Annotated in this window: 52 protein-coding genes (1 of these 52 only partly in view); 21 read left to right on the top strand and 31 right to left on the bottom strand. The window is 49.1% G+C overall.

The window, feature by feature from the left end:
- The 3 genes in view from HGT70_RS06515 to HGT70_RS06505 are tightly spaced (at most 11 nt apart) and all read right to left on the bottom strand, a layout consistent with a single transcriptional unit that may run on beyond the window.
- A protein-coding gene (locus HGT70_RS06515) for an FUSC family protein (RefSeq protein WP_071430225.1) crosses the window boundary here: on the bottom strand, positions 1-1713 show its 5' portion. 303 nt of this gene lie to the left of the window's left edge; the window shows 1713 of its 2016 coding nt (coding positions 1-1713); it begins with the start codon at positions 1711-1713; its stop codon lies off the left edge, out of view.
- Entirely contained in the window at positions 1713-2579 is an 867-nt protein-coding gene (locus HGT70_RS06510; RefSeq protein WP_071430223.1) for an efflux RND transporter periplasmic adaptor subunit, read from the bottom strand. The genes HGT70_RS06515 and HGT70_RS06510 overlap by 1 nt, the downstream gene beginning before the upstream one ends.
- Before the next feature lie 11 nt (positions 2580-2590).
- The gene (locus HGT70_RS06505; RefSeq protein WP_157725292.1) at positions 2591-2827 is read right to left on the bottom strand and encodes a DUF1656 domain-containing protein; all 237 of its coding nucleotides are present in this window, start codon (positions 2825-2827) and stop codon (positions 2591-2593) included.
- Between the two features lie 139 nt (positions 2828-2966).
- On the opposite strand from HGT70_RS06505, the gene slyA reads away from it, so the two are divergent.
- Positions 2967-3410, top strand: a complete 444-nt coding sequence (gene slyA, locus HGT70_RS06500; RefSeq protein WP_214195337.1) for a transcriptional regulator SlyA — start codon at positions 2967-2969, stop codon at positions 3408-3410.
- A 110-nt stretch (positions 3411-3520) separates the two neighbouring features.
- On the opposite strand, the gene HGT70_RS06495 is transcribed toward slyA, so the two are convergent.
- Entirely contained in the window at positions 3521-4000 is a 480-nt protein-coding gene (locus tag HGT70_RS06495) for an outer membrane lipoprotein (protein WP_071430219.1), read from the bottom strand.
- 210 nt (positions 4001-4210) lie between these two features.
- Here HGT70_RS06495 and anmK point away from each other — a divergent pair, with 210 nt between their 5' ends.
- The 5 genes from anmK (at position 4211) to uhpT (ending at position 9863) form a co-directional block, all read left to right on the top strand.
- A complete protein-coding gene (gene anmK / locus HGT70_RS06490) occupies positions 4211-5332 on the top strand; it encodes an anhydro-N-acetylmuramic acid kinase (RefSeq protein ID WP_071430217.1) in 1122 nt (373 codons plus the stop codon).
- 34 nt (positions 5333-5366) lie between these two features.
- The gene (gene pdxH / locus HGT70_RS06485; protein WP_071430215.1) at positions 5367-6026 is read left to right on the top strand and encodes a pyridoxamine 5'-phosphate oxidase; all 660 of its coding nucleotides are present in this window, start codon (positions 5367-5369) and stop codon (positions 6024-6026) included.
- 129 nt (positions 6027-6155) lie between these two features.
- Entirely contained in the window at positions 6156-7430 is a 1275-nt protein-coding gene (gene tyrS, locus HGT70_RS06480; RefSeq protein WP_214195336.1) for a tyrosine--tRNA ligase, read from the top strand.
- A gap of 51 nt (positions 7431-7481) precedes the next feature.
- Positions 7482-8342 carry a pyridoxal kinase PdxY gene (pdxY, locus tag HGT70_RS06475; protein WP_214195335.1) on the top strand — a complete coding sequence of 287 codons (861 nt, stop codon included), beginning with the start codon at positions 7482-7484 and terminating at the stop codon, positions 8340-8342.
- Positions 8343-8477: 135 nt separating this feature from the next.
- Positions 8478-9863, top strand: a complete 1386-nt coding sequence (gene uhpT / locus HGT70_RS06470) for a hexose-6-phosphate:phosphate antiporter (RefSeq protein WP_214195334.1) — start codon at positions 8478-8480, stop codon at positions 9861-9863.
- A gap of 35 nt (positions 9864-9898) precedes the next feature.
- Here the strand turns inward: uhpT and dtpA are convergent, their stop codons facing one another.
- The 9 genes from dtpA to add all read right to left on the bottom strand — a co-directional run bounded on the left by dtpA (position 9899) and on the right by add (position 19189).
- Positions 9899-11380, bottom strand: coding sequence for a dipeptide/tripeptide permease DtpA (dtpA, locus tag HGT70_RS06465; protein ID WP_214195333.1), 1482 nt, complete (start codon positions 11378-11380; stop codon positions 9899-9901).
- A gap of 235 nt (positions 11381-11615) precedes the next feature.
- Complete coding sequence (gene nth / locus HGT70_RS06460) at positions 11616-12248, bottom strand: endonuclease III (protein ID WP_214195332.1); 633 nt, start codon at positions 12246-12248, stop codon at positions 11616-11618.
- Positions 12245-12946, bottom strand: a complete 702-nt coding sequence (locus HGT70_RS06455) for an electron transport complex subunit E (RefSeq protein ID WP_071430207.1) — start codon at positions 12944-12946, stop codon at positions 12245-12247. Before HGT70_RS06455 ends, nth begins: the two co-directional genes overlap by 4 nt.
- Positions 12939-13574: an electron transport complex subunit RsxG gene (rsxG, locus tag HGT70_RS06450; RefSeq protein ID WP_071430205.1), complete on the bottom strand. Its 636-nt coding sequence runs from the start codon at positions 13572-13574 to the stop codon at positions 12939-12941. The genes HGT70_RS06455 and rsxG overlap by 8 nt, the downstream gene beginning before the upstream one ends.
- A gap of 3 nt (positions 13575-13577) precedes the next feature.
- On the bottom strand, positions 13578-14636 hold the full coding sequence (gene rsxD, locus HGT70_RS06445) for an electron transport complex subunit RsxD (protein WP_071430203.1): 1059 nt from the start codon (positions 14634-14636) through the stop codon (positions 13578-13580).
- Entirely contained in the window at positions 14637-16904 is a 2268-nt protein-coding gene (gene rsxC, locus HGT70_RS06440) for an electron transport complex subunit RsxC (protein ID WP_214195331.1), read from the bottom strand.
- Positions 16897-17475: an electron transport complex subunit RsxB gene (gene rsxB / locus HGT70_RS06435; protein ID WP_071434983.1), complete on the bottom strand. Its 579-nt coding sequence runs from the start codon at positions 17473-17475 to the stop codon at positions 16897-16899. Before rsxB ends, rsxC begins: the two co-directional genes overlap by 8 nt.
- Positions 17475-18056, bottom strand: coding sequence for an electron transport complex subunit RsxA (rsxA, locus tag HGT70_RS06430; protein ID WP_071430199.1), 582 nt, complete (start codon positions 18054-18056; stop codon positions 17475-17477). Before rsxA ends, rsxB begins: the two co-directional genes overlap by 1 nt.
- A 116-nt stretch (positions 18057-18172) precedes the next feature.
- Entirely contained in the window at positions 18173-19189 is a 1017-nt protein-coding gene (gene add / locus HGT70_RS06425) for an adenosine deaminase (protein WP_214195330.1), read from the bottom strand.
- A gap of 199 nt (positions 19190-19388) precedes the next feature.
- Here add and HGT70_RS06420 point away from each other — a divergent pair, with 199 nt between their 5' ends.
- Positions 19389-19625, top strand: coding sequence for a hypothetical protein (locus HGT70_RS06420; protein ID WP_157725290.1), 237 nt, complete (start codon positions 19389-19391; stop codon positions 19623-19625).
- A gap of 76 nt (positions 19626-19701) precedes the next feature.
- Complete coding sequence (locus HGT70_RS06415) at positions 19702-19962, top strand: putative hemolysin (protein ID WP_071430193.1); 261 nt, start codon at positions 19702-19704, stop codon at positions 19960-19962.
- 61 nt (positions 19963-20023) lie between these two features.
- Here HGT70_RS06415 and HGT70_RS06410 read toward each other — a convergent pair whose 3' ends face one another.
- The gene (locus tag HGT70_RS06410) at positions 20024-21514 is read right to left on the bottom strand and encodes a YdgA family protein (RefSeq protein WP_214195329.1); all 1491 of its coding nucleotides are present in this window, start codon (positions 21512-21514) and stop codon (positions 20024-20026) included.
- A 242-nt stretch (positions 21515-21756) separates the two neighbouring features.
- Between HGT70_RS06410 and fumC the strand changes: the two genes are divergently transcribed.
- A complete protein-coding gene (gene fumC / locus HGT70_RS06405; protein ID WP_071430189.1) occupies positions 21757-23154 on the top strand; it encodes a class II fumarate hydratase in 1398 nt (465 codons plus the stop codon).
- On the opposite strand, the gene tus is transcribed toward fumC, so the two are convergent.
- Positions 23151-24071, bottom strand: coding sequence for a DNA replication terminus site-binding protein (gene tus, locus HGT70_RS06400; RefSeq protein WP_244968850.1), 921 nt, complete (start codon positions 24069-24071; stop codon positions 23151-23153). The genes fumC and tus overlap by 4 nt on opposite strands.
- Positions 24072-24273: 202 nt before the next feature.
- Between tus and HGT70_RS06395 the strand changes: the two genes are divergently transcribed.
- From HGT70_RS06395 to HGT70_RS06380, 4 genes are all read left to right on the top strand, one after another.
- Entirely contained in the window at positions 24274-24726 is a 453-nt protein-coding gene (locus tag HGT70_RS06395) for an Rrf2 family transcriptional regulator (protein ID WP_071430185.1), read from the top strand.
- Positions 24727-24833: 107 nt separating this feature from the next.
- Positions 24834-25175, top strand: a complete 342-nt coding sequence (locus HGT70_RS06390; protein ID WP_198363446.1) for a helix-turn-helix domain-containing protein — start codon at positions 24834-24836, stop codon at positions 25173-25175.
- A gap of 99 nt (positions 25176-25274) precedes the next feature.
- On the top strand, positions 25275-25739 hold the full coding sequence (locus HGT70_RS06385; protein WP_071430181.1) for a ribonuclease domain-containing protein: 465 nt from the start codon (positions 25275-25277) through the stop codon (positions 25737-25739).
- Positions 25736-26035: a barstar family protein gene (locus tag HGT70_RS06380; protein WP_214195328.1), complete on the top strand. Its 300-nt coding sequence runs from the start codon at positions 25736-25738 to the stop codon at positions 26033-26035. Before HGT70_RS06385 ends, HGT70_RS06380 begins: the two co-directional genes overlap by 4 nt.
- Here HGT70_RS06380 and HGT70_RS06375 read toward each other — a convergent pair.
- Positions 26011-28809: a virulence factor SrfB gene (locus HGT70_RS06375; RefSeq protein WP_214195327.1), complete on the bottom strand. Its 2799-nt coding sequence runs from the start codon at positions 28807-28809 to the stop codon at positions 26011-26013. The two genes, HGT70_RS06380 and HGT70_RS06375, sit on opposite strands and share 25 nt — an antisense overlap.
- Complete coding sequence (locus tag HGT70_RS06370) at positions 28809-29942, bottom strand: hypothetical protein (protein ID WP_214195326.1); 1134 nt, start codon at positions 29940-29942, stop codon at positions 28809-28811. Before HGT70_RS06370 ends, HGT70_RS06375 begins: the two co-directional genes overlap by 1 nt.
- A 161-nt stretch (positions 29943-30103) precedes the next feature.
- On the opposite strand from HGT70_RS06370, the gene HGT70_RS06365 reads away from it, so the two are divergent.
- Complete coding sequence (locus tag HGT70_RS06365) at positions 30104-31153, top strand: AbrB family transcriptional regulator (protein WP_071430169.1); 1050 nt, start codon at positions 30104-30106, stop codon at positions 31151-31153.
- Between the two features lie 44 nt (positions 31154-31197).
- On the opposite strand, the gene pqqU is transcribed toward HGT70_RS06365, so the two are convergent.
- The gene (gene pqqU, locus HGT70_RS06360) at positions 31198-33321 is read right to left on the bottom strand and encodes a TonB-dependent receptor PqqU (protein ID WP_214195325.1); all 2124 of its coding nucleotides are present in this window, start codon (positions 33319-33321) and stop codon (positions 31198-31200) included.
- 582 nt (positions 33322-33903) lie between these two features.
- Here pqqU and HGT70_RS06355 point away from each other — a divergent pair.
- A complete protein-coding gene (locus HGT70_RS06355; RefSeq protein WP_071430165.1) occupies positions 33904-34773 on the top strand; it encodes an NAD(P)-dependent oxidoreductase in 870 nt (289 codons plus the stop codon).
- A gap of 36 nt (positions 34774-34809) precedes the next feature.
- Here the strand turns inward: HGT70_RS06355 and dld are convergent, their stop codons facing one another.
- The 4 genes from dld to HGT70_RS06335 all read right to left on the bottom strand — a co-directional run bounded on the left by dld (position 34810) and on the right by HGT70_RS06335 (position 38908).
- A complete protein-coding gene (gene dld / locus HGT70_RS06350) occupies positions 34810-36507 on the bottom strand; it encodes a D-lactate dehydrogenase (protein ID WP_071430163.1) in 1698 nt (565 codons plus the stop codon).
- Positions 36508-36623: 116 nt separating this feature from the next.
- The gene (nfsB, locus tag HGT70_RS06345; protein ID WP_214195324.1) at positions 36624-37268 is read right to left on the bottom strand and encodes an oxygen-insensitive NAD(P)H nitroreductase; all 645 of its coding nucleotides are present in this window, start codon (positions 37266-37268) and stop codon (positions 36624-36626) included.
- 88 nt (positions 37269-37356) lie between these two features.
- Complete coding sequence (locus HGT70_RS06340) at positions 37357-37980, bottom strand: trimeric intracellular cation channel family protein (RefSeq protein ID WP_071430161.1); 624 nt, start codon at positions 37978-37980, stop codon at positions 37357-37359.
- 115 nt (positions 37981-38095) lie between these two features.
- Positions 38096-38908, bottom strand: coding sequence for a shikimate 5-dehydrogenase (locus HGT70_RS06335; RefSeq protein ID WP_214195323.1), 813 nt, complete (start codon positions 38906-38908; stop codon positions 38096-38098).
- A 356-nt stretch (positions 38909-39264) separates the two neighbouring features.
- Between HGT70_RS06335 and ada the strand changes: the two genes are divergently transcribed.
- Entirely contained in the window at positions 39265-40383 is a 1119-nt protein-coding gene (gene ada / locus HGT70_RS06330; protein ID WP_214195322.1) for a bifunctional DNA-binding transcriptional regulator/O6-methylguanine-DNA methyltransferase Ada, read from the top strand.
- Here the strand turns inward: ada and pmrB are convergent.
- From pmrB to eptA, 3 genes are read right to left on the bottom strand one after another with little or no spacing between them, the layout of a single operon-like run.
- On the bottom strand, positions 40325-41407 hold the full coding sequence (pmrB, locus tag HGT70_RS06325) for a two-component system sensor histidine kinase PmrB (RefSeq protein WP_214195321.1): 1083 nt from the start codon (positions 41405-41407) through the stop codon (positions 40325-40327). The genes ada and pmrB overlap by 59 nt on opposite strands.
- Entirely contained in the window at positions 41407-42075 is a 669-nt protein-coding gene (gene pmrA / locus HGT70_RS06320) for a two-component system response regulator PmrA (protein WP_214195320.1), read from the bottom strand. The genes pmrB and pmrA overlap by 1 nt, the downstream gene beginning before the upstream one ends.
- The gene (gene eptA / locus HGT70_RS06315) at positions 42075-43703 is read right to left on the bottom strand and encodes a phosphoethanolamine transferase EptA (RefSeq protein ID WP_214195319.1); all 1629 of its coding nucleotides are present in this window, start codon (positions 43701-43703) and stop codon (positions 42075-42077) included. The genes pmrA and eptA overlap by 1 nt, the downstream gene beginning before the upstream one ends.
- Before the next feature lie 133 nt (positions 43704-43836).
- Here eptA and HGT70_RS06310 point away from each other — a divergent pair, with 133 nt between their 5' ends.
- The 3 genes from HGT70_RS06310 to HGT70_RS06300 all read left to right on the top strand — a co-directional run bounded on the left by HGT70_RS06310 (position 43837) and on the right by HGT70_RS06300 (position 46040).
- Positions 43837-44649, top strand: coding sequence for a sugar phosphate isomerase/epimerase family protein (locus HGT70_RS06310; RefSeq protein WP_214195318.1), 813 nt, complete (start codon positions 43837-43839; stop codon positions 44647-44649).
- Positions 44650-45037: 388 nt separating this feature from the next.
- On the top strand, positions 45038-45493 hold the full coding sequence (locus HGT70_RS06305; protein WP_214195317.1) for a hypothetical protein: 456 nt from the start codon (positions 45038-45040) through the stop codon (positions 45491-45493).
- Positions 45483-46040, top strand: coding sequence for a hypothetical protein (locus tag HGT70_RS06300; protein ID WP_214195316.1), 558 nt, complete (start codon positions 45483-45485; stop codon positions 46038-46040). Before HGT70_RS06305 ends, HGT70_RS06300 begins: the two co-directional genes overlap by 11 nt.
- Before the next feature lie 196 nt (positions 46041-46236).
- On the opposite strand, the gene HGT70_RS06295 is transcribed toward HGT70_RS06300, so the two are convergent.
- Positions 46237-47697, bottom strand: coding sequence for a catalase (locus HGT70_RS06295; RefSeq protein ID WP_071430151.1), 1461 nt, complete (start codon positions 47695-47697; stop codon positions 46237-46239).
- 183 nt (positions 47698-47880) lie between these two features.
- Between HGT70_RS06295 and HGT70_RS06290 the strand changes: the two genes are divergently transcribed.
- Positions 47881-49110: an MFS transporter gene (locus tag HGT70_RS06290; RefSeq protein ID WP_071430149.1), complete on the top strand. Its 1230-nt coding sequence runs from the start codon at positions 47881-47883 to the stop codon at positions 49108-49110.
- Positions 49111-49146: 36 nt separating this feature from the next.
- Here HGT70_RS06290 and mqo read toward each other — a convergent pair whose 3' ends face one another.
- A complete protein-coding gene (mqo, locus tag HGT70_RS06285; RefSeq protein WP_214195315.1) occupies positions 49147-50787 on the bottom strand; it encodes a malate dehydrogenase (quinone) in 1641 nt (546 codons plus the stop codon).
- 229 nt (positions 50788-51016) lie between these two features.
- Positions 51017-52222, bottom strand: coding sequence for an MFS transporter (locus tag HGT70_RS06280; RefSeq protein WP_214195314.1), 1206 nt, complete (start codon positions 52220-52222; stop codon positions 51017-51019).
- A gap of 235 nt (positions 52223-52457) precedes the next feature.
- Here HGT70_RS06280 and HGT70_RS06275 point away from each other — a divergent pair, with 235 nt between their 5' ends.
- Positions 52458-53807: a carbohydrate porin gene (locus HGT70_RS06275; protein WP_241569093.1), complete on the top strand. Its 1350-nt coding sequence runs from the start codon at positions 52458-52460 to the stop codon at positions 53805-53807.
- A gap of 31 nt (positions 53808-53838) precedes the next feature.
- Here HGT70_RS06275 and fhuB read toward each other — a convergent pair whose 3' ends face one another.
- Genes fhuB through HGT70_RS06260 form a run of 3 tightly spaced genes read right to left on the bottom strand, consistent with a single transcriptional unit; the run spans position 53839 to position 57380 of the window.
- Entirely contained in the window at positions 53839-55764 is a 1926-nt protein-coding gene (fhuB, locus tag HGT70_RS06270) for a Fe(3+)-hydroxamate ABC transporter permease FhuB (protein WP_214195313.1), read from the bottom strand.
- The gene (locus tag HGT70_RS06265) at positions 55757-56647 is read right to left on the bottom strand and encodes an ABC transporter substrate-binding protein (protein ID WP_214195312.1); all 891 of its coding nucleotides are present in this window, start codon (positions 56645-56647) and stop codon (positions 55757-55759) included. Before HGT70_RS06265 ends, fhuB begins: the two co-directional genes overlap by 8 nt.
- Positions 56637-57380, bottom strand: coding sequence for an ATP-binding cassette domain-containing protein (locus tag HGT70_RS06260; protein ID WP_071434977.1), 744 nt, complete (start codon positions 57378-57380; stop codon positions 56637-56639). The genes HGT70_RS06265 and HGT70_RS06260 overlap by 11 nt, the downstream gene beginning before the upstream one ends.
- Between the last annotated feature and the right edge of the window lie 291 nt (positions 57381-57671).

Raw genomic sequence — 57671 nt, 5'->3', positions numbered from 1 at the left:
CAATAGCCAAAGCTTCGCTTGAGTATTCTGGCTCGTTTTCAACTGATTTATATGGAAATAGAGCCGCGATTCAAAGTGATTAGGACTCGCTGAGGGTTTCGGGCGCAGTTGGTCGCGAAATCCGCGACGTATCGCGCGAATATGACGTAAGCTTTTGCGATCATCCGAGCTAGGGCGAATAAGAACAAACGCAAGCCAGGCAAAAATAACGCCACAGACTTTTGCAATATCCCCGTTGAGCACGGTGCCATAGTCCCAGCTAGGGGGGTTACTCACAGAAATAAACGATCCCATAAAGACGACAATCTGTCCCCAGAGTGCTGCGCGTTTGGGTAATAACAGTTTGAAAAGTTGCAAAGTCACGATAAGAGGGAATAGCACGATAAGGAGTTGCCATAGCTGGTTCACCTGCACCATTAGGCCGAATTTAATCACGAAACTGAGTACACAAAGAATTAATAATGTTTTGAGTAGTAAAGTCACGCTCGACGAGGGTGAGGGGGCGGAAGAATATAGCACGCAAGCAATTGCGGTTAGCGTTAATGCCGCTGGCCCTTGGTCCCACTGGGTATAAATTTGAAAAGTACAGCCGAGTACGATCGCAAAAAATGTTCGCCCTGCACTCAATAGTGCCTCAGCACGATCTGACTCAAGCGCTAACGCGGGCACTTTTGGCGGTCGTAATTGTTGGTTATGCTCGACATTATCGAGTAGGCGCATCCATCGCTGGACATCGAGGTAGAGCCAACAAAAATAGCGTAGCCGAGTGACGAAGGCTATCTGTCGGTAATCTCCCTGAGATATCGATGGCGTAACTGTATGAATGATCTTGGCCAATGTATGTTTCGTACACCAAGGTTGCTCCAGCTCCGTAAGCAGTGCTTCAATCGCAGTGTAGACCGTATCGGGCGCCTCCGGCCAATTCAGCAACATCCTCCGCAGACCCGACAGCACCCCGGTTAGACGAAGCTGCTGATGCAGTACGTAATTCAATACACTATTTTGTCGGCGGTAGCGGTAGTGACTCCAATACGCCTGAATACGTAGCAAATTCGTCGTAAGGATCTGGCCAATCATGGTTTCGTGAGCCGTCTGAGCGTTCTCGGCCGTCTGTTTATTGAGTAATAGACGGGCATGCTCGAGTAATCGCGATTGCATTTGCTTGAGGGTAGTCATCAGCGTATCGCCATCCGATGTACTGGGTAATAGCATCATCATCAGACCCGCGCATAATATACCGGTTATCGCTTCACAGACACGTGCTTGTGCAATATCCCACAGTTGACTGGATTCGGTAATATTGACAGTACTAAAGGCGATCAGCGCCGCAGTATAGCCCGCGAGGGAGAACGCGTAGGCGACGTTATTTTGGTGCAGGTTAGCTATCCACGTACAAAACCCGAGCCACGTGGCGAAACCGAAGGTAAATAACCAGGGGTCGTTTAGTGTATAACCCGCGATGAGGATCGCCGCCAGCGCGCCTACCAAGCTTCCTACAATACGACCTAAACTTTTACTAATCGCCCCCCCTACGGTGGGAAAACTCACTACCGCGGCCGAAGTCATGGCCCAGTAAGGTTGATCGAGATTGACGCTGTAGGCGAAGCTCAAGGCGAGACACATGGCGAGAGTGTTACGCAGTGCATAGCGCCATTGCGCGGCGGAGGCGCGAATCCAAGGCAAATTTTCCCACGCCAACCACTGCCAAGACATTACTGTGCTTCCGGATGAATAACGATAGTGCAGGTCGTACCGGCGACTAAGAGCTGTTGAGGGGGGAGTTCGGTCAGTCGAATGCGTATCGGCACACGCTGTGCTAGCCTCACCCAGGGTACGGTCGGTTTAACGTCCGGGACTAAGCTGCTGTCTGCATCGACACTCTGATCGCTGATCGCACGACCGATACTTTCTACTTTACCCTGTAGCGTAGCATTATCGCTGTACAAAGTTAGCGTAGCGTTGAGACCTGAGCGGATATTACGAAGTTTTGTCTCTTCAAAATAACCTACAGCATAAAATGATTGGCTATCGACTAAAGCGAATAAGGTAGAACCTGTATTAATATAGTCCCCTTGACGCAGATGGAAATTAGTAACCCAACCGTCAACCGGGGCAACCACTTTGGTTTGCGCCAGATTCCATTCAGCTTGATCTACGTTCGCTTTAGCGGCAAGCATACTGGCCTTCATTGCACTGGCTGACTGCCGATAACTGTCTTGATCTTCTGCAGAAATCACATTGGTCGAGAGCTGTGTTCGACGCATGGCCTCGTGTTCAGCTTTACGTAAATCAGCCTCGCTTTTAGCGAGCTGAGCTTGGGCATTCTCGAGCGCAATCTGGTAGGGGCGGGGATCTAATGCGAGGAGAAGATCGCCTTTATGTACAAATTGATTATCTTTTACGGGTAGTTGCATCAACCTTCCATCCACTTCCGCGGCGACCTTAACCATCTCCGCATGAATTTTACCGTCACGTGTCCAAGGCGATTGCATATAATAATTCCACATCCACCATGCGGCGAGTACTGCAATCGCAAAGGTAAATAGCGTTGAAAAATAGCGTAAGGCATTAAATTTCATTTAGGGTTTTCCTACGACAATCTTAGTAACGCCAACGAGGCGGAAACACAAAGAAAAAAGAGAGAGAGATCGAGCAAAGTAGGGTGCCAGACTTGGCCGGAATAAATTTTATGTCGGATTAAGGGATGGATAAGAAGCCAAAAAAAGAAACCAAGTAATACTGATTTAAAGATAGGAGGGAAGAACAACATGTCACCCACAACCAGTTCGGTCAATGCTGAGGTGAGTGGAAAGTGTGACACGTACATGATTAAATCCCTTATTAAGCTAGATAACTCTTAAACAAATTGTTGTTTTAACCGATACTTATTTGTAATTCCGAAAAGGAAAACGGAAAATAGTCTAAAACTGACTATACTACTTAGCAAACTAATTATAGGTAAAGTTATGGAATCTTCATTGGGGACAGACTTAGCAAGACTCGTACGTTTATGGCGAGCCATTATCGATAACCGCTTGAAGCCATTGGGCCTCACGCAAACTTTGTGGGTCACGCTGCACAATATACATGAGCTTCCTGCCGAACAATCGCAGATACAACTGGCAAAAGCGATAGGCATCGAGCAACCATCCTTAGTCAGAACGCTTGACCAACTCGAACATAAAGGATTAATTGTCCGCTCGGCGTGTGCCGAAGATCGTCGTGCAAAACGCATATCGTTAACTGAACAAGCAGCACCAATTATTGAACAACTCGAATCGGTTATCGTACAAAGTCGTAATGATATCCTTCAGGGGTTGTCCAGCGAAGATCGGCAGCAATTAAAGAGTTTAATCTCGCGTTTAGAAGAAAACATTGTCGAAATTCAAAAAAACGAGTTAAAAGCCTAAAATATCTCGATCATAATCTTACGCAAATACCTTTTTTCACCACCAGTGATAGAAAATACTAGATATAAAAAACCCCTCCTAAGAGGGGTTTTTTATATCTAAAACTAAAGTTAGCGGCGAGGTGAAACGGTGACTTGGCTACCGTTGGTCGCAATAGCAACGCGTTGACCGGGAGAGTAACGGGTCGCAGCTTGTTTCTGAACGACCATGATAGTATTGCCGTCATCCTTGCGGATTTCTAACTCAACACCATTCGAGGTATTAGCCGCACCCTGAACGCCTTGGCCCGCTACACCACCGAGCACAGCGCCGCCAGCGGTAGCGAGACTTCTTCCTGCGCCACCGCCGATGGTATTACCCAAGAAACCACCCAAAATTGCACCGCCGATGGCCCCGATAGCATTACTGTCGTCACCGCCTTGGATTTTGACAGGTCTTACCGAAACGAGCGTCCCGTAGGTAACATTTTGTACCTGCTTGGCTTCGTTGGCAGAGTAAACGTCGCCAGACAGTGAGTTGTCATTGACACATCCTGTAAGGGTCATAGCAACAGCCATGGCTGCAGCAACAGTTGAGAACCGTTTTAACATTTGAAACTCCTTTCAATATTGAGTGCATTATCAACTATGCAGGCATTAGAAATCTTATTAAGTATAGTACAATCTAAAACGATGATTCCAGCATAGCCACTTAGCATTAAGTTTAGCGGGAAAACATTAACAATAGCTCAATGTGTTACGACGATTTTGTTTAAATGAGTCACAGATGGGCATTGAGCCAACTTTCAGGGGAGTGGTCATATGCAAACGGGACGTTATATCGGTGTGATGTCAGGCACTAGTTTGGATGGGATAGATGTTGTCCTCGCAGCAATCGATCAAAATATAGTGGCCTTACAGGCTAGCTATTGTCATCCCATGCCGTTGGAAATCCGCGAACAAATATTGGGTGTCAATCAGGGGCAATCTGTTACGTTGTCACAGGTGGGGCAGCTTGATACCCGATTAGGTCGGCTATTTAGCGAGGCCGTCCTGCAGCTGATGTCGCAAGAAGGCTTGTCTGCGCAAGACATCGTTGCAATAGGTTGTCATGGACAAACTGTCTGGCACGAGCCGCAGGGCGACGCTCCCTTTAGCCTACAGTTGGGCGACAATAATACTATCGCGACGCGAACTGGGGTTACCGTGGTAGGAGACTTCCGCCGACGAGATATGGCTCTAGGAGGGCAAGGGGCACCGTTGGTACCAGCCTTTCACCGCGCCTTACTCACCCATCCCTATGAACGGCGAGTTATTTTGAATATCGGGGGTATCGCCAACGTATCATTGCTCTCTCCTGGGGAAATGGTGAGAGGGTTTGATACTGGGCCCGGAAATATACTCATGGATGCCTGGATGTGGCATCACCATCAGCGTCGTTACGATAAAGACGGGCAATGGGCAGAGTCTGGTCAGGTCGACCAGGCATTGTTAAATGTGATGCTCGACGACCCTTGGTTCAAACGCCCCGTACCGAAAAGCACTGGCCGGGAGTATTTCAATTTTAGATGGATTGAAAATAAACTCGCACACTTCGCCGCGATCGCTCCGGAAGACGTTCAGGCTACTTTATTAGCCCTTACCGCGATAAGCGTGACAGACTTGATAAAACAGCAAGGTGAGTGGCATCGGTTACTGGTCTGTGGCGGCGGTGGGCATAATATGGCCTTGATGAAATATATTGCGAAGCTGTTACCCAATACTCAAGTGGGGCTGACCGATGAAGTCGGGATTAGCAGCGATGATATGGAAGCACTAGCCTTCTCGTGGTTAGCTTACCGTACTGTCTCTGGACTGCCTGGAAATCTACCTGCTGTGACCGGTGCGAAGGATTTTACTGTGCTAGGCGCGATTTTCCCTGCGAATCCACTGAGTACACGATAACCTGATTTATCACCAATGTATAAGCGAGTGAGTTATGAGCCAAGACCATGATTCTTTTTCAAGATTAACCGACATACGCCGTGAGTATACTCTTGGCGGGCTACGCCGTGAAAATTTACCCGAAACACCCATCGAGTTGTTTAATCAGTGGTTGCAGCAGGCCTGTGAGGCACAGTTACCCGATCCGACAGCCATGTGTGTCGCGACAGTCGACCAGCAAGGCCAACCTTACCAACGCATTGTTTTACTCAAGCATGTTGATGAGCAAAGTATGACGTTTTATACCAACCTAGGGAGCCGTAAAGCGCAACATTTGCAGGAAAATAATCGTATTTCGCTGCATTTCCCGTGGTACTTCTTAGAAAGACAAGTCATGGTTATCGGTCGGGCAGAGAAGCTACCCGTGTCTACGGTAATGAAATATTTCCATTCGCGTCCCTTTGAAAGTCAAATCGGAGCTTGGGTGTCAAAACAGTCCAGTCGGATCTCAGGGCGTAGCCTACTCGAAACGGCTTTTATGCAGATGAAGCAAAAGTATCAGCAAGGGGAGGTCCCATTACCCAGTTTTTGGGGGGGCTATCGTGTCGCGATTGAGGCAGTTGAATTCTGGCAGGGAGGAAAACATCGGCTTCACGACCGATTTATCTATCAAAAACAGGATGATTGCTGGAAAATCGATCGCCTTGCGCCATAACTCGTAAATTAATGCGTTCAGAGCTGGAACCTTTGGGCATAGCGAATTATTCTATGGCGCTTACTTTATTCGCCGGTGGCGGAAACTGTGTACCAGTTTAGGTGCAGACTGTTCAACGTGGAGTCATTAATGACCAGTAGTAACCTTATCCAACAATTGCAAGAAAGAGGGCTGATCGCCCAGGTAACGGATGAAAAGGCGTTATCAGAGCGACTGGCACAAGGGCCTATTGCACTGTATTGCGGCTTCGATCCTACCGCAGATAGCTTGCATCTGGGGCATTTGGTGCCACTGCTTTGTCTGAAACGTTTTCAAGACGCAGGTCATAAACCTGTCGCTCTCGTTGGAGGGGCGACCGGACTAATCGGTGACCCAAGCTTCAAAGCGGCTGAGAGGAAGTTAAATACGGAAGACACTGTTCAAGAGTGGGTAGAAAAAATCCGCCGTCAAGTCTCACCTTTCCTCGATTTCGCCTGCGGCGAAAATAGCGCCATCGCCGCCAATAACTACGATTGGTTCGGCGGAATGAACGTCTTAACCTTTCTGCGTGATATTGGTAAGCACTTCTCCGTTAACCAAATGATTAATAAAGAAGCGGTGAAACAGCGTTTAAACCGCGAAGATCAAGGGATCTCCTACACTGAATTCTCGTATAACCTCCTGCAAGGTTACGACTTCGCCTGCCTGAATAAGCAATACGGTGTGGCATTGCAGATTGGCGGTTCCGATCAGTGGGGAAATATCACCTCGGGCATCGACTTAACTCGCAGAATGCATCAGAACCAAGTATTTGGCCTAACGGTACCGCTAATCACTAAGTCGGATGGAACTAAATTTGGCAAAACAGAAGGCGGTGCGGTGTGGTTAGACCCGATTAAAACCAGCCCCTACAAGTTCTACCAATTTTGGATCAACACAGCAGACGCTGATGTGTATCGCTTCCTGAAGTTCTTCACATTTATGAGTATCGAAGATATTCAAGCACTGGAGACGGAAGATAAGCAAAGCGGTAAAGCCCCGCGCGCCCAATATGTCCTCGCTGAGGAAGTGACACGCATGGTACATGGCGAAGCTGGATTGGAAGCCGCCAAGCGTATTACACAAAGCCTCTTTGCGGGAACCTTAAGCGATCTGACCGCCAGCGATTTTGCGCAACTCGCGCAAGACGGTATGCCAACCATCACATTAAGTGAAGAGACTGATCTACAACAAGCTCTGGTCGCGGCAGAATTGGTACCCTCTCGGGGCCAGGCGCGTACCATGATTAGCTCGAAAGCAGTTTCGGTTAACGGTAATAAGCAGGATGATACCGAGTACCGATTCACTGATAGCGATAAACTCCATGGTCGATTCACGTTATTGCGTCGAGGAAAGAAACACTACTGCCTAATCAACTGGGCATAGTAAAAGGGCCGGAAACGGCCTTTTTTTATTCATAATAATAGACATGCAAACATGAAAAATATTTTAGCAATACAATCTCATGTAGTTTATGGGCACGCCGGCAACGCGGCTGCTGAGTTTCCCATGCGCCGTATGGGCGCCAACGTATGGCCTCTTAATACCGTTCAATTCTCGAACCATACTCAGTATGGGCAGTGGACGGGTACGGTGATGCCCGCGGAGCATCTCACAGAAATTGTCCAAGGTATCGCGGCTATTGATCGGTTAAAAACCTGCGATGCGGTACTGAGTGGTTATCTCGGCTCGGCAGAACAGGGTGAGAAAATCCTGGAGATCGTCCAGCAGGTCAAAGCCGCCAATCCGAATGCCTGGTACTTTTGTGATCCGGTGATGGGGCATCCTGAAAAGGGATGTATTGTCGCACCGGGTGTCGCAGAGTTCCATTGCCAGGTCTCCTTACCGGCAAGCGATGTCATTGCGCCAAATCTATTAGAATTAGAGATGTTGAGCGGATCTTCTATTAATAATCTTGCGCAAGCCATTGAAGCAAGCCGCGCCTTAATTGCACAAGGGCCGGACGTCGTGTTAGTTAAGCACCTTTCGCGAGCCGGGTTACGTAGCGATCAATTCGAGATGCTTTTAGTGACCCAAGAAGAAGCGTTACATATTCATCGACCGCTGATTGATTTCGGCGTCAGGCAGCCAGTAGGGGTGGGGGACTTGACTAGCGGATTACTGTTAGTCAATCTGCTGCAGGGCAAGTCTTACGTGCAGGCATTGGAACATATTACCGCTGCGGTATATGGGGTGATGTTGAAAACCCATAGTATGGGAGAATATGAACTGCAGCTGGTGGCCGCTCAGGATGAGATTGCCACGCCAAGCCACCATTTCAGTGCCACACCGGTTTAGGGCAAAGAATAAAAATGTGACCTTTATCGCAACCCTAAAGGTCACCGTTCAAAAAATTTGATAGATATCAGCACTTCTCGCGGCAAGATCTCCTAGACTCACCCTTACCTTAACTCTCATGGAAGAATGGGAATCATGCTGCAATTTCTAAAACAAAAACGCCTTCCGACGCTGGACCTACCCGCCGCTGTACGTCGGAAAATGTGGTTCAAACCCTTTCTACAGTCCTATCTGGTCGTCTTTATCTGTTACATGACGATGTATTTGATCCGTAAAAATTTTAATATTGCACAAAACGATATGGTCTCAACCTATGGGTTGAGCTTAACCCAGTTAGGGCTTATCGGATTAGGATTTTCCATTACCTATGGTATAGGGAAAACTCTCCTTTCCTACTACGCCGATGGAAAAAATACCAAGCAGTTCTTACCGCTGATGCTGATTCTATCAGCGATATGTATGCTAGGGTTTAGCGCCAGCATGGGATCGGGCTCAGTTGCGCTGTGGCTGATGATCGCGTGTTACTCGTTGAGCGGCTTTTTTCAAAGTACCGGGGGCTCGTGTAGCTACTCAACCATTACGAAATGGACACCGCGTGGTAAGCGTGGCACATATCTTGGATTCTGGAATATTTCCCATAACCTTGGGGGGGCAGGTGCCGCTGGGGTCGCTTTATTAGGGGCGAACTACTTCTTCAACGGACACGTGATCGGAATGTTTATCTTCCCATCGATCATTGCGCTACTGGTCGGGGTGATAGCATTGCGTTTCGGCAATGACTCCCCAGAAGCCTATGGGTTAGGTAAGCCAGAAGAGCTATTTGACGAATCGCAAAGTGAAGAAGACGAAGAAGCCGATGATGAAAGTCTGACTAAATGGCAGATTTTCGTCACTTATGTCTTAAAGAATAAAGTTATTTGGTTGCTGTGTTTCGCCAATATTTTCCTCTATGTAGTACGCATCGGTATCGACCAATGGTCAACCGTCTATGCCTATAATGAGCTAAAACTCTCCAAAGAAGTGGCCATTCAAGGTTTTACTCTATTCGAGGCGGGCGCCCTCGTCGGTACACTACTATGGGGATTCCTCTCTGACCTTGCCCGCGGACGCAGGGCATTAGTCGCATGTATTGCGTTGATTTTTATCATCATCACCCTAGGGGTTTACCAACGAGCCACCGAAGAGTGGGTGTATCTCACCTCGCTATTCTTCCTGGGTTTTATGGTATTTGGTCCACAATTATTGATCGGTGTGGCGGCGGTAGGATTTGTACCGAAAAAAGCGATTAGTGCTGCCGACGGTATTAAAGGAACCTTTGCCTACCTAGTGGGTGATAGCTTCGCGAAGCTTGGTTTAGGGATGATCGCGGATGGACACTCAATTTTTGGGATGACTGGATGGGCTGGAACCTTTGCTGCGCTTGACGCGGCGGCAATCGGTTGTATAGCGATCATGGCTGTAGTGGCGATTCTTGAAGAGAAGAAAATTAGAGGTATCGCTAAGCGAGCGTTACAAAAATAGAGAATAAACCCGTCACAATGACGGGTTTAGTTTTACTAAGCGTTCGTGTTGCGTACCATTCGTTGTAAAAGCGGTGAAACCAACAACATCACGACGGCAATACCCAGAGTATATTGCCCAATTTGCATGAAAACGTTGCTATAGACGTGCAGTGACTGAAGCGGGTCAGTCACATTTTCTGGCACGGCCATTAGGTTAGCGACTTTCCCTGCGATCATTGCCGCCCCCGCCGTAGTCAGGAACCAAGAACCCATAATGAAGCCCATTAAGCGTTGTGGAACCAGCTGTGCCACCATGGCTAAACCTAGGCCGGAAATCATTAATTCGCCAATGCTCTGTAGCGCGTAACTGAAGATGAGCCAGTTAATCGACACAATGCCTTGTTCGCTAGCCATCTTAGCGCCTAACGGTAATACCAAGAATGCCGCCGAGCACAAGAACATGCCAATAGAGAACTTATAGGGCATCGGTAAGCGATCGCCGAGCTTGTTATAAACGATGGCAAGCAGGGGGCTCGCTAGCATGATCCAAAATGGGTTAAGTGCCTGGAATTGTTCCGGTTGAAAGGTAAAGCCTAATAATTGATGTTCGACGTTATGAATAGCGAAGAAGTTTAAGGATGTCGGCATCTGCATATAGAGTACGAAAAATACGATTGCCTCTAACATCATAATAAACGCTACAATCATCTTACGGCGGTCGGCACCTTTAAGTTGTAAGGTTTCTTTTAAGAACACCAACAGTATTCCCACTGCGATCACACCGAGAGCCATACGAGCGATATCTTGATGATGCAGAAGCCATGTTGCAAGGCTAACTAGCACCACGACACCCACTAGTGTGAGTAACAGTTTATTCCATTGCAGCGGTGCAAAATCTGGTTTTGACCCATAATCTTTAACAATACCCTTGCAGAAAATAAAGTTCAGCAAGGTGATCACTAAGCCAACCACAGAGAGTGAGAAGGCCGCGCTCCAACCATAGTTAGCTGCGAGTACCGGGGTTAACATCATCGAAACAAGAGAACCGATATTAATCGACATGTAAAACATGGTAAATGCCCCATCAATACGGGGGTCGTCTTTATCATAGCAGGTGGATAATAGAGAAGAAGGGTTAGCTTTAAAGAGACCGCTACCGACCGCGATGGTTGCCATCCCTATGTAGACGAGGGAAACTTGATGACCAGAGAACGCAATCAAGCTATAGCCTAGGGCCAAGACGATAACGCCAAGCGTGAGTACGCGTTTTGTCCCTAACACTTTATCGCCTAACCAGCCGCCGATGGCGACCATTCCATAGACGAGTGCGCTAAATGATGAGAATAGGGTAATTGAATCTGCTTCCGTCATACCAAGTTGTTTGACGAGGTACACGGCCATGATGGCTTGCAAGCCATAAAAACCAAAGCGTTCCCAGAGTTCAATAGAAAAAATTAGATAGAAGGCTATAGGCTGTTTGAATACATTCAAACTCACCTCTTCTTTATTATGATGTTGATTGTTTGCAGTAGACACATAAACCTCGGTGTTGCCAATCCTAAAACACTAGGAATTGCTATGATACGCGGGATAAACCACGAAGATTATTAATGAAAAAAAGTAACAAGAAGGTAATGTGTCCGATTATTACGGCCAGAGCAAGAAGTTTTTCTTATCTGGCTAAATAGTAATCTAACAGTGATTAGAAATGTGATAGAGCTTACAGACGATAGTAAATATGCTTAAAACTAAACCAATAGCAGAAAATATTTTATTCGGTTTTATCGCGATATTCGCAGAGATCTTCAATCAGGCAAGAACCGCAACGAGGTTTACGGGCGATACAGGTATAGCGGCCGTGAAGAATCAACCAGTGATGGCAATCAACTTTAAACTCGGCTGGAACCACTTTTAGCAGTTTTTGCTCGACGAGATCGACATTTTTACCCGGTGCGAAGTTGGTGCGATTCGCCACACGAAAAATATGGGTGTCGACGGCAATGGTCGGCCAGCCGAAAGCGGTATTCAATACGACATTTGCCGTCTTACGGCCAACGCCGGGGAGTGCTTCAAGGGCTTCGCGATTTTCAGGTACGACCCCTTGGTGCTGATCGATCAAAATCTGGCACGTTTTAATGACGTTAACGGCTTTAGTATTAAATAGTCCGATAGTCTTTATATGGCGTTTAACTCCCTCAACGCCGAGTGTAAGCATCGCAGCAGGCGTTGGAGCGTCGCCAAATAGCCCAATAGTTGCTTTATTGACGCTAACATCGGTCGCTTGTGCAGAGAGTAGTACAGCGATCAGCAGCTCAAACGGGGAATTGAAGACTAACTCAGTCGTCGGGTGAGGGTCGTTATCGCGTAGCCGAGATAATATCTCCAGACGTTTGAGTTTATTCATCCCGTTTGACCCACCGTCGTATCAGCCATTTTTGCTTGTTGCTCGGCTCGACGAGCGCTCGCTTGTTTCGTCCGTTGGTCGATTAAATATTTAACCGCCAGCAGCATTCCTAAGCCGATAAATGCACCAGGCGGTAGCATAGCTAGTAGCATAGGGGAATCGAAGTGGAAAACTTCAACCCGCAGTACTTTTGCCCAAGGGCCTAGTAGCTGATCCGCACCATTGAAGATGGTGCCATTACCGATAATTTCGCGTATAGAACCCAGCGTTACCATGGCACAGGTCGCGCCCATACCAATGGCAAAACCATCCAATGCGGAAAGACCGACATTTGCTCTTGAGGCAACGGCTTCCGCGCGGCCTACCACGATACAGTTGGTCACGATAAGCGGTATAAAGATCCCCAAAGACTGATATAAGCCGTGGGCATAGGCGTTAATCAGTTGTTGTACACAGCTCACCACGGACGCGATAATCATCACATAGATAGGGATACGTATCTCAGAGGGCATCCAGCGACGCGACAGAGATATTGAGCTGTTAGTGAGGGTGAGGACGAGTGTTGTCGCCAACCCTAATCCCAGCGCATTGGTTGCCGTCGAAGTGACGGCAAGCAGTGGGCAAAGGCCCAATAATTGGACGAGAGACGAGTTATTTTTCCACAACCCGCCGACTAGCAGCTCTTTAGCTTCACTCATGGCGTAATGCTCCACATTTTGGAAGGGTGTTAATTTTCTGCCGGAGTTCGGCAATAAATAAAGTGGTACGTTTGGTCTCGTTGACGACCGCACGTGGAGTTATTGTTGCACCGGTGAATTGATCGAAATCACCGCCATCCTTCTTAACGGCAAAGTGGCTATCTTGTGAGCCATGGATGGTTACCCCCGATAAATGGGTGATCCAGTCGGAAATACGTAACTCAATTTTATCCCCTAAACCTGGCGTTTCATGATGCTCGGTGACACGCACGCCGAGCACTTTTCCTGAAAAATCGGCACCAACGAGCATCCTGATTGCCCCAGAGTAGCCATCAGGGGCGATGGTTTCAATCGCGGCGGCAACGGGCTGGCCTGCCTTACGGGCGAGATAGAAAGGATGCGGCTGATCGTCTCCTAATACTGGGTTACTCACCAAGTAACACTCTTTTTGGAGATCATTATCATAAAGAGAAGGCGGAACCACTTGGTCGAGTAGCGTCTTCTCTTGTATTGCCATCTGCTTCGCTACCGTCGGTTTAGTCACTTCATTGACGAGTGCGGTAACACCGGTCGTTACCGCAGCAAACACAGCCAAAATCACGCCATTTTTACGAATAGTGTCTAACATATCCTACCCCTTAGTATGGCCGTAAACTTTCGGTTGTGTGTAGTAATCAATAAGCGGCACACAAATATTTGCGAGGAGTACGGCGAAGGCAACCCCGTCTGGATAGCCACCGAAGCTGCGGATTAACCACACTAAAATGCCGATTAAAACGCCGTAAATGAGGCGTCCTCGGTCGGTGGTTGAAGCAGAAATAGGATCTGTCGCGATAAAAAATGCACCTAGCATTGTTGCGCCGGAAAATAAATGTATGACTGGCGAAACGAGGCTATGTGGTGAGAAAAACCACCCCAATGTGGCACAGATCCCAAGAGAGAGCAGGAAGCTTACTGGAATATGCCAACGAATCGTTTTGGTGGCGAGTAGGCCGATACCGCCCAATAAGAAGCCAATATTGATCCACTGCCAACCTTGACCCGCGATAATTCCGTGGTAGATAGGTTGAGCAAGAAGATCCTGAGCAGAGTGCCCGGCCCGTAAGCCGGTTTTAAAGTTATCGAGCGGGGTAGCTTGACTGACGCCATCGACACCCATCTGTAACTGTTGCAAACTCAGGCCTGTATCATTGTGCCCGCTAAAAATCATCTGCCATGTCTCAGCAAAGGAGAGCGGGGCATGCTGTAGCGCCTCAGGGGGCAACCACCCTGTCATCTGTACGGGGAATGAGATAAGTAAGACAACATAACCGACCATCGCCGGGTTAAACGGGTTTTGGCCTAAACCGCCGTAAAGCTGCTTGGCGAAGATCATACAAAAAGCGGTACCGATGACGATGACCCACCAAGGCGCTAACGACGGAATGCTCACTCCCAGCAATAGCGCAGTAAGTAGCGCAGAGTTATCGGCAAGGGTACTGAGAATCGGTTGTTTGCGAAGACGTAATACACCGGCTTCACAACCCCAAGCAACGATTGCAGCAATCGCAATCTGTATGAGGTTTCCCCAGCCAAAGTAATACCACTGTGCAATTATTCCTGGAATGGCTGCAAGCAAAACTAGGGTCATAATACGGTTAGTACTACGACGGTTATGAGTGTACGGAGAACTCGCGATGCGAAAAGCCATTTATTCCTCTGATACCGATGAAGGTTGTGATGTCTCGTTAGAGTGGTGCGACGCGTTAGCCTGCGCTGCCCGCTTTGCCTTAGCGCGGGCGATAGCCGCAGCGACGGCGGCTTTGCGTGGGTCTTCGTCGCGAGCTACGGCCTCAGGCTCTGCAGTGGGTTCTGTCGTCTGCGCTGCCCGCTTTGCCTTAGCGCGGGCGATAGCCGCGGCGACGGCGGCTTTGCGTGGGTCTTCGTCGCGAGCTGCGGCCTCAGGCTCTGCAGTGGGTTCTGTCGTCTGCGCTGCCCGCTTCGCCTTAGCACGGGCGATGGCCGCGGCGACGGCGGCTTTGCGTGGGTCTTCGTCGCGAGCTGCGGCCTCAAGCTCTGCAGTGGGTTCCGTCGCCTGCGCTGCCTGCTTCGCCTTAGCACGGGCGATAGCTGCGGCGACGGCGGCTTTGCGTGGGTCTTCAGCGACAGCACCAGAATTTTCTATAGCGGCCTCAACGCCCACGACCTCAGCGTTGAGTTGGCTGTCATAATCGTCGGCAGTAACACGGCCTTCTTCGGTCAGCGATTGACTCTGTGCTTTCTTCGCCTTAGCTCTCGCGACAGCTGCGGCAACAGCAGCTTGACGTGAGTCCACGTCAGACTCAACCGCTTGTTGTTCGGCTTGGTAGGCACGCGCTTTCGCCTTGCGGGCAGCACGCTGGGCGATGACAGCACTATTATCAGGCTCGACGCCCTCTGTTAATGTCACGCTTTGTGCCGCTGTGGCATTTTTAGCTTTAACGCGCTCTAGCGCGGCGTTAACCTGATCCTTCTCGACATGAGTGACGCGTGCCTTAGCGGCGGCATGACGTGCCTCACGCGCTAATTTCTCTTTCTCTAAACGCGCCTGACGGGCCTCGAAACGGGCCTTAGCCTCTTGAGTACGTTGTGCTTCGATGTCAATGGCGAGTAACTCAGCCTTTTCTTGGCGATAATATTGTACCAGCGGAATATTACTCGGGCATACATAGGCACAGGCACCACACTCAATACAGTCATTAAGGTTATAGGCCCGAGCCTTATCATGATCGCCGCCTTGGCAATACCAATAAAGTTGCTGCGGCAATAATCCGGCCGGGCAGGCATCGGCACAGGCGCTACAACGAATACAGCCTTGTTCCTCTTCCGGTTCTCCCATCTCTGCTTTTGAAGGAGCGAGTAAACAGTTAGAAATTTTGATGATAGGCACGTTGAGCGCAGGGAGCGTGAAGCCCATTAATGGACCGCCCATAATCACCATCTGATCAGCATGGGGCGTAAAACCGGCGAAATTTAATAAGTGTTCGACGGGTGTACCCAAGCGGCCCCACACATTGCGAGGATGGCTAAGTGCCTCACCGGTTAGGGTCACAACGCGTTCGGTTAACGGTTCTCCATCGATGACGGCTCGCTTGATAGCAAAAGCTGTACCGACATTTTGCATTAATACGCCGATATCTGACGAACGGCCACCCTTAGGCACTTCTCGGCCAGTCAGAATTTTGGTCAGCTGTTTGGCACCGCCAGATGGATATTTCGTTGGAATTACGCGGATCACCAGATCCTGTGCATCGCCCAGTGCGTGCGTTAACGCGCTGATCGCCTCTGGCTTATTATCTTCGATGCCGATGATGATTTTCTCAGATTGCAATAACCAGCCGAGAATGCGCGACCCTTCTAGAACCTCTTCGGCGTAGTCTTGCATCAGGCGATCATCAGCGGTGATATAAGGCTCACACTCTGCGGCATTAATGATCAAGGTCTTCACACCCTTTAATCCGCCCCGAACTTTGGTTGCGGTAGGAAACCCCGCTCCGCCGAGTCCGGCTACGCCAGCCTGATGAATACGTTCAACAATGACAGCACGCTCTTGTGCGCGGTAATCGATAATGACCGGCATTTTTTGCCAGCGATCAAGGCCATCCGGCTGAATAAAAATAGCAATTTCCGGCAGGCCTGAGGGATGTGCCGTAATATGCGGGGCAATTGCCGTGACCACGCCTGAGGACGGGGCATGGATCGGTAACATTTTACCGCTACCAAAAGTTAAGGGCTGCCCACGCAGTACGGAGTCACCCACCGAGACCACTATCTCGCCTTCATGCCCGATATGCTGCTTTAGTGGCAGGACGAATTGCTTGGGTAGTGGGATCTCGGTAAGTGGTGTGCCCGAAGATTGTGACTTCATTTCAGGCGGATGGATCCCCCCTTTAAAGTCCCAGATTGGTTCGCGGCGTAAACGTGAGAGAAAATTAAACATGATTATCAACCGGTATAACGCGGACAGGGATACTGTTCAGATCCCATTTCCAATTAGCCTGCGTGGTAGGAACAGGACGCATCTCAATACAATCGGTAGGACAGGGCGCTACACAGAGATCACAGCCTGTACAGAGATCGGTAATAACAGTGTGCATCGCACGAGTCGCCCCAACGATTGCATCGACGGGGCAAGCCTGTATACATTTAGTACAACCGATACAGTTACTTTCGTCTATCCAAGCTATCTGTTTTTCCGGTTCCTTTGCTTCTTGTCCGCCATCAATGGGCTGAGGATCAACGTTGAGTAGCGTCGCAATGCGCAGCATTGTCTGCTCCCCTCCCGGCGCGCATTTATTGATTGCCTCACCTTGATTGCCCACGGCTTCTGCATAAGGTTTGCAACCAGGATAGCCGCACTGACCACATTGACTCTGCGGGAGCAATTCGTCGATCTGCTCGACAATCGGATCTTCTTCGACCTTGAAACGTCGAGAGGCATAACCGAGAAGCCCACCAAAACCAAGACCTAAAAGACTGATCGCAACGATCGCGATGCAAATAGCGATAATCAAAACTTCACCAATCCTGTAAAGCCCATGAAGGCTAACGCCATTAAGCCGGCGGTTACCAGCGCGATGGACGAGCCCTTAAAGGGGGCGGGGACATTGGCGAGGACCAAGCGTTCGCGAATACCGGCAAAGAGGACCATAACGAGTGAAAAGCCCAGTGAGGCGCTGAAACCATAAACGGCAGCCTGCAGGAAACTATGATGGAGATTTACACTGAGTAACGGAACGCCTAATACTGCGCAGTTGGTTGTGATCAGCGGTAAGAAAATCCCGAGTAGCCGGTATAGGGACGGGCTAGTTTTACGGACGACCATTTCGGTAAACTGTACGGTCACGGCGATCACTAAGATATAAGCCAGCGTGCGTAGATAGACGAGATCAAGGGGAACCAAGATCAAGTGGTTTACTATCCACGCGCAGATAGAGGCCAGAGTGATGACGAAAGTGGTCGCCATACCCATTCCGATCGCGGTTTCGAGTTTTTTGGACACACCCATGAATGGGCAAAGGCCTAAAAACTTTACCAGCACAAAGTTATTTACCAATACCGTGCCGATAAAGAGAAGAAGATAATCAGTCATGTGTAAGCCATTTAATAAAATCTCCCGACATTATCTGAAAATATCGGGAGTATCTCAACGTTGTACCCTAAATATACCTAAGGATAAGCACTAAGCATTAAATTTTTGATTAATATTTAACCGTTTCGTGCATTGCGTTGAAGCGCTTTGTCTCTAAGGGCGCGTTTTTCATCTTGACTTAGGAAGGCCATATAGAGCCCATTCTCTTGTGCTTGGCGGATCTCTTCAGGAGTTAAGCCAGCAGCAGGGGCTGCAACTTCATATTCATGGGCAAGTTCAATACCTTGAACAGCAGGATCATCGGTATTTAACGACGCCATTACGCCGTGCTGTAAAAATTGTTTTAACGGATGGTGACGCAGTTCTGCAACCGTACTGGTTTGGATATTTGACGTCAGACAAGATTCGATGCCGATCCCGTGTTCAGCAAGGTAATCCATTAAGGCTGGATCTTGGACGGCTTTAACGCCGTGGCCAATACGTTCTGCTCCAAGCTCTTTAATCGCCTGCCAGATGCTCTGCGGACCTGCTGCCTCACCAGCATGTACCGTGATGCGTAGACCGGCATCCCGCGCCCGCTGGAAGTGGCTCAAAAAGCGGTCACCCGGAAAGCCTAATTCATCTCCGGCTAAATCTACGGCAACGATATGATCGCGATGCGTTAATAATCCGCTCAGCTCTTGCTCGCAGGCCTCTTCACCGAAGGTACGGCTCATGATTCCAATGAGTTTGGCACTAATCCCAAAGTCACGGCATCCCGCGTGCACACCATCAATGACCGCCTCGACCACGCCTGCAATCGGTAATTGATGAGTCATCGCCATGTAGCCCGGCGAAAAACGCAATTCGGTATAATCGATACCCGCTCGTAGCGCATCTTCGATATTCTCATAAGCGACACGACGGCACGCATCCAGGTTGCCTAATACTTTTACACCCCAGTCAAGCTTCTGTAAAAAACTGACGAGATTGGGCTCGTTCGACATGACTTGGACGTGAGGGCGTAGAAGCTCGATATCATCAGCAGGTAACCCACAATTAAAGGCACGCCCTAAATCGAGAATAGTGCTCGCACGAATATTACCATCTAAGTGACGGTGGATATCGGTAAGGGGAAGTTGAGAATTAATCATGGTTGGCTCTTCATCAGTGTATATGTTGCGCATAGTATAAAAACATCCGCTATTACGATGCCAACTTTTTCAGTGATCTCAATAAGGCTTTAGTATCTTCATGGTCAAAAATCCCTCAACGATAAGTGATTTAGATTGAATGGATTAATTATTCATCTAGAATGGAGGTAATCACTGCCGATATTAAGGGATAGACCTGATGATTGATTATTTGAAACTCGCAGAGGGCGAGCGCTTAACCTTATTACGCGAAACCCATCTTCACACGCAGGGCCAGACCTCGATCAAAGAGTGGCAGATTGTGGATAGCCAAGGCACGATTACTGGTGGAGTTACCCTACGGGATCGCATGAACTCACGTCGTTCTTATAGTGGTGAATACCGATTGACGCAGCGCGATCGCCAAGGTGACATCGTTCTTGACCGCCTAATCTAATTCACTTTCGGCGGCTTCCTATCGTCGACGTGAAGCATTAGGGATAAACTGCAACTCGAGCTACTAGGAGAAACTGATGAATCAACGTACTTTATTCAAAGCAGTTGCGGGACTCACGCTAATGACGGCACTCACCGCCTGTACACAATCACCTCATAAAGAAGCCTCTGAGCGGCAGATCGGGATGGCGAACCCTGCCTCGGTCTATTGCCTCGCTCAAAAGGGCCAGCTGGATAATGTTAGTACAGCCCAAGGCATCAGTAGCTACTGCACACTCCCGAGCGGGGAACGCGTAGAGGAATGGGCGTTATTCCACCGCGATCACCCTAATCGATAAGCGGTGACGTTACAAAGAAAGCCCCACAGAGTGGGGCTTTTCAATGAGGCATTCTAATTATTTATTCGTTGCCGCTAGAAGTAAGATACTGTTCAATAAATTGCTCTAACGTCATCTTATCCTTGTTAACCGTAACCTGACCTGCGCCATAGTGCAGCGACGAACTAATAGCCGTATCGTTGCTCGTCGTGAGGTGGTACATCTCACCCAGTGCGGACAGCGACTGAATTTGCTGATTTGCAAACTGGCCGGCTTGTTCAGCGGGGACCCCTTCCGATTGTGCAATCACTGACAGGAGCTGTGTCGCCATCGGTTTATTGACCGATAGAGATGCACTCAGTTGCGCAATATAGTTATCAACGATACCCGATAGCCCTTGACGGTTAACCTGAGTTTTAGACGGATCGTTAAAGTCTGCCTTCATGGAGAAATGACTTTCACCTTTCTCGTTTTTCAAGGTTAAGTCATCGATCGAGAAGTGGGGTGCACCAGCGAGTAACGCCGGGACGTTTTGTAGTACTGTCGCGTTAACCTCGTTTTGCATCGCTTGCAGCTCATCCTGATTCGTCACATGTGCGATGTTGGCCATATTTTTCTGTACGGCTTGGTTATAATTGTCGTAGAACGTCTTCATACCACTCGCACTGAAATCTTGCAGTGACAGTTTTAATGTGGCTGAGCCTAACGGGAGTTGTTGCCAGTCTATCTTGTCAATATGATAATGTAGGGTGCCATTCAACAGGTTCTTGACGCTTTTAAGGTCAGAGTTACCTTTTATTCCGGTGAATTGGACTGCCGGTTTATGGTTAAGTGCATACATAAAATTATTGGCACCAATTTGTTGGGTACCAACGCGAAGCCCTTCGTCACTCAAACGACTGTCGGAGCGGACTGATAAACCGTTCACGGTTAATTCGGTATCCACATCGGCCTCATTCTTAAAACTAAGCACGATCTTGCCTGTATCGACATTTAACTGAATCCCACGCTGACTCGGTGTCGTTTTTAGCATAATTTGCGCTGCATCGCTGCTTAGGCTGCTATCCTGAGCCGCATAATTTACTGGCTCAATCTGGATATTCGAGGCGGTAGTACGACCATATCCGACGCGCGTTTCAGCGGTGAACGGTGTTTTACCCTTGGTCGCCTCGAACAAGGCTTTCACGCTCGGGGTATTCGCCAGCTCGCTATGAATTGAGGCGAGTGCAGGGAGCAAATTGAAGTGTTTCAGTTGTGCCAGCGGAAAAGGTCCATGGCTAATGGTTTCATTAAAGACGACACGATCCCCTGGCTCTAACAGCGCGTTAGCATCCTCGGCGGGGAGACGGCTTTTAACCAGCAACTGTGTCGAGCTACTAAAAATATGGCGTTGATAACCCTCACGTGTGACGACCAATCCAGCTTCAGGATATTGCTGCGTTAATTGCTGATTGAGCTGTGCGACCACCTGATCGATATGCTGCTCGGCTTTCTTGCCGGTATACCACGCTGCACCCGTCCACAGGACGCCAATCCCTACGATGACGGCGAGAGCTACTTTTGACTTCTTCATGATAATGGGGTCCTTGTCGATCCTGATAATTGGGCAGCAGTCACTGTGAAGGATCTTCTCCGCCGCGACACAACTGTTTTACATGCTTTTACATTCTAACCCCTTAATCTGTCAAGGATCTGTCATAAGAGGAGCTGGAATTCCTTATAGCCTAAGAAATTTTCCCAATTAATGCGCCTAACCTGCAAATTTATGATTAAGGCGTAGACTTAAGGGAAATTCATAGCGAAGAGAAAGAGATAATGAGTGAATTCCGCCAAGAACAGGACTCGATGGGTAAAATTGATGTCCCTGCGAATAAATTATGGGGGGCACAGACCCAGCGCTCTTTAGAGCACTTCAAAATTTCGACTGAAAAAATGCCACCGGAACTGATTCACGCCTTAGCCATCACTAAACGGGCTTCGGCTAGAGTGAATCAGCAACTCGATCTTCTCGATGATGAAAAAGCCTCTGCGATTATCGCGGCGGCGGATGAAGTGCTCGCCGACAAGCACCGTACTGAGTTTCCTCTCGCGATCTGGCAGACGGGGTCGGGGACACAGACAAATATGAATATGAATGAGGTATTGGCCAACCGAGCAAGTGAATTGCTGGGTGGGGAGCGGGGGATGGCGAGGAAAGTCCATCCTAATGATGATGTTAATAAGAGCCAAAGTTCTAATGATGTCTTCCCTACCGCCATGCATATTGCGGCGAAACTGGCACTAGTGCAGGAATTGCTGCCCGCCCTCGAACAGCTGACCGACGTGCTGGCCAAGAAATCAGAGAAATTTGCAGATATCGTTAAAATTGGTCGTACGCACTTGCAAGATGCCACGCCATTGACGCTAGGGCAGGAGATCTCCGGCTGGGTGAGTATGCTGAAATTCAGTAAGTCTCACCTTATGGCGACGCTTGATCATCTCTCTGAACTTGCGTTGGGCGGTACAGCGGTAGGAACGGGGTTAAACACTCATCCGCGCTATGCTCAGGGTGTCGCTGAGGAGATTTCGGCGTTTACTGGCGAAACCTTCGCCACAGCCCCTAACAAATTTGAGGCATTAGCCACCTGTGATGCTTTAGTACATCTACATGGGGCGTTGAAGGGACTAGCTGCCTCGTTGATGAAAATCGCCAATGATGTACGCTGGCTGGCGAGCGGTCCAAGGAGTGGGATTGGCGAAATTACCATCCCAGAAAATGAACCGGGAAGCTCGATCATGCCGGGAAAAGTCAATCCAACACAGTGTGAGGCTCTCACGATGATCAGCGCACAAGTGATGGGTAACGATGTCGCGATTACGGTGGGAGGCGCATCGGGAAATTTTGAACTTAACGTTTATCGCCCGATGATCATCCACAATGTATTACAAAGTCTGCGATTACTCACAGATGGCATGCACAGTTTTACCGAGCATTGCGCGCAAGGAATCGAACCGGATAAAGCTCGAATTCAACAGCTGGTTAATAACTCCTTGATGCTGGTAACCGCGCTGAACCCGCATATCGGCTATGATAAGGCGGCTGAAATCGCTAAGAAAGCCCATCATGAGGGCTTAACGCTTAAAGAGTCAGCGTTGGCACTCGGTTACCTGAGTGAGGAACAATTTGAACAATGGGTCAGACCGGAGAGAATGACGGGCCATTCTTCACGCTAATCCTCTTTCCACAGCCATAAACGAGGGATGACTAATGTCGCAGGATGAGCATCCGGCTTATGACGATGAGCGACATTTTCTTCATCGTAATCGAGTAAACTGCCCAGCTCGGGCAGTGTTTCGCCCGCTAAATAAGTAATAATTAAGGGGCTAGGGCAGGCATGTTGCGTCTGTTTTTGCTGCGCGCTCTGCCATAAACGGACGATAGGCTGTACTTTTACGGGCCGTTTAATCTTCAACCGCACATCTTGAGGGAACTGCTGGATTAGCCTTAGCTCTTCATTAACCCTCTCTGCCCATTCTTCCCGCGTCCAGGGTGCGCGCGCACGTTTTGCATTGAGGCTCTTCTCCAGCTGCTCAATCACCTGTTGGCGACTCAGTCGTTTAATGACATGTTTATTCGCCCAGCCGAAATTAACGGAGTCAACGCTAGGCAGGACATGCAAACTCCGGTAGACATTTAAGGTGAGTAGGCCAGGGAAATGCTGATGGACAAACGGAAAGCGCTCAGCTGACGTAAGCTCACTGTCGACGGTAATTAACTGCTGGAAGTGCTGTTTTGCTCGATTAATCGTCGTACTAAGTTCATTGAGTTCGTCACGTTCCTCCTGCGTGACCTGTATACAGAGCGCGCCGGGGAGACGGGTGGCACTACGCGTACTCTGACGTTCGGATTGTTGCTGTAAGTAGAGATGAGAGAAGTGTTGTAACGCCAGCTGGCGAGCCTGTTGTCCTAGTTGCTGCTCAACATGGAGGGTAGGCGTGGGTGTAAGTTCGTCACCTTTGAGCGTAGGCGGCAACACGAAAACTCGCGCTGTCGTCAGCTTAGCTCGACCAACATGCTCTGTGAATTTTGCTAGCTGGCTTTCGATTATTGCCAATGTCTCGCGCATTTCTTCGACTAATGTATAACGCATAATACACCTTAGTTACAACATACTATTATAGTAATGATAGTAGTGTGCTTCGGTAAGTATGACAATAAAATCGTCAATAAAATGGTGAGAAACTACATATAACGTGCGATGAGCGTGTCCGCACCTTCTGCTGAACGCTAATTTTTGCTAGAGTAGGGGAGTTATGGTCGACTGTTCTTATTTCTGATGTGAAGAGGCTTTGATGCTAGATTATCGTTTTCCAACTGCTCTCCAAATGGTACTCAGTGTCGCAATGTCTGAGGAACAAGGAAAACGTTCGACCAGCAGTACCCTCGGTAGTGGGGCAGAAGCTAATCCAAGTCTTATCCGTAAGCTAATGGTGCCTCTTACCCGTGAAGGCATATTCGTTACCACATTGGGTCGTACAGGCTCTATCCACCTTGCGCGTCCTGCCGAGCAAATCACACTCTGTGATATTTATATGGCGGTGAGCCATGAAAAGAAACTCCTTAATTCTCGTCCCGATGTGAAAAAGCCCTGCTGTGTCGTGAGCGCTAATGTATGCTGGTATTTCAAAGAGATAGCAGAAGAGGCCGAGCAAGCGTCCTTACAAGTACTCGCAAAACATACTGTGGCCGATGCCTTATTGGCCTTGAAGCAGGGTAAGGAAATCACCGACTCCAATTGCGAGTAATTTCTGAGAAAAATAAAGTGTAACTTTAAAGGTTGCATTTATTCAGGATAGGGTGCATTATTTATTGCAACTAAAACTGATACACTTTATTTCGCTAGGAGTTACTGATGAATGGTTCTTTCTTTGATGATTTGATTCATTGGATCGACACCCATATTGAAAACCGCTTGAACTTAGATATGGTCGCTGACCGTGCGGGCTATTCGAAGTGGCACCTACAACGCATGTTTAAAGAACATACTGGCCATGCATTGGGCGAGTATATCCGAACAAAAAAACTTGAAAAATCGGCGTGTCGGTTGACTCACTCAGATGAACCAATTCTTACCGTCGCCATTTCGATGGGCTTCGATTCTCAGCAGTCATTTAATCGTAGTTTTAAGCGCCAATATGGAATGGCTCCAGGCACTTGGCGACGTACCGCTTCTCCTCAGCAAACCATGCATTAATCGCTTCCTGCTCTCCGCCTCCGTGTTAGGCGGGTGCAGCATCGCATTCCTTCTTGTGCTCTGCTAGACTTCTGGCATCGTCCACAAGGTAATATCGCTATGCAGCTAAAAAAACTCAGGCCCGTAATCATTCTGGCCCTACTATTGATTGGCTATGCCCTAAAAGTTTGGCATTCGCCGGTTGCTTCGCCATCGTCACCGACACAACATTCTTCTAGCTCCCGTGCATCGAGCGAAGTCAATAGCGACCCATTGACCGTAGCGCGCTATATCCAAGCTCATCAGCGACTCCCTGATTTTTACATTCGTAAAGGCGAAGCACGCCGCGACGGATGGGTAGCATCGAAAGGTAACCTTTGCGATGTCTTGCCTGGTCGCGTGATCGGTGGGGATCGTTTCTCAAATCGAGAGCATAGTCTCCCCGACAGTGCGGGGCGCCATTGGCAAGAAGCCGATGTAAACTTTAGCTGTGGCCGACGTAATAGCGATCGACTGCTTTATTCATCAGACGGTCTAATTTATCTTACGACCGATCACTATCGAAGCTTTAAGCAGGTGCCATGATGTTTACGCTGCATTTCGATTGCCGAGATATTAAAACGCGGGATGATTTTTACCAGCAACTATGCCAGCAATATCCCGCTTATTCCTCCTTCGGCTATAACCTTGATGGGCTATGGGACTGGTTAACAGGGGAGTTACCGCTACCCTTAACCTGCCACTTCCATGGCCTCAACCCTCAACAACTGAAGGCAGGTCAACCCCTTGCCGCAATATTCGCTGTATTGCATGAGGCTCAGGCTGAACAGCGCGATCTCTATCATATCGTCGTCGACTACGACGGTGATGTAGAAGAGTAATCGCAGGCAGCCATAATGTTCCCATCGTCCCGCCAGTGGCTATCGTGAGGATCACCGGTTACCGATAGGGTATTCATTTCTATGACGACGCTCAGCGGGTCAAGAAGCTGCTGCTGGCTATCTCGCAGGCTGATAACACGAGGGAGTTCACATAACTCTCCCTCAGCATCGAAGTCCCACTCCAGCTCGACACTGATACCGAGAGCGAGATTGTGCAATGTGTGCCGATCGGGAAGTAAAGCGAAGAGCGGGGTAGCGACTATGTCAGGCATATCAATACAGCGATAACCCATAGATGTTGCCGAGTTAAGGGTATGGATTGTCCGCTGCTTGCCTTGATAAGGGGGGGAAACAAGGGGGTACTGTAATCGGCCTTGTTGATTCAGTGGACCAAACCATCGTGCGACAGCGGTCGTACAACTATCACCCGCTACAAGCCCGTACTCTGAGGTAAGTTGCTGTTCCGCCAAACGGTAGATTAAGGCTCCCAAACTATTCGCCTGTTTGCCATTAGCCAATTTGCCTTTTGTACAGAAGGGCAACGCGGTATCGAGCGTTAGCGCAGATAATGGATATGCCGCCGCATGGCGACCAGTAAAAATCTGCTGGAAGACGGGCAAATCTAGGGATTGACCGCCCAATAAAACGATGTCGCAATGGTTTTTTGTGACAGTGTCACTTAATAGTTCTAGCAAGCGGTACAACTCGTTCTGTGTAGACTGGAGAGTCTCTACTAAATCTGAAAATGGAAACTCAATACACCATCCTCTTAGCTGTAATTGCGTAGAGGACGACGTCAACCCCATAACCCTCTCCATGAGCGTTCGCTCAACGAAATCTAACGATCTCTGCTCAATAAAATGTTCAACGCGACAAGAGTAAGCGGTCTCAGAGAGCTGGTAGCGCTGCAAAATATCGTCGACCAGCGGTAAGAAGAGGTGTCTGACCATATATTGCCGCCAAGGAGTGTCCCCCGGGCGACTCTTACCCCGACAAAATAACCGCTCAAATAGCGTATCGATATCGCTAACGCCTTGCTCGCGGAGATATCTCGTCAATTGTGGGAGTAAAAACTGCCTGATAATGACTAACAGGATATTATCACCCGCTACGCTAACTCCCTGACGATAGATGAGATGTGGCGTTAGGGCTTGCGCCTCGTCGTCATTGTGTCGAGAAGCATAATAGTCCGTTATGGCCAGATCCGTTGTCCCGCCCCCGACGTCGATCAAGGCGATACGCAGAGGGTCGTTCAACGTAGAATGACGATAGCGTTGAAGTAATGTGCTGATCGAGTGTTCATGTAGCTTCTGCCATAACCAGACCAACTGGCCACAGCTGGCTTCATCCCAAGGAAATACCAGCTCAATATGGCCTGTTAACGGGAAAAATTGCGGCTGTGCAGCGCGAATGAGATCAATGGCCTGTTGAGTGAGAGCTTGGAAGCGCTTGCGCTCAAGAGCCGTGAAGTTTACCGGAAGCGTAAAATTTATCCGGTTGATATAGCGGGGGAGCGTTGTGCGATTCATCTTTTGCCGATAGTCATAGCTATTGATTTGATTAGCAATCTGACATAGCAACTCGGCGATAAAAAAAGTGAATAATGTTGCGCGGGAAAACTGAGGCTTAAACACCGGAACGCGAAAGCGGTCGGCTCTTGACGTATGTAATCCGCCTCCATCATCGAGTAATAAACTAAAGGGATGGTCGATAGACGAATAGCTGGCACCATCCACTTGCGGTGCGTTGAACCACGTAAAAGGCGATGGGTGATCGTCCCATAAATAGCGCCGAGGAGACGTAACACCTTGATAGTGTAAATCCGTATGAGATTCGCTATTTAGACGTTCAGCCTCCGGACCCATTCTGAGAAGTGAATACCATTGAAAAGCATCCATTCTACCGCTGGCGGAAGACAATCCATTATCGCCAAACGGCTCTGTAGAAAAGTTTATTTCGCTACTGAATAACGTACAAGGGGCATTCGTCGGGCAACTGAGATCACGAATTACGATCTCGCTACAGCCCGCGAGCGGGTGGGTATCTTCTATGCCGGCCTCATACAGGACACCGCAGCTATTAGTATTGCCCACGTCGATAATCGCTTCTACCGCGATGGCGGATTCTTCTCTCTGTAACGCCCTTAATAATACTGGGTGTGGTGATACCTGTTGCGCTAAGACTTTCAGTAGATTGATATAGTGCGCCTGCCAGATAAACGCGGGTACTCGAGGGGAACAATGGTTTAAGGGCGGCGGAAGTAATGAGGATAGCCAATGGCTGACCCAGGCTTGTTCGATAAAGCAATACCACTGGTCGCAGCGCGACGGCAAGGCAAATAATTGTTCTTGCTGTACATCAAATTGACTAGGTTGCACGTCGCTGATGGTTTTAGCTACCGCGGTATCGAAGGCGAGCACTATTTTCCCTCCAGCTGCTTGTGGCGACGAAATATAGGCCCGTACCCAATTCGTAGGGCCTGATCCCGTTGGCGATAAATATGGAATTGGAAGCCAGCGGTGCTGTAAAAATTCTAAGGACTCGGATAGCGAAAAAGAGTAGTCAGGCCGAACCCACTCGACGGCGCTATCTGGGCTAGCGCGATAATAATAGTGACCCGCCGCATCACAATCGACGACGCGTAGAGGTCCTTGTGCACTGGCACGTATAAAAGCGGTACGCGTTAGGGTCGATTCACAGGAGAAGGAATACGCCATAAACTGTATCCCCGAATCGGCAATTAGGATACGTGGCTGTCGTTGTGCAGTGACCATTATTGATCCCCGTTTAGCAAGGTTATCGGTAGTCGCGTTGTCGTATTTTTCTTCCACAGGCATTGCGTATTGGGCGTGCTGTTTTCACACACCAGTGTCGGCGTATAGGCGGAAAGAGCATTGGTACAACGCTTTCTTGTTGAGGTGATGGTGAGCTGACCTTTAGCGGTAAATGCCGCTTTACTCGTCACCTTACACCGCATTGCGCCAGAGGCGAGAATAGTGGTCGCTCTGCCATCCTTAAACCGAAAAGTGACCTGAATATGTCTCGCCGTATCCGGTAGCGTAGTGGTCCAGACCCCATTGAGGAACGCGATATCGCCCCTTAAACGTGAACTCGACGGGATCATTAGCGGCTTACGGACGATCTTTGGTTTCTCAGCGATAGGAGGGGGTATATCGCTCGCCAGCATCATAGGAAGCGATTGTATAACGTTAACGAGCCGTTCATGGGTGATCCTGACTTGATCCAACTTAGTGAGTGACGGTGTAGGAAATGGAGATGCCGATGGCTGCCTGACCTCATAATACCCAGCACCTATTAGCAAGAGTAGGACGAGGCCTATTAATCGGGTCATCCCGTAGCCAGAGATGGGTTTAGCCACAGAGGGTAGATCAGGGCTAGCGGGTAGAGCCTTTTCAGTATCAGGAAAGTAATGCTGATAAAGTTTGTTCACGTCGATAGCTCGGTGTTCAGCGTCATAATACCCCCAGTACACAATCAGCGGTTGCTGATTAACACAGTAAATCGCGTCGGTAGAGGGAAGCACCGTTAAGTTCTGTAGGATCTTGTCGATAATAGAGAGTGAGTAGGTGATGTGCTGCGGTAGCTGGCTACGGAAATGTTCGATTGCCTTGATTATTTCGACGAGACGAGCAACACAGGCAGCCTGTTGAGATCGCGTAGCCTTTTGCCACGGGATGATAGGTTGTGATGTTGCACTGCAAAACCACAGTGGTGGTCGTCCCTGCCTGCCGTAGCTAGGCTGTGCAAAACACTGACTGATATCATCTACACCCGCCTCGGTTAATAGTTGAAAAATCTGTGGGGCGTAACGACCGACAGGAATACCTTCTACATTAACGCTAATATATTCCTGAGTGGGCGTTACTTCTAATGCTGTCCTCACCATAAGTCATCTCAATCTGTTTAATCTCGATAATTAATCACTTATGATACGGGCCTCACTGACCGGGTATGGCGGGAATAGCGTGACGTTAATGCGCGTATCTAGGCTATTATTATTACTAATCGGTAAGTTATATCGTCATTAACGATGGATAGGGAGGCCGTGTGTTTCACTCACCACGTATCGTACGCTGGCTCGTATTGATTGTTGCGAGCCTTGGCGCCGTCTCACTCCTTGAAATGGTGCATCTTCCAGCCGCGCTACTTCTCGGACCGATGTTTGTCGCCATCGCTTTCGCTGTAGCCAAGAAAGGGGTCGCGCTCAATCGAACTCTTTTTCGCGCCTCCCAGGCAGTGGTTGGGGCGATGATCGCCCGTGCGATGCCCCTCGATGTATTTAAAGAGATAGCCCATACCTGGCCGATCTTTATTATGACCGTATTTTCGGTCATCGCGGTCAGCACCATCCTCGGCGCATTACTGGCGAAATTTAATATCCTTCCTGGTACGACGGCATTATGGGGATCCTCCCCAGGGGGTGCCACGGCGATGACATTAATGGCGGGTAACTTTGGTGCCGATGTGCGTCTGGTGGCATTTATGCAGTACCTACGCGTCCTGCTTGTCACCTTACTCGCAACTATCGTCAGTCACTTCCTCGCACCAGAAAGTGCGGCAGTCTCGGTGGTCGCCCAGCTTGAGCAACCTATTGTATGGAGCGCATTTGTCCTAACGATGGCTATTATTGCTGGGGCGTTGCTATTGGCGAGATTTATCTCACTCCCCGCTGCACCCATGCTGATCAGCATGGTGATGATTAATTTGGCCATGAACGTTGGTGGGCTACAGATTGAGCTCCCTCTGCCGCTATTAGCCATCGCTTACGCCATTATTGGGTGGAGTATTGGCCTACGGTTTACCAAAGATATTTTGCGTTACGCGTTCCATGCGCTTCCCGCCATTCTCTTCTCGGTATTGTTGTTGATAGGGATATGCTGTGTATTTGCGTGGTTGTTAGTGGAGTATGCGGGGATTGATCCACTGAGTGCTTATTTAGCCACAAGCCCTGGTGGCGCGGACTCCGTAGCGATTATCGCTTCCTCGGTGTCGGTTAATCAGCCGTTTGTGATGTCGATGCAGACAGGGCGTTTTATTGCTGTCCTCTGCCTGGGACCTGCACTTTCTCGATTGGTTGCGCGCTGGCTACATCAATAAATAAGATGCGGCGAGAGCCAATGGCCACTGACTCTCGCGCGGGATCACTCGAAGGCGTAACTCAGATTAAGCCCTACAGAGTAATTTCTTCCTGGAGCCGGCTCGTAAAACCGGCCATTACCTTCATTAACGATGACAGAACCGGCATAGTTACGGTTAAAGAGATTATCGATCCGACCACTGACATCGAGGCTCCATTGATCGATCATCCACTTGTATCCCGTATATAATCCCGTCACCGTCCAAGCTGGCGCATATTCACTATTGCTATCGTTAACGGCAATTTTACTTAAATAGCGCAGATCGGCACCCGCATACCATCCCGTCTCAGGTTGATAATCGAGGTGTGTGTAAAACATATTTTTTGCGATGCCAGGGATACGCTTACCTTGGCAACCGGCATCACAGACTGGGCTGCGATAGCGGGCGTCGAGCAGCGTCCACGCCGCACCCATGCGCCAGTCCCCGGCAAACTGCTGCTGCCAACCCAACTCAATACCACGCCGCCGTGTTTGACCCGCATTTTTATAGGTTGACCGACCATCGTTATTACTACTGGTGACGATCTCATTCTGCGTATCGGTTTGAAACACCGCCGCCGTAAAGAGGCCTAGACCGATGCGCTTTTTCGATCCGAGTTCGAAGGTTCGATTAGTTGAAGGGCGCAGGGCTAGATTCATGCCAGAATTACCGTCTGGGCGATACGACAGCTCATTGAGCGTCGGGGTTTCGAAGCCACGACCAAAGGAGAAATAGCTATTCCAGCTATCATCATGGGCGTAGTTAAGGGAGAACGCCGGTAGCCAATGATGATAATTCGCGCGACCACTATCATCGCCATTGGTAGGGGTAATGTAGCGATCATGGCTACTGAAATGGACGCGGCTAAATCGCACCCCAGCATTCAGTGAAAACCGTTGACTAAGCTGCCATACGGATTGCAAATAAGGGTCGATATTCCAGACTTGATTTTGCTCATTACGGCGTAAGCGGCCTTCTACCCCTAGTTCTCGGTTAGCCCCGGTACCGCGAAAATTTTCATAGCCTTTACGCTGCTCGCGTAGCGTCTCATAATCGATCCCCGTGGTAATGGCTACCGGCATGGTGAGTAAATGGCCGTTATGTGTCCAACGAGTATCGATGCCCTGATAATGACGCGCTAGATCGATGACGCCACCAGCATGGTGCGCTTTACTCAGTTGCGTAGCGGCTGGGATAGATTGATACTGCGTGGTTTCACGCACTCCTGCCCAAGTCATTACGCTTAGACTATCGTTTTCACTCAGTTCACGCGTGTAGTGCAGCCCCGCCTGAGTTTGGTCGACGCTTTTGCGAGCATCATAGAGTGAAACATTGCGGGCGACTTGATGCGGATCGCGCTTCCACATCTCACGCGTCAAGCCCCCGGGATCGTTAGCATCCAGATGTACAGAATTAAGGCTAAGAGTTAGATGGCTGACATCATCGAGTTGTACCCCTAGTTTTGCATTGCCGAGCGTCTTCTGTGCATCGCTATGCTGGCGAAAACCGTGGGTCGTCATTTTCGAGCCAGAGATAAGATAGTCGACGTCCCCTTTATGGTTGCCATCCCCGGTCGATCCGGATGCGCTGACGCTGTTACGCCAAGTGCCAAAGCTGCTGTAATTGCTGCTAAATCGTAAGGTAGGGGGTTGCGTCCCGCGAGCTGTTGTGACGTTAATGACGCCCCCTGAGCTATTGCCATATAAGGCCGAGAACGGGCCACGCAATACATCGATGTGATCAATCGACCCAATGTCAATATTCGACGTCTGGCCTTGGCCGTCTGGCATCGTTGCAGGAATGCCATCGACGTAAATCCGCACGCCTCTCACCCCGAAAGTTGATCGCGCACCGAAACCACGAATTGACATCTGTAAGTCTTGGGCATAATTCTGCCGATTCGCAATTTGTAACCCAGGAACGCCGGATAGACCTTCGGATAAATTAATCTGTTGCCGCGCCTGTCGCAGATCGTCGCCGTACACCACACTAAGCGCAGCGGGGGTCTCTAATTCCGAGAGGGGCTGTGCTTTAGGAGTGGCGGCAACGATTAAGGTATCGGACTGATTCGCCGACGGAGCGGAGTAAACCACCGGGGAGAGTAGGGGTATGCATCCTGTAAAGAGATGGATGGTCCTAATTTTCATAAAGAGCCTTGCGTGTGAGCTAGCGGTAGCACATCAAAGATGTCAGTAGTTTACGAAGTAATGCACAAGACAACAAAATATTTCTTACTTTTAAAACGTGGATTGAGTCTCTCGGAGGCGGTTATTCAAATTCGGTCAGTTTAAATGCTGAGTAGGTTAATTGGGGGTAAAACCATTCTGTGCCACTTTGGATTTATCGTGATTATAGAGCCGTTGGCGGAGCGCTATCGTCAGGGGATGCTTAGGTTTCTGCATAATCAGCTATTTGCTGACCGTCCCACACTCTAGCCAATTATTTTTACGAGCAACAGTGACTATTATTGAAAGGAGTACGGTATCGATATCAATACCGTTAGAAAATATCGTCAACCTTCGCCCAATAATACAGTAAATATCCAAGTATCAGTGTCAACTGGGTATCCAGTCATTGTGTAAATTATTGATCTGTTAGATTTTTACAGGCTAGTGCCAGCGATGAAATACTTTCTTAACCAAGAGTTATTGCGAGAGTGACCTATCATGGCCTACGCTATTTATTACTGACTAAAATCGCTAACTATCGACATTGAAAGGAAAAATAGTATGCAGAAAACGATCTCTACCGTCGCGGTCCTCGGGTTAGGGGCGATGGGACACGCCTTCGCCAGCAACCTATTAAAAAATAATTTTACGCTTAGTGTTTGGAATCGTAGTGCTGCAAAAGGAGAAGATCTTGCGCTGCAGGGTGCAACGCTGGCGCAGACCCCTGCACAGGCCGTGGAGAAGAGTGAGGCGGTGATCCTGATGCTTGCTAATGCAGAGATTACGCTTGAAGTGCTAACCCAAACACTCAGTGCGCTCACCGAAAACGCTATCGTGGTTCAAATGGGCACGATCGGTATCGAAGCCACCAAACACATTAAGGCTCTATTAACAGAAAAACGCCCTGATGTCGGCTTTATCGATGCGCCGGTATCGGGCACCAAAAAGCCCGCTGAACTGGCACAAATCGCTATTCTCGCCAGTGGCGATAACGCCCTGCAAGCGCCAATTGAGCCGATCTTTTCCGCTATCGCTAAAGGAACACACTGGTTGGGCGAGGCGGGTGCAGGCAGTGCAATGAAGCTCGTCGTTAACAGTTGGTTGATTGGCATGGTGCAGAGCCTTGCCGAGAGCCACTGTTTGGCAACGCAATTAGGCTTTACGCCTGAGCAACTATGGTCAGTACTGGAAGGCGGGCCACTCGCGGCACCTTACGCAAAAACTAAGCTGGAAACGATCAGTGAGGGAAGCTTTACGCCACAGATGCAACTTAAGTGGGCACTCAAGGATGCGAAGCTCGCGGCAGAAACTGGCGGGGCTGAGCAGATGCCTAACCTACAGGCGATCACCAAAATTTGGCAGGCGGCAGTGGAAGATGGCTTTGGTGACAAAGACTTATCCGCAATCGCTCAGTATCTCGCTAAACAGTGAAAATAGGGCGCTCATGCAGGAGCGCCGCTCTCTTTCTTATTGCCAAAATTTGCGGCGACTTGTCTTACCGATACCAGGGTTACAAGTATTCGTTGGGTCGAGCTTACGCCAATGCTGCTGATAATCATCTTTTGCGGCATAGAGATGTCCAACATTATGCTCTGCCGGGTAGCGTGCCCCCCGCTGTTCAATATAATCGATCACCGCTTGCTTGAACTTCTTACCATCGACGCCGGGCTTCAAAATATAATCTTGATGATTGACCAAGCAGAAAAAGTGTCCACAGCAGGAATCGGCTTGGATTTGGTCGCGTAACTCTAAGGGTAAATCGAATAACCATTGATCGTCATTGCGGCGAAAAGCTGCGTCAAACGCGATCAGACGCTCATTTGGGTCGATTCCAAGATAGTCACAGTATGAAATTGCGGCGCCAGCCACTGCAAAACGAATCAAAAAGGCATCTTGCGCTTCTTTCTGATCACACACGAAATATTCACCCTGGTGCTCGGCAAAAAATTGGTCGAGAAGGGCGGTTAATTGTCCGGCTTGTTCGCCCTCGCCTTTAATCATCAGATGATGCTCGAACCGGCGACGGTAATCGAGAATACGCTTTGCGACTAAGGGAGGAGTGATCTGATTAAAGCCCTGAATCAGGCGGTCAGTGAGATTTTTAGGCAAGCATTTGGTCTTTTTCACCCTCACATCCCACTTCGCTTTTCGCGCTATTAACCCGGGTATAGATTGCGGCCCCAATTGTCGAATGGCTAAGATCATATGTTTTGCATAACGTAACGTCATATCAAAAGCATTAGCATGAATATATTCAGCCTGGATCGGTAACGTATCGAGGTGATTGAGAAGAAAGCGGCGTAGGGCGATCAGCGTTTTCTCATCATTGGCCCCGATATACCAAGTCTCTGTAGAGGGGCTTGCAGGAAAGGTCGCCAGTCGTGCGGCAAACACAATGATTTTCCCCGCACAGCCCGCACCGTCATGTAGATAATGAGGGTCACCATTAAAGCGGGCTGGCGAAGCCGATTCGGTATCCCGTAATTTTTCAGCATAATCCTCGGCCCAAATCTTACCTTGCCAGCCTTCGGCATCGCCGGTTGAAAACTGCTTATTTTCTAGATTACGTAGGATCTCCTCGGGGGTCTCGCCAAGATTAATTCCCAGATGATTGATAAGCGCAATCTCGCCTTGTTCGGTGATTTGAGCATAAAGCGATTTTTCAGTAAAAGCCGGGCCACGACGGATCAGCGAACCACCAGAATTATTACATAATCCACCAATGACTGACGCCCCAATGCAGGATGACCCAATCACCGAGTGCGGTTCACGCTGCAGGGGTCGCAGCGTATCTTCCAACTCAGTGAGTGTCGAACCGGGATAAGCGATGACTTGTTGACCCCCATCGATTACCTGAATCCCCTTAAGGTGGCGAGTACTAATGATCACCACCGGACGATCGTAATCGTTACCATCTGGGGTCGATCCACCTGTGATCCCTGTATTAGAGGCTTGCATCAGGATAATGACATCTTCTGCCACGCAGCGAGTTAATACTTGCCACAGAGCAGAGAGTGATTGAGGAAGGATAACGGCTAGAGCGTCACCTTGGCCGACACGATAACCGGTGGTGTAGAATGATTTGTCGTCGGGTGAAGTTAACACGTGCTGGTTTCCGACAACTTCTGATAACGCGTGGAGAAACGGTGAAGCTTGTGAGTCCATAGCCGCCTAATCCTTCCTGATGAGTGATAGGAAAACAATATACCTAAATCACTTCTCGGGGAAGAGGAGGCAGATCAACTATTGGGTAATCAACAGAGTCATTACCCAATAGGGCGTTATAAACGCGTAATAATTTTATCGAGCGGGAATCGCGACTTCGGTAACTGTGCATTGAAATCTTTATCGCTGTTATAGCCGACAGTGGCCATCACAACGCTGTGCAGCCCTTGCTCTTCTAGGCCTAGGATCTTATCCATTTTATGGGTATCGAAGCCCTCAATCGGGGTCGCCTGTAAGCCTAGCGCCGGCGCGCCTAACAACAGAAAGCCCAATGCGATATACAGCTGGCGATCCATCCAGTGGCGTTGAGCTTCAGGGGATGTCGCGTAACGACCTACGTAACCACGACGACCTGCGTCATTTTTTTCGCGTGAAGCCTCGTCACGAAAACGCCCATCTTGTTGCTCTTGCGCTAACAGCGCATCTAAATGCTGTTCGGACACCGCATTAATGCTGGAAAATACGATCGCCAGCGGAGCTTCAGCCACCTTATTGCTATTCAGTTCAAAAATCGCCGGAGCAATTTTCTCACGCCCGGCCGCCGTAGAAATGACATGAAAGTGCCAGCCCTGTAGGTTCAGCGTCGAAGGACTGGTTTGCAGGAGAGAGAGGATCGCAGCGACCTGCTCTTCAGACAGTGCGCGCGTCGCATCATAAGCCTTAGTTGTGAAGCGGCTCGCGGCAATTTCAGTTATATTCATTTTATCGTTGTCCATTTTGAGTGAATAGCAAAATACGTTACTGATTTATCTTGGACAGAGCAATCCGCGAAGCACATAGGGTTAACTACTACTCATCGAGATATTTATTGGCAATCGTTTTTAACGTGATGTTGTAGCGTAACGACAGCATACGAATTGCCGTACAGCTACCAATCGCTAACCAAATACTATACTGCGCAGGGATCACCCCGGACGACCCGAGAATCTGGATCCCGGCACCGATCAGCGCGGCACTGGCGTAGATTTCCTTGGTTAAGATGACCGGCGAGCGTCCCGTTAGGATATCTCGCAAACAGCCACCTCCCACTGCACTAATACATCCCATTAATATTGAAAAAACGATTTCGTGTGTGTGGACGTAGGCTTTGTTTGCGCCAAAGGCGGCGAAGAAGCCGAGGCCAAGGGCATCAAAAAAGAGTGCGGGTTTTTCAAAAGAGAAGACGATTTTTTGAAAGAAACTGATCAACATGATGGCGACGACGACGCAAAGTAGATACTCGATATTTATCAGCCCGGCTGGAGGGGTCGCACCCAGACACAGGTCTCGAACACAGCCACCGCCGACTGCGGTAACGAAGGCAAGAACAAACACACCGAAGAGATCGAAGCGGTGCCTAACTCCGACGGTCGCGCCACTTAGCGCAAAGACAAACGTACCAAAAATATCAATTAAATGCAGAAGGACTGTCATGGCAAAAGGGGCTCATAAAGTGGAAGGACCTCTCACGAGGTACTGCGAGACCGCGAAATCATATGCCATAACGGGCACGGAAAAAAGGATTTCCCGTGCCCTGCAGTGAGTTTACTTACTGCTGACGAGAAAAGAGGGAGGCTTCTTGCATCAGCGCGTCACTTGGCCTCTCACCGGTGTAAAGGGCGAATTGCTCCAACGCTTGCAAGGCAATCACGCGATCCCCACTGATCACCGCTTTACCCAGGGCGTGAGCTTTTTTGATCAACGGCGTTTGCGCCGGGAAAGCAACTACATCAAACACCGTTGTTGCCGCGTCGATCAAAGGTTGTGCGAAGGCGAGTGTGTCACTCTCTGCGCCGCCGCTCATTCCAATCGGGGTAACGTTGACGATAATATCGGCCGTGGGACACTGCTCAGGAGATTGGTAGGCATAGCCATACTTCTCGGCCAGCGCTTGGCCAGTCTGCGTATTTCTCGCAATAACGGTAAGTTGTTGAAAACCTGCATCATGAAAGGCGGCAACTACCGCTTTTGCCATCCCACCGGCACCTTGTACCACCACCGTTTGTTGGGGATCAGTGAGGTGTTCTGTAATGAGCTGGCGAATGGCAAGGAAGTCGGTATTGTAGGCGGTAAGAAAGCCATTATCGTTAACGATAGTATTGACCGAGTCGATCGCCTTCGCCGAGTCGGTGAGTTTATCGATAAAGGGGATACAGCTCTCTTTAAATGGCATCGAGACAGAGCATCCACGAATACCGAGGGCACGTACACCTTTGATTGCGGCTTCGATATCGGTGGTTGAGAATGCCTTGTAGATAAAATCGAGATCGAGTTTCTGATAAAGGTAATTATGAAACCGCGTGCCGATATTACTTGGTCGGGCGGAAAGAGAAATACAGAGTTGGGTATCTTTATTCAGCATGATGTCGTCCTAGTCATATTTTATCCGCCTATTATTACCCGTGAACCGATACCATTGGAAGAAATATGGCGTAAAAATGAGAGCTTCCCATGTTTTCGAGGCCAGTTGGGCACTCTGCTTCGGCTGGATTTATATATCGTGTGAGTAGTAGTGTGTCACGTCGATGAGTCTTTATTGCACCGCCATAAGAATTACGTTTCCCACACAGTCTATTTTTGGCTCCGTTATGACGAGCTCTACTCGTGATTCGCGTTCAATCCACGCCGAAAAATACCGAGAAAAGAAAAAACGGATATTTTCGTAGCGGTAGATCCTCTATCCTCTCTTTTTATCGATAAGGCAGAGGGGGATGACAGATGTCTACGAAATGGTTTTGTGATGAAGAAACACGCTGGCAGGCTCTTAAACAGCGCGACGTCGCTGCCGATGACTACTTCGTCTTTGCGACGACGACGACCGGATGCTTCGCATTACCAAGTTCAGCCACTGTTCTTCCTCCTCGCGAAACCGTGGTCTTTTTCGATAGCGCCGATGCCGCAGAAGCGGCGGGCTACCGCTTGCATACTGAGTGCCTCACCTCATTGGACCCTTACCCCGCTAAATGGCTCAAAATCGTCGAAAAAGCCTGTGTTGAGCTAGAAACAACCACGGAATCTGTCAACTTGGCAACCTTAGCCGCGCATTGTGAGATAAGCCAGAGCTATCTTCACCGTATCTTTACTACGGTCACCGGGTTAACCCCTAAAGCCTATAGTGCAGGGATCCGAGCAAAACGCTTGCGTGACGCGCTGGATAATCCTGAACAATCGGTCACCGCGGCGATCTATCAAGCTGGGTACACTACCTCGAGCCGTTTCTATGAAAATGCGACAGATCGGCTGGGAATGAGTGCCAAACGCTTTCGACAAGGCGCTAAAGGTATTACGATCTACTTTGCCTTGGGACAATGTAGTCTGGGGACTGTATTAGTGGCGCAGAGTGAGAAGGGGGTGTGTGCGATAAGTTTAGGCGATGATCCACAGCCGCTTATCGAACGGTTACAGCAGCAGTTTTCGCAGGCTGAATTACGCGGTGGCGACCCACACTATGAGCAGCTCGTTGCTCAGGTTATTGGCTATCTGGAGCAGCCGCGATCGACTTGGCATTTACCGCTAGATATTCAAGGCACCGTCTTTCAAGAACGCGTCTGGCGGGCACTGCGCGATATTCCACCAGGGTCGACTGCTAGCTACACCGAAATTGCTGAACGAATTGGCTCACCGAAGGCGGTGCGTGCGGTCGCGCAAGCCTGTGCGGCAAATCGGATTGCAGTAGTGATCCCTTGTCATCGGGTAATTCGGCAAGATGGCAGCCTCTCAGGTTATCGCTGGGGGATCGAGCGTAAAACGGCGCTACTCGACCGTGAACAGTCAGTGCCTACGCACTCTGCTGAGAAAAAATCACCGTCGCTCGACATCCGTGCGGATCACGATTAGTTAAGGAAAATTGCGCGCGGTGCAGCTGACAGATACGTTGCACGATATTTAATCCTAGACCGATGCCTTCATAACGACGATCCATACGTACGAACGCTTTGCTTAACTCTGTCGCTTTCTGTAAATCAATACCCGGACCCTCATCATCGATATCAAGAGCGATGCCGTGAGTAACTTGGTACAGACGCAGCCTGATGGTTGACGACTCCGGGCTGTAACGATGCGCATTCTGAATGAGATTCTGTACCACCATCTGTAGCAATGTGATATCACCACGCAGGCATAAAGCGGTGTCCGGTAGGTCAATGATTAGGGATTGGTGGCGTTGAGTCAGTTGGCGCTCGAGTTCTGAAACCATTGGGGCGATGACTGCCGTAGCAATGTCGAAATACTGGTAACTCCCTGCCGCGAATGATTGCCCGACCCGGGCAAGTTTAAGCAGTTGCGTGACGCTATCCGTCATCTGATCTAGACGGGAAAGAAGGGCACTAAGATTGAGGGCATGCTTTTTCTCAATTAATTGCAGGTGAAGCCGCAATCCGGCAAGTGGAGTACGTAATTCGTGAGCGACGTCCGCGGTGAATAGCCGCTCGCGTTCTAAGGTGACGGTCAATCTCGCCATCATCGTATTAATTGATTCGACGACAGCGCCTATCTCCTGATAATCACCGATAGCAGCTAAAGGCTCTAAGTTATCCTCCGAACGCTCGGCGAGAGCACTACTCAGATCTGCCAGCGGCCGAGTAACGCGCCGAATCGCATTAAAACATAATAGAAGACAGGCGATGATAATGAGTAAAGAAGGAATTGCTAAGCTTGCGACCGCCTCATGCACCTCTTTTTCATAATGCCGATGTCGGTCGTGATGCAGAATAGCGCTTTGTACCAAGATAGCGACTTGCTCTCGGCTCTCGTGCCATAGCCAGAGGATGCTAATAACCTGGCAAATAACGATGATCGCGCCGACGGTCAGCATCAACTTCCAGCGAAGCGTCGTCGGGGATAACCCTAGAAACCGGCGCATTAAGGGGTAGCCCGTGAGGTAATGGTATAACCAAAGCCGCGCACTGTTTGAATTCTTGGCTTACCCACCTTTTCGCGTAAGTTGTGAATATGCACTTCTAAAGAATTAGTTGTCGGTTCGTTGTCCCAGCTATAGATGTCGCTATATAGCACATCACGGTGCACTGGCTGGCCTGCCTTAAGCATCAGGCGCAGTAAAATTGCATACTCTTTTGGGGTGAGATCCAAGCGTCGTTGATCGAGAAAGGCTTGGCGCCGGCCAATATCAATCGTTAGGTCATCAACCTGTAAAAGGTTATCGGGCTGTTGGTGATGGCGACGAATGAGCGCCCGACTGCGGGCGAGCAGTTCCTCGAGCGCAAAGGGCTTCACTAAATAGTCATCGGCTCCGCTGTCTAGTCCCACCACGCGATCCTCTAAAGTATCGCGAGCGGTCAGGACTATAACGGGAATCGCGACCTTTTGCCGACGTAGATGCTTTAATAAAGTGAGACCATCGCCATCGGGTAAGCCGAGATCGAGTAGTAATAGAGTGTAAGGTGTGACATCTAGGAACTGCTGAGCTTGTTTGATGCCACTCACCACATCACAAAGGTAATTTTCACTCTGCATCGCGAGCAGGATCCCCTGTTGTAGCAGGGGATCGTCTTCAATAATTAATACTCTCACTACGCTCCTCGACAGCCGTTCAGAAGATCGAGTTTAGGCTGATATTCTTTGGTCTGTACCCCTAATAACCCCAAAATGGTGGGGAAGAGGTTATCTTGTGAACTCTGCATATGATTTGCCTGCTGTACCATGCAACGCTTATCGATAGCATAGCGTTGTTGGTAGTCTGCGGAAAGCCAAATTAACATCGGAACATGTTTTTGCTGAATAGGGGCCACCATATAAGGAAGGCCATGGAGATAGACGCCATCTTCGCCCAACGATTCACCATGATCCGAGAGATAAACCAAGTTCGTAGCGAAATGCTGTGAGTTTGCTTGCAATAGATGGATCCCTTGGTCGACGATAGAATCCATATAACGGACAGTATTATCGTAGGTGTTGACCAGCTGTTCGGTACTACAATGCTGAACCTCATTGGTATCACAGGTCGGTAAGTAGAATTTGAAATTATCAGGATAGCGATGATTATAAGTCGGCCCATGGCTGCCAATGGTGTGAATCACAATTAGCGTATTACCGGTTTGCTTATCAATATAACGCTGCAAATCGTGGTAGAGGACCTGGTCATAACACTCGCCATCGATGCACATTCCCGGTAAATTTTGTGAGGTCATCTCTTCGGTAGGTACCCGCGAGCACGCGCCCTTACAGCCGCCGTCGTTCTCACGCCACAGGACGTTGATCCCCGCGCGTTGAACAATATCGAGCAGTCCTTCACGGTGATTAGCTAGCTCATCGTTATAATGATCACGTCCCATCCCTGAAAACATACAAGGCACCGAAACGGCAGTCGAGGTACCGCAGGAGAGGGTGTTTGGGTAATAAACGACGTCGTCCTTAGCCAGCAAAGGAGTAGTTTGTCGCGAATAGCCGCCTAGCCCGACATCTTGCGCCCGAGTCGTTTCGCCAACGATCAGTAATGTTAAAGTGGGTTTGCCGGTAAGTCGCTGCGGGGCTTGATGTGCATCTTCGCCGAAACGAACGAGAGGAAGGTTGGCTGTGCGCTCGTGTTTATACCAAGATAACGCGGCGCTAATCCCGTTGGAGGGGCTTAGATAAGTGATTAATTCACGGTTATTACGAAAGAGTGACGCATAGTCTTTATAAAAACTGTTCGAAATTAAGTACGTCCCCGCTCCCGAAACAACCAGCGTAATCAGTGCATAGATGAGTCGAGAAGCATAAGATTGACGGGTTAATCGCCGCGCTAAAAATAATAGGATAATCGGGGCCACTGCGGTCAACGCAAAATAACCGAGGAGTTGCGGCGTTAACAGGGCAAAGCTCTCCGACGCGGTAGTATTAGCCATATTCGCGACCATCGAACGGTCAACGATGATGCCATAACAGCTGATAAAATACTGTGCACTACTGGCGAGCAAGATAAAAACGATGGCTAAAGGAAATGCTAGCCATATCCCTTCAGCAAGCATTAATAGGCTGAATAACACGAAGAAGGAGACCCACGGCATACTCAGCATAAATAACCAAGTATGAGCGGTGGTCGGGTGTACGAGCCTGTACGCATTATGGAAAAAAGGGAAATTCAAACACAGTGTAATGCCCACTGCGACAAGAGCATTCAGTATAGGATGCGTCAGGCGCGTGCGTAGCCAACTTTTCATAACGTAAGTCCGGGACAATCATTAATTTATTTATTATCCCAATCGGAGATTAAGAAAAGCTTAAGTTTCCTAGGGGCGACATGATGAAGTGAGCGTCTATACTCTACCCCTACACCGTCGATAGGAGGGTCTCATGGCATTTCTAAGCACTAATTCTCGATTTATCAATACTGTCTTAATCGGTGGCGACTTTACCGCAAAGCTTACTGCTATCGCCGAGGCAGGATTTTCCGGCGTTGAGTTATGGCAACAAGATGTTGAACATGCGCTTATGCAGACACGTGCGCAGCTCGATACCTTAAATCTCGCGCGCACCGATTACCAAGTATTACTGAACTTTGATGGGGCAGTTGGCGATACACGTCACGAAAAGCAACAAGAAGCATTAAGGATGATTACCCTCGCGACGGAGATCGGCAGTCCCATGCTTCTGGTCGCGGCGAACACGGCAGAGTGCGACAGCAGGGCTATTGTGTCTGACCTTAAGGGACTATGCCAACAAGCCAATAAAGCAGGCCTACGGGTCGCCTATGAAGGCATGGCATGGAGTACGGAAGTCGACCAATGTGATAAGGCTTGGCAAATTATTCAGCAGGTTAATGAGCCTAATCTGGGTCTGGTGGTCGATGCCTTCCATCTATACGTATTAAACCGCACCTTACGCGATTTAGACGGGATCCCTGCTGAGAAAATTTTCCTCGTTCAACTCTCCGATTATGACAGCCAGCCAGTGCATGAAGACATAAAAACAATAGCACGCCACCAACGCTTATTACCGGGAGAGGGCTGTTTTCCGCTCAAAGAGCTTGTCGTTTACCTAGATGCCATCGGCTACCAAGGCCCTGTCGGATTGGAGGTCTTTAATGATGACGCGGCTAAGCAAGATGCTCGGATCGTCGCAAAGCGCGCCAAGCAAGCCTTAGAGCAAATACTGATGAACACCTAGCCGTAATACAGTAGCTATCCCGCATCACCGCATTAAAAAGGAGTGTCATCTTCATCCGCCATGAGCGAAGCGCTAACGATGTGCGGGGTGGCGGAATGGGCGACAGGCATTCGTAATGGTTGAAACAGTCTCTAGAAACTTAGTCAATTAACCAAGCGCTGAAATGCAAAGGATAAAAGAGAGCAAGTGCCATAAAGCCTGTACAGCACTTGGCTTAATAAACCTAGGTTTTTTCCTCTGATGGCCACACGATATCGTCCTAGCTCGGTTTTGATCTTGGACAAACTTACTGGCTCGGGCGCAGGATAAGCTTGTAGATGTAAAGAATTTTATTAGTTAAATGATTTTGTTAAGTTACAAAAAATAAACTCTACAGGGAGTGAAGTTTATGACAACGAAAAGTTTTTATTATTCACAGATCGCGGATTTAAGGATCGAAGGTGTTGGCCCTCACGCTAGTTTCTCAATTAACCTTAATGTCACTGACGATAATAGACCAAATCGGAAGTGGGTATACGTATCAGCCACAGGTAAAACAGCCGCTGCAAAGGCAGCCGGGAGTGGCAGTGTTCTATTTTGGTGTAACGTTAGAGATCGGTTAAACAATAAGATATATAAACTTGATAGGCATAGAGGTGAATATTTCGCTATAGGTATTAATGATTCTCTTATCGGTTCGGTTAAATTTAAAATTTCCAAGAAAGGTCTTTTATTACCTGTAATAGAGATTGAAGATGGCTATATTTATGATGGAGGGTATGTGGGTAGTGCTGTTCCATTTCCGTCATCGATGAAAAGAAAAATAGTATTAACCCAATTTGATAGGCATTACTATGACTCTTAAAGAAAATATAAGTGTTATTTCATTGTTTTTATTGCTAATGGTTAGTGATTGTGCTGTTGGGAGTCAATATGAAAAGGCAACAAGAGAAGCTTCTTCTTTGCTAAGTGAATACATCTATTCAACTCACGACGATGTAAAAAAAACAATATTAAGTAAGTTATCTTATCTTTCTTATAATAACCCAGGCAATATCAATGTCGTTAGGTCTTATACGGGTATTTTATCTTCAGTAGGTGAGTATAAAAAAGCAATTTCTGTACTTGAATCGTTTAATAAAAGAATTAAAAATACGTCTTTGCTATTACATGAATGTATGTTGAAGGATAGGGTTGGTGATTACGAAGAGTCCTGCTACAGGAAAGTTATATCATTAAAAAAATTCAATGGCGTTAATGATGTTGATTATCTGATGGCTTTATTTATGGTTGGAGATAATGAATTCAATAAGGAGAAAGGCATTTATAAGAAGGGAAGGGATGATAATGACGATCTTAACGTTTTTAAAAATAAGAAAGAAGATATTCTAAAAGAATTTTATCCAAACTAATCGCCTGTTTTTAGACCAAAAAAAGGGGTGAGAGATAAATACGATTGTGGCTAAAACGAAGAAGCCTTATGGGAGAGCGCTTACAGAAAGAATGGAGCGAGGATAATGTGATCTCTTCGAGAAATAGAGATAATATTTTGCCGAAAATTTAATGAATAGAAAAATGCCCCGCAGTGCGAGGCATTTAAGCGACAAACTACGACTGCGAACGCTTCACTTGTTCGGCAATTCGGTCACCAATCGTCTGGTCGATAGCACGCCAGTAATCGAACGCACGCGACAGCACAGGTTCTTTTACACCGTTTAATAAATGCCCCGCGACATTATTTACCAAACGATCGCGTCCCGCATCATCTAACACTTGGTTAACCAGAGCGTTAGCTTGGCCGTAATCGTCGTCCTCGGCATGTAGCGTATAAGGGGCGCGCAACAGCTGTCCCTGCGATTCCCATGTCGTATCGGTAGGATAACGTTCGCCATCGGCGACAGATCCTCCTTTACTATTTGGCGCATAAACCGGATCGCTAACGGGTTGCATACGCATGGCACCGTCTTTGCTATAGCTGTTGACTGGGCAACGAGGGCTGTTAACTGGGATCTGCTTATAGTTAACACCCAGACGAGCACGGTGCGCATCGGCATAGGCAAAGATACGACCCATTAACATTTTGTCTGGGCTCAAGCCAATACCTGGAACCAGGTTATTTGGCTCGAATGCTGCTTGCTCGATCTGAGCATGATTATCAGTAGGGTTTTGATTTAATGTCAATTTGCCGACTTTAATCAATGGATAGTCTTTGTGTGGCCAGACTTTAGTGAGATCGAACGGATTGAAACGGTAATTATCAGCCTCATCGAAAGGCATAATCTGCATATAAAGGGTCCAGCTCGGATTTTTCCCTTCAGAGATGGCGGTGTAGAGGTCACGAACATGGAAGTCACCATCCGCACCTGCTAGCTTATCGGCTTCATCTTGGGTTAAGCACTCCACACCTTGGTCGGTTTTAAAGTGGTATTTTACCCAGAATTTCTCACCCTCGGCATTCACCCACATATAGGTGTGGCTAGAATAGCCATTCATATGACGCCAGCTCTTCGGGATACCGCGATCGCTCATCAGCCAGGTGACCTGGTGGGCAGATTCTGGCGATAACGTCCAAAAATCCCACTGCATATCGTTATCACGCAGATTGTTGTCAGCACGGCGCTTTTGGGAACGGATAAAATGTTGAAATTTCATCGGATCACGAACGAAGAAGACCGGTGTATTGTTACCGACCATATCGTAGTTACCTTCGGTCGTATAAAACTTGATCGAGAAACCACGCGGATCGCGCCAGGTGTCGGGGCTGCCTCGCTCGCCGGCGACCGTTGAGAAACGCATCAGTACGTCCGTTTTCACCCCTGGCTGAAATAGGGCGGCTTTAGTGTAGCGACTAACGTCCTCGGTCACCTCAAAATGCCCGAAAGCGCCGCTACCTTTAGCATGAGGCTGGCGCTCGGGAATACGCTCCCGGTTAAAATTAGCCATTTGCTCGATTAAATAATGGTCGTGAAGTACGATGGGGCCGTCAGGGCCGACGGTTAAAGAATGTTCGTTACTGGCAACAGGAATACCCGCATCGGTGGTTGTTATGTTTCTCTTTTGATCGCTCATCACTGTCCTCATGATTTTTATAATACAATGCTCCTTATTAAGCGTAGACGACAATATCGCTTTGCGGAAAGAAGAGCGCAAATATTTATCCGCGGCGAGTCAACGTTGGCTCTGCTCCTTAATGTTAAGAGTGTGTTATGCTTTGAAGCCTTATAATCAGCATGCTTAGCGTGGAGCCAAGCCTTGAATTCCGCAGATCCTCAACAGTCACCGTTCCGCCATCAAGGCTTTAGGCATTATCTCATCGCCCAGACTTGTTCCTCATTGAGTTTTCAAATCGTCTCCTTGGCAGTAAGCTGGCAGTTATATGCCATGACGCATAGTGCCTTCATGCTCGGCATGATTGGATTAATGCAATTCTTACCTTCGGTGATCTTAGCCTTGCCCGCTGGGCATCTCGCTGACCAATATAATCGGAAGACTTTAATCGTTACGGGCCAAAGTATCGAATTGCTCGCGGTAGTCGGACTTATCGCATTGCCGTTTTTGTCTTGGCTATCCACAAGCGCGCTGCTAGGCTTGGTCGCACTATTCTCGATTGCTAAAGCCGTCGAAAGCCCTGCGAACACGTCACTGCTTCCAGCGTTGCTTCCTGCCCAGCTACTCTCTAAGGCGATGGCGACCAATCAAGTTTTCCGTGAAGCGATGGTCATCGCCGGCCCGATGGTCGGAGGACTGCTGTATGTATATTCCCCGCAAGCCGCCTACGGCGTGGCCGCGTTCTGTTATTTGGTCGCGCTGATCATGATAGCTACAGTGCGCTATGTTCCGGTTGCCTTAGCGCGTCTACCCATGACAATGAAAAATCTATTCGCCGGCCTACATTTCATCTTTGAGCGAAAGGATGTTCTCGGCGTGATTTCGTTGGATCTCTTTGCGGTATTATTGGGCGGCGTTACAGCATTGTTACCGATTTTCGCAAACGATATTCTTCATACCGGCCCCTGGGGACTCGGTGCGCTGCGTGCAGCACCTTCGGTCGGAGCGCTACTCACAGGAATTTGGATCAGTCGCCGCGTGTTCACACGACATACTGGCTTAATCATGTTCGGCTGTGTTGCTGGCTTTGGCGTGGCGACATTAGTGTTCGCCTTGTCTCACAACATCATATTATCGCTTCTTGCGCTGGTCGCGTTAGGGGGCTTTGATATGGTCAGCATGGTGATTCGAGGGGCGATGGTACAGTTAGATACGCCAGATGGGATGCGCGGACGTGTGAACGCCGTAAATTCTATCTTTATCAATACGTCGAATCAGTTTGGTGAGTTTGAAACGGGTGTGCTGGCAAGCCTGGTCGGTACGGTGCCTGCTGCAGTAGTCGGGGGAGTGGGGACGCTAGTGGTGGTCGCGGTGTGGATGAAACTATTTCCCGGTTTACGTCGCCGCCAACAGTTGGCCACGCCGACCGAGTAAACCCGCCCTTCAGCCAGTGGCTGAAGGGCGGTATTTTTACAGCGCCATATCGCGAGCAGGGTTACTGTTCGTTGAGGCTGGCGCCGGGGTAGCTGCTGGAGCATTGGCCTGGATACGAGGAGGCGGAGTAAGTTCTAACACTTGCGCGGTCTGATCCCAGACTTGCTGGGCGAGAGCCGGATCGCTATTGAGCTTCTGACCATAACTCGGCACCACTTGCTTGATACGCGCTTGCCATTGCGGTGTTTTCACCTGCTGCGGGAATAGCTTCTCGATCACGTTCAGCATGATTGGCGCCGCCGTCGAGGCACCCGGTGAGGCCCCTAACAATGCGGCAATCGTCTTCTGTTGGTCAGTCACAATCTCGGTTCCAAGCTTCAATACGCCGCCTTTATCCGCATCTTTCTTCACGATCTGTACGCGTTGGCCTGCCTGCCAGAGTTTCCAATCCGCTTGTTTCGCTTCAGGGAAGTACTCTTTTAGTGCATTGAATCGATCTTCGTCGGTGAGCAACACTTGCCCGACTAAATATTTAACGAGATCGAAGTTATCCACACCGACATGTGCCATCGGGATCACGTTGTGCGTAGTGGTGGCACTAAATAGATCGAGGAGCGAACCGTTCTTCAGATACTTGGTTGAGAAGGTTGCGAAGGGCCCGAATAGTACGACTTTCTTACCATCCAGATAGCGGGTATCGAGATGCGGTACTGACATCGGTGGCGCACCCACAGAGGCTTGGCCGTACACCTTAGCAGTGTGTTGTGCGGTAATCGCTGGGTTCTCGGTCACTAAGAAGGAACCTCCTACCGGGAAGCCACCATAGTTCTCTGCTTCCGGGATACCCGTCTGCTGGAGCAGCTTTAACGAGGCACCACCGGCACCGATAAAGACATATTTCGCATGGATACTATGTTTTTCGCCGGTCGCACGATTTTCAACCGTGACAACCCACGAATTATCATCCTGGCGGGTAAACTCGGTGACTTGCGTCGAAAGCTCTAGGTTGAATCCCGGCGCTTTCTTTAAATTGCTGACGAGCTGGCGAGTGATTTCACCGTAGTTAACATCTGTACCCAGTGGCGTCCAAGTCGCCGCAACCTTTTGAGCCGGATCGCGGCCTTCGATGATTAATGGTGCCCATTTCTTAATCTGTTGTTGATCAGTGGAGAACTGCATACCTTGGAACAGTGGGCTTTTCTGTAAGGCGGCATAGCGTCGAGTGAGGTAATCGACATTCTTGTCTCCCCACACAAAGCTCATGTGTGGTGTAGAGTTGATAAAGCTACGCGGCTGCTGCAACGCGCCGAGTTGTACCTGTGATGCCCAGAACTGACGGGAAATCATAAAGGCTTCGTTAATCTCGATCGCTTTCGAAATATCGATCGAGCCATCTTCGCGTTGTGGGGTGTAGTTAAGCTCCATGTTAGCGGAGTGCCCGGTGCCTGCATTATTCCAGCCATTAGAGGACTCTTGCGCAACACCGTCCAAACGTTCCACCATCGTTTGCTTCCATTCTGGTTGCAGTTCATGCAACCAAGTGCCCAACGAGGCGCTCATGATCCCACCACCAATGAGTAACACATCGGTATTTTCGGTACGTGCTTGCGCGGCGTGCGCGAAGAGGGAGGCGGTGATCAGTGAGAGGCTAAAGAACGTTTTTTTAATCTGTGGCATAACTAACCCTGGTAAAAGCTATCAAAAAGTGTGAACAATTTTAAACAACTTAATGATAATTGTTAATAATAATTAATTATTTTTTCAACATGCCTTGACCATATTTTGGTATAAATTCTTTTTAATCAACAGTATAGGCGCAATACCCCCAGCCCTTCACTAACATAAAATTCATAATTATGTTGAACTGAAACCGATACCTATTAATGTATGACTTCTTATCTCCCCATCAATCTTGCTCTCTGACTAGCGGCGTCCTAGACAATACTCGATAAAATACGCCAACGTTCGCTAACATGATCAGTGCAGAGAGGCTAAATACCCACTGCATACCCAGAAATGACGAGGTAATGGCACCCAGTAAAGGGCCCACCACATTTCCTAGATTCATAAACGATTGGTTATAGCCGAATAGGCGGCCAGAAACTGCCGTTGACGAACACGCAATGATTAGAGACTGAATCGCTGGGAACATCGCGCCATCGGCGAGGCCAATCAATAAGCGAGTCAACGAGAACTGCCACACCGTAGCCACCCACGATGTCGCCAGTAAAATAATGGCAAACAGCAACGAGGCAGTGATAATAACCCATTGCGCTCCATATTTGTCGCTGACTCTTCCCCATATAGGTGCGGTGATCAGCGCAGAAAATCCGGGTAATGCCGCAACGAAGCCACTTAAAAAAGCGAGGTCGTCACGACTCGGAGATAAATGTTCAACGTAGAGGTAGAGGATTGGATTAACCGAACCATTGCAAAGCTGAACCACCAAGGTTGAAAACAGCAGGCAGAGAATAAGATGTTTTGCGGGGAGCGCTGACCAGAACCCCTGTGAGCCTTTATCAATACGCTTAGGAAGGGTGTCTCTCGCCGATTCCTTGACGAGAAAGAGCGTAACGAAAGTACTGATCACCAGTAACCCCGTCGTGACAAAAAAGACTGGGCGTAGCCCAATATGATCTGCCAAATACCCGCCCAACAGCGGCCCACATAAAAAACCGCTAATTTGCGCGGTTGATAGCATGCTGAGGGCAAAGCCACTACGGCCTTTCGGCGCTTGGCTTGCGATGAGCGCCATGGCATTAGGAATATAACCGGAAGCTAATCCCATGACTCCGCGAAATAAAAACAGCTGCCAGACCGATTGTGCTAGCCCTTGACACACAATCGCGATGGCCATTCCCACTGTAGCTCGTAGCAGCATAAGCTTACGCCCACTTCTATCGGCTAATTTTCCCCACAAAGGCGAGACGATCGCAGAAACCAAAAAGGTAATACTAAATACCGCCCCGGACCAGAGGGTGAGCTGTGCGGTGGAAAAATAGCCTAGTTGTGAAATATAGAGCGGAAGGAAGGGTAATAGCTGACTAGTGCCTAGTCCGGTGATAAAGCAACCGATCCATAATGAAACTAAGTTTTTCTGCCACGCATTCATAGGGGAGCCATTTCGTTAGCAAGCGAAGTAACTATCTGATTTAGGCTAGGGTATAGGAGGTTGGAAAACTTTTCATTATCTAAAGATGATCTTTGTCAAAACACTGAGAAACAGTGATAAGTAAAGATTGCTATCAATAGGCTATTTCTATACAAGAAAAGTCGTTAACTACTTACGGGGTTGGAAAAACCCGAATTGAATATCAGAGAGTCCATGAAGGACTTGGAGACATTGCATGGATGCTAAACCCTTTCGCGGCTGGTTACTCGTCGCCACTATGACTGCCTCAACCTCCCTTTATGCCGAGCCCTTCACGCCCACCGTGCTCGGTTTCGATCCCCCTACAGAAGAAGGCTTATTAGGCGATATGCTCGGCCTAAGACCCCGATTAGCGCAAGAGGGGTTGAATTTTAATTTGGGTTATCTCTCACAGACCGCCAGTAATTTCCATGGCGGGGCGGACACAAGGCGCAAGGTTGCCTATATCGATCAGTTTGCGTTTACTTTTGTGCAGGATCTCGAAACGCTCACCGGAATTTCCGGCGCAGTGTTGGAAGGTAATATCGTCAATCGCAACCATAACGAAAACCTGGCGACACAACGTCTGCAGGACAAGTCCGTACCGATGACCGATCTCGCTCAGGAGAGCTGGGGCGGCCAGTCGATCACGCGTCTGGGCTGGTTGACCTTAGGCCGTAGTTTCAATGAAGGACAACTTTTCTGGCGTGTCGGACTGATGAATAAAGTACAGGTCTTCGATCAAGCCATTCCGTGTGATTTTCAAATTCTCTCTCTGTGTGGCGGGAAATCTGCCTATTCGATGACGTGGAATAACTGGAACGTCCACACATGGGGGACCAGTCTTGAATGGAAGGCGACGCCTGAATTAGCGATTAAAATCGCGTTGATGGAGCAAAACCCACAGGCGGCGAGCCGTGGTCATGCGTGGAGCGTCTCCACACAACACAGTAAAGGCATTATCTTACCTGTTGAAGCCGAGTGGAAGACCCGAGTTAATCAATTGCCTGGCATCTACACACTGGGCTTGAGTTGGACGAATGCAGAACAAACCCATCTTGCACGGGGCGTAAGTCAATATTGGGGCGCGAGTGATCCGCAAGGGTATGCCAAAACGCATAATGCCTATTATCTCTGGGCCGCTGCTAACCAGCAGATAACACAGCACCGTAATGATCCCCTTAGGGGGATGAGTCTTTCAGCAAGCGTCGGGCTAGGCGATAAGCGTACATTACGCCTGCCTCTTGTGAGCTCCGTCTCGGCACGCTATCGGGGACCGTTCGACGCGAGACCCAACGATGCGGTGGGAGTAGGGGTGAGCTACGTTAAGGTCGGACATTGGGCAAATAAAGATCAGCAGCAGAAACAGACGATTACCGACCTCTATGGCGAGACCGGGTATTGGCCTATCGGCAGCTCAGCGATTAATGCGGAGCTATTCTACCGCCTACAAGTTACCCCCTGGTTTCAGCTACAGCCGAGTGTGCAGTACTGGCACAATCCAGGTGCCATCAGTGAAACGCCCGATGCGTGGGTAATGGGTCTGAAGACATCGGTAACCTTCTGACCTTAAGGGGCTAATGATAGCCCCTTAATCTTTAGCGACGTTTATAGAGTAATACGAGCAGACCTGGTGCACCCAAGATCACGGCAACAATCCCTGCTGGGAGTTGAAATGGCCACATGATCACTCTACCAATAAAATCTGCTGCGAGCATCAGTAGTGCGCCGCACGTCGTGCTCACCCATAAGCTGCTACCATAGCGATAAACGCCCAAGTAACGGGCGGCTTGCGGCGCGAGCATCCCGACGAAGCTCATCGGACCGAGGAGTAAGGTTGCCCCCGCACTGAGTATTGCACACCATAGGATCAGTAAAGTCGTACTAAAGCGTAGCGATATCCCTCGTGAAGAAGCGATGGCGCGCCCCAACGGGAGTAGGGTTAGCCAGCGGGTGAAGAGTAAGCTCACGGGGAGACTCAATGCTAAACCCACGATGGCGCTTAAGGCTTTATCGGGTGTCGTCCCCCATGTAGAGCCGGAGAGCCAGCTAATTATAACGCTGCTGTTCGGCGCACCAGAGGCTAAAAATAGGGTGATTAGAGCCAGTGAAAAAGTGCCTAACGCCGTACCGACTAGCAGGATTTTACTCGTTTGATCACTCGCGGTGACCGCAAAGAATAGAATAATCCCTAAGCTTATTAACGCGCCAAGCATTGCCGCGGGAAAGAGTAGTAGACTACTTGCAGAGGGTAGCCATACGAGTAGTAGCACGACCGCGCAGGCCGCTCCGCTATTAATCCCTAACACTTCGGGGCTCGCTAGGGGGTTGCTGGTCAAGCGCTGCAAAATCACCCCGGCACTCGCTAATAATCCCCCGCAGCCCAAAGCAAGAACCATTCTTGGCCAACGTAATCGATAGGGGTCATCCAGACTAAAGCCCCAGCCGTGTTGGGTGTGCGTTAAGGTAAACGCGACAAATACTAAAAGAATACCCACAATCAGCACAGCCGCTTTCGCGAAATGGGAGAGGCGACGATGGGCATAAGTGGTCTGTGACAGCTGAGGCGGATGAGGAAAACGCGCCTTAATGATGATCCCCAACATTACCGGGATCCCCACAATCGCCGTGATATTGCCTGCACTAATTTGCCATTGCAATGACTCGGCGTATAACGCCAACTGATCGCATAACACTAATAGACTGCTGCCTAGCGCCATCGTGAGAAGGCATTTCTGGCGGAGGGAAAGCCGTGGGTAGAGCCGGGTGATCTGTGGGGCAAATAGACCGATAAAGCTGATCAAGCCGACTTGGCTAACCGTCCAGGCGGCTAATATTGCCATTAGTCCCAAAGCCATCAAGCGGTAGAGCCTACTATTTCCCCCCATGCTATCGACCACGTCATCGGAAAGCTGGAGTAAGGCTAACGCCCGGGCAGCGAGGAAGACGAGTACCACGATGAGGAATAACACGGGGAGTAAAGAGAATACTACCGACCAATCGTTCTGTGCGAGATTACCGCTATTCCAGATAAACAGGGACTGCATCTGTTCATGGTTGAATAAAACAACGCCATTCTCTATTGCCGAGCAAAATAGGCCTAGCACCATTCCCGTCAATAACAAGGTTAGAGGGGCCATGCCGCATCGTCGACTCAACAGATAAATGATACCCGTTGTGACCATCCCACCGGCGAGAGCAAAACCCTGACTCATCCAAGTCGAAACACCTAAGAATAGCGCGAGCGTAGTGCCTAATTGGGCGCCAGAAGCGATCCCCAGCGTAGAAGGCTCGGCGAGTGGATTTTTCAGCACGAGTTGTGCTAAATATCCGCAGAGGCCTAAGGCTGCGCCTGCTAAGAGTGCGACACACGCGCGGGGTAAGTAGCTTTGCGTCATTAGCAGCATCGCCATCCCGGGGTGTGCAGCATTACTGTGTACCAAATGATAACTATTACTCACCATAAGAAATACAGTGATGGCTAATAGACCGCTGAAGACGCCGCGTGCCTTGAATTTAGTCATGCTTAAGCCCTGACAGATGAACCAGTTGATAAGTAAAACGTCGTGCAGCCTGCAATCCGCCGTACATCCATGCACCTGAGGCTTGATAATGATTGCCCTGCTGCATAAACGGCATCTTTTCCCACAGGCCTGAGCGGGTCGCCCCTCGCTCACCATGCTGAAATTCAATGGCAATATCGGTTTGCACCGGGAAGAGCTGCTCCACACCGATTACCGAACTTCCCCATGCATTGGCGCTGCCTTGCCAAGCACACTCTAAATTGAGCATAGAGAGCACTTCGCCGAATAGGCTGCTCGGAGACATGACGAGCACTTGGCGCGGACTTAAAAAGCTATACAGCAAGAGACGCTTACCGTGCCAGTGGCTAAGCCGTTGACGAGACTCGGCCATGTCCAACTCCCAGCGAGCTATGGCTTGCTGGGCATAGGATTCGCGGTGTAAGTGCTGAGCGAGAGCCTGTAAATTATTATGGGCAACGGTCAGGATCGTCTGTCCGGGGAGCGTAAAAGGATAACGTAACACCTCTGCGAATTGCGCAAGCTGAGCGTCCGGCAAGGTTGAGTATTGCGGGACAATCATCATATCCGGGCGTAGTGTCGCTAACACTTCAAGGTTAGGCTCGTTACGTAATCCAAGCTCGATAGTCTCTGCAGGAAGTGACGGTGTCACAACCCACTGGCGATAGTTCGCGATGTCACAGACTGCTACAGGCGCTAATCCTAATGCGTCGATGAGTTCTACCGCGGTCCAGTCTAACGCAGCGATACGAGGCGCAGAGTCTGTAACGGCTAGCGCTGGCGAGGAAAGGCTACACGCCGCACCTAAGCCTAAGCCGTAGCGCAGAAAGTGGCGTCGCGATAGAGGATTATAATTATTTGACATAGCTTATCGGCGGCAAAGTCGGATCGGGACGAGCGACGCCCATCGGAACGTGATAGATGGTCGATAGTTGCTCGGGGGTCATCAGTGCCTGCGCATCGCCTTTAAAAATCGTCGCACCCTGACGTAACGCTAAGAATTCATCGCAGTAGCGTGCAGCCATATTAATATCGTGCAGCACCATGATCACAGTGAGATGATGGCTTCGCGATAGATCATGAATGACCTGCAGCACGTCTTTTTGATGGGCTATATCCAGTGCAGACGTGGGTTCATCCAGCAGAAGACAATGACTCGCTTGTACAACACACATGGCAAGCCAGGCACGCTGACGCTCTCCCCCTGAAAGTTGTTCAACATAATGGTCACTCGCCCAACTAAGGTCGACACTCTTTATTGCGGCATCGACCTTGTCATGATCCTGTTGACTCACCCGCTTCAGCGCGCCATGCCACGCATAGCGACCTAGTGTCACTAGGTCTTTGACAGTCATCCCTTCACTAGGCGGTAGTTGTTGGGGAAGGTAGGCGACTTGGCGTGCAAACTCACGCGCGGGCCATTGCTCGATAGGTCGATCCTGCCAGGTTATCTGCCCACTGTAATGGGGGTTCTGCCGACTCAGTAACTTGATCAGCGTTGACTTGCCCGAACCGTTATGGCCAATCAATCCGGTGACGCGACCCGGTGTAAAGGTATGAGTGATTGGCTGCAAAATAGTGCGGCCTGCAACCTGCATACCTGCTTGGTGAACATGAAAGCAAGGCTGCGGGGAATAATGTTTAGAGGTAGTCACAATACATCCATTAATTTTTCGATATGGTGCAACGGTCAAGCGGATAAAAAGCACGTAACTGGAAAGCGCCGTCGTGGTTTCTCAGGCTGTAACGCGTGCAAGTCTTTATCCTCGCGAAGAGGGATCCGCGAGTAGGTAAAGCGTGCGACCAAAGCTGGGGAAATAGCGATTAACATGTTATCTCTTGCTTGACCATTAATCGATTAATACTAATGCAAATGAGAGATATTTGCA

Source organism: Rosenbergiella collisarenosi (genome assembly GCF_018494085.1).
In the GTDB taxonomy this organism is placed as follows: domain Bacteria; phylum Pseudomonadota; class Gammaproteobacteria; order Enterobacterales; family Enterobacteriaceae; genus Rosenbergiella; species Rosenbergiella collisarenosi.
This window is presented reverse-complemented; position numbering and strand designations above follow the sequence as displayed.

What these genes read in the sequence shown, in the direction of transcription:
- HGT70_RS06295 (WP_071430151.1), bottom strand. Translation starts at nt 47,697, where the DNA reads ATGAGCGATCAAAAGAGAAACATAACAACCACCGATGCGGGTATTCCT.
- HGT70_RS06370 (WP_214195326.1), bottom strand. Translation starts at nt 29,942, where the DNA reads ATGGTGAGGACAGCATTAGAAGTAACGCCCACTCAGGAATATATTAGC.
- HGT70_RS06495 (WP_071430219.1), bottom strand. Translation starts at nt 4,000, where the DNA reads ATGTTAAAACGGTTCTCAACTGTTGCTGCAGCCATGGCTGTTGCTATG.
- pqqU (WP_214195325.1), bottom strand. Translation starts at nt 33,321, where the DNA reads ATGAAAATTAGGACCATCCATCTCTTTACAGGATGCATACCCCTACTC.
- rsxC (WP_214195331.1), bottom strand. Translation starts at nt 16,904, where the DNA reads ATGTTTAATTTTCTCTCACGTTTACGCCGCGAACCAATCTGGGACTTT.
- HGT70_RS06305 (WP_214195317.1), top strand. Translation starts at nt 45,038, where the DNA reads ATGACAACGAAAAGTTTTTATTATTCACAGATCGCGGATTTAAGGATC.
- tus (WP_244968850.1), bottom strand. Translation starts at nt 24,071, where the DNA reads ATGCGTTATACATTAGTCGAAGAAATGCGCGAGACATTGGCAATAATC.
- HGT70_RS06335 (WP_214195323.1), bottom strand. Translation starts at nt 38,908, where the DNA reads ATGCTGAATAAAGATACCCAACTCTGTATTTCTCTTTCCGCCCGACCA.
- pdxH (WP_071430215.1), top strand. Translation starts at nt 5,367, where the DNA reads ATGAGCCAAGACCATGATTCTTTTTCAAGATTAACCGACATACGCCGT.
- HGT70_RS06280 (WP_214195314.1), bottom strand. Translation starts at nt 52,222, where the DNA reads ATGAATGCGTGGCAGAAAAACTTAGTTTCATTATGGATCGGTTGCTTT.
- HGT70_RS06340 (WP_071430161.1), bottom strand. Translation starts at nt 37,980, where the DNA reads ATGACAGTCCTTCTGCATTTAATTGATATTTTTGGTACGTTTGTCTTT.
- ada (WP_214195322.1), top strand. Translation starts at nt 39,265, where the DNA reads ATGTCTACGAAATGGTTTTGTGATGAAGAAACACGCTGGCAGGCTCTT.
- fhuB (WP_214195313.1), bottom strand. Translation starts at nt 55,764, where the DNA reads ATGACTAAATTCAAGGCACGCGGCGTCTTCAGCGGTCTATTAGCCATC.
- HGT70_RS06380 (WP_214195328.1), top strand. Translation starts at nt 25,736, where the DNA reads ATGATGTTTACGCTGCATTTCGATTGCCGAGATATTAAAACGCGGGAT.
- HGT70_RS06300 (WP_214195316.1), top strand. Translation starts at nt 45,483, where the DNA reads ATGACTCTTAAAGAAAATATAAGTGTTATTTCATTGTTTTTATTGCTA.
- HGT70_RS06375 (WP_214195327.1), bottom strand. Translation starts at nt 28,809, where the DNA reads ATGGTCACTGCACAACGACAGCCACGTATCCTAATTGCCGATTCGGGG.
- HGT70_RS06395 (WP_071430185.1), top strand. Translation starts at nt 24,274, where the DNA reads ATGCTAGATTATCGTTTTCCAACTGCTCTCCAAATGGTACTCAGTGTC.
- HGT70_RS06260 (WP_071434977.1), bottom strand. Translation starts at nt 57,380, where the DNA reads ATGCAGGTTGCAGGCCGCACTATTTTGCAGCCAATCACTCATACCTTT.
- fumC (WP_071430189.1), top strand. Translation starts at nt 21,757, where the DNA reads ATGAGTGAATTCCGCCAAGAACAGGACTCGATGGGTAAAATTGATGTC.
- HGT70_RS06275 (WP_241569093.1), top strand. Translation starts at nt 52,458, where the DNA reads ATGGATGCTAAACCCTTTCGCGGCTGGTTACTCGTCGCCACTATGACT.
- HGT70_RS06390 (WP_198363446.1), top strand. Translation starts at nt 24,834, where the DNA reads ATGAATGGTTCTTTCTTTGATGATTTGATTCATTGGATCGACACCCAT.
- nfsB (WP_214195324.1), bottom strand. Translation starts at nt 37,268, where the DNA reads ATGAATATAACTGAAATTGCCGCGAGCCGCTTCACAACTAAGGCTTAT.
- HGT70_RS06420 (WP_157725290.1), top strand. Translation starts at nt 19,389, where the DNA reads ATGATTGATTATTTGAAACTCGCAGAGGGCGAGCGCTTAACCTTATTA.
- nth (WP_214195332.1), bottom strand. Translation starts at nt 12,248, where the DNA reads ATGAATAAACTCAAACGTCTGGAGATATTATCTCGGCTACGCGATAAC.
- slyA (WP_214195337.1), top strand. Translation starts at nt 2,967, where the DNA reads ATGGAATCTTCATTGGGGACAGACTTAGCAAGACTCGTACGTTTATGG.
- HGT70_RS06385 (WP_071430181.1), top strand. Translation starts at nt 25,275, where the DNA reads ATGCAGCTAAAAAAACTCAGGCCCGTAATCATTCTGGCCCTACTATTG.
- uhpT (WP_214195334.1), top strand. Translation starts at nt 8,478, where the DNA reads ATGCTGCAATTTCTAAAACAAAAACGCCTTCCGACGCTGGACCTACCC.
- HGT70_RS06265 (WP_214195312.1), bottom strand. Translation starts at nt 56,647, where the DNA reads ATGTCAAATAATTATAATCCTCTATCGCGACGCCACTTTCTGCGCTAC.
- tyrS (WP_214195336.1), top strand. Translation starts at nt 6,156, where the DNA reads ATGACCAGTAGTAACCTTATCCAACAATTGCAAGAAAGAGGGCTGATC.
- HGT70_RS06310 (WP_214195318.1), top strand. Translation starts at nt 43,837, where the DNA reads ATGGCATTTCTAAGCACTAATTCTCGATTTATCAATACTGTCTTAATC.
- dld (WP_071430163.1), bottom strand. Translation starts at nt 36,507, where the DNA reads ATGGACTCACAAGCTTCACCGTTTCTCCACGCGTTATCAGAAGTTGTC.
- HGT70_RS06355 (WP_071430165.1), top strand. Translation starts at nt 33,904, where the DNA reads ATGCAGAAAACGATCTCTACCGTCGCGGTCCTCGGGTTAGGGGCGATG.
- rsxA (WP_071430199.1), bottom strand. Translation starts at nt 18,056, where the DNA reads ATGACTGATTATCTTCTTCTCTTTATCGGCACGGTATTGGTAAATAAC.
- HGT70_RS06410 (WP_214195329.1), bottom strand. Translation starts at nt 21,514, where the DNA reads ATGAAGAAGTCAAAAGTAGCTCTCGCCGTCATCGTAGGGATTGGCGTC.
- mqo (WP_214195315.1), bottom strand. Translation starts at nt 50,787, where the DNA reads ATGCCACAGATTAAAAAAACGTTCTTTAGCCTCTCACTGATCACCGCC.
- HGT70_RS06415 (WP_071430193.1), top strand. Translation starts at nt 19,702, where the DNA reads ATGAATCAACGTACTTTATTCAAAGCAGTTGCGGGACTCACGCTAATG.
- pmrB (WP_214195321.1), bottom strand. Translation starts at nt 41,407, where the DNA reads ATGCGCCGGTTTCTAGGGTTATCCCCGACGACGCTTCGCTGGAAGTTG.
- pdxY (WP_214195335.1), top strand. Translation starts at nt 7,482, where the DNA reads ATGAAAAATATTTTAGCAATACAATCTCATGTAGTTTATGGGCACGCC.
- eptA (WP_214195319.1), bottom strand. Translation starts at nt 43,703, where the DNA reads ATGAAAAGTTGGCTACGCACGCGCCTGACGCATCCTATACTGAATGCT.
- add (WP_214195330.1), bottom strand. Translation starts at nt 19,189, where the DNA reads ATGATTAATTCTCAACTTCCCCTTACCGATATCCACCGTCACTTAGAT.
- HGT70_RS06510 (WP_071430223.1), bottom strand. Translation starts at nt 2,579, where the DNA reads ATGAAATTTAATGCCTTACGCTATTTTTCAACGCTATTTACCTTTGCG.
- rsxG (WP_071430205.1), bottom strand. Translation starts at nt 13,574, where the DNA reads ATGTTAGACACTATTCGTAAAAATGGCGTGATTTTGGCTGTGTTTGCT.
- HGT70_RS06505 (WP_157725292.1), bottom strand. Translation starts at nt 2,827, where the DNA reads ATGTACGTGTCACACTTTCCACTCACCTCAGCATTGACCGAACTGGTT.
- anmK (WP_071430217.1), top strand. Translation starts at nt 4,211, where the DNA reads ATGCAAACGGGACGTTATATCGGTGTGATGTCAGGCACTAGTTTGGAT.
- rsxD (WP_071430203.1), bottom strand. Translation starts at nt 14,636, where the DNA reads ATGGCTTTTCGCATCGCGAGTTCTCCGTACACTCATAACCGTCGTAGT.
- HGT70_RS06455 (WP_071430207.1), bottom strand. Translation starts at nt 12,946, where the DNA reads ATGAGTGAAGCTAAAGAGCTGCTAGTCGGCGGGTTGTGGAAAAATAAC.